This is a genomic window from Streptomyces sp. PsTaAH-124, from assembly GCF_000373685.1.
Taxonomy (GTDB): Bacteria; Actinomycetota; Actinomycetes; order Streptomycetales; family Streptomycetaceae; genus Streptomyces; species Streptomyces andamanensis.
In genome coordinates, this window is record NZ_KB892182.1 from 1 (window position 1) to 57671 (window position 57671).

Sequence of the window (57671 nt, forward strand, 5' to 3'; positions counted from 1 at the left end):
GGCGGCGCGGCGCAGGGCGCCGAGGAAGCAGGCGGCCCAGCCGGCGGCGAGGAGCTGTTCGGGGTTGGTGGCGCCGCCCGCGCCGCCGAGTTCCTTGGGGATGGCCAGGGTGTGCTCCAGGAGGCCGTCCTCGGAGCGGGCGGTGCCGCCGTTGCGGCCCTCGCCGGTGACGGCGACACGGGCGGTGTAGGTGACGGGTGCCATGACTGATCTCCCTGTACGTGTTCGTGAATATGTGTGTGGCGGGTGCCTCCTTCCCTGGTGACCCGGACTTCCGTGTCACCTGTTCAGGCGGTGACGTCATCATGGCAGGCATACGTGTCACCAGTCAAGGGGGTGACTTCTGGGGCTGTCATGGTTGCGCCATGTCTCACCTGCGCCAACGGAATCCAGTGACACAAAGTTCACCCCCGTCGGATTCTGTCCAGCGCGTGAACTCAGTCCAGCCACCGAGGGAAGGCATGGCACCGATGAGACAGATCCGCCTGATGGCGGCGACAGCGGCAGGCTTCGCCCTGGCCGTGGGAGCGGTGGGAGCCGTGACCCCGGTGACCGCCGCCGCACCCGGCACGGGACCGGCGGTCACCCCGCGGACCCACCCGGCGGCGTCCGCGACCGGAACGGCCACCGTACGCCTGATCACGGGCGACACCGTCACCGTGGAGAAGGGCACGGACGGGCACCAGACGGCCACCGTGCGCCCAGGAACCGGCCGTGACGGCATCGTCTTCCACACCTACGAGCAGGACGGCCGCATCTCCGTGCTGCCGTCCGACGCCCAACCCCTGGTGTCGGCGGGCCGGTTGGACGGTTCGCTGTTCGACGTCACCGTCCTTCTCGCACAGCGCTACGACACCGCCCACACCTCCGCGCTCCCGCTGCTGATCGGCACCGCCGACGGCGCCTCGGCCCCGGCCGCGCGCCGACTCACCGCGTTCGCCGAGCAGTCGGCGGCTGCGCAGAAGAAGCAGAAACCCCAGAGGAGCCAGAAGAACCAGCAGGACCAGCAGGACCAGCAGGACCAGCAGGACCAGACGGCCGGGACGGCCCGGCAGGCCGCCGCTCCCCCGCGCGACCTGCCCAGCATCCACGCCCGCGCCCTCAGCGTGCCGCAGCAGGACCTGGGCCGGTTCTGGGACCAACTCGCCCCGGCCGCCGGGGCATCGCGGACCGCGTCCGCGCTCGCCGCCGTCCCGCGCGTCCGCCTGGACGGCCGGGTCCGCGCCGTGCTCGATCGCAGCACCGCCCAGATCAACGCGCCCGCCGTCTGGCAGAAGGGCGACCGCGGCGAGGGCGTCAAGGTCGCCGTGCTCGACACCGGCGTCGACCAGAACCACCCCGACCTCGCCGGACGGATCTCGAAGGCCCAGGACTTCTCCGGCAGTTCGGGCCCCGGCGACGTCTTCGGACACGGTACGCACGTCGCGTCCATCGTCGGCGGCAGCGGCGCGGCCTCCGGCGGCACCCGCAAGGGCGTGGCGCCCGCGGCCGACCTGCTGATCGGCAAGGTGCTCGGCGACGACGGCTACGGCACCGAGTCGGCGGTGATCGCCGGCATGGAGTGGGCGGCGGCGCAGGGCGCCAAGGTCGTCAACATGAGCCTCAGTTCGGACTCGCCCAGCGACGGCACCGACGCGATGAGCCAGGCGCTGAACGAACTGAGCCGCAGCACCGGCACGTTGTTCGTGACGGCGGCCGGCAACAGCGGCGCCGACGGCGCGAGCACCATCGGCGCGCCCGCCGCGGCCGACGACGCCCTCACCGTCGGCGCCGTGGACCGCGACGACTCGCTGGCCGACTTCTCCAGCCGCGGTCCCCGGGCCGGTGACGGCGCGCTCAAGCCGGACGTGACCGCGCCGGGTGTCGGGATCGTCGCGGCCCGCGCCGCGGGCACCACCATGGGCGACCCGGTGGACCAGTACTACACGGCCGCCTCCGGCACCTCGATGGCCACCCCGCACGTGGCCGGCGCGGCCGCCCTGGTCGCCCATGAGCACCCCGACTGGACCGGCGCCCAGATCAAGGACGCGCTGGTCAGCACCGCCCGTACGATCGACGGCCAGAAGGCGCCCGAGCAGGGCGGCGGACGCATCGACGCCTCCGCGGCGGCCCTCGGCACGGTCACCGCGACCGGCAGCCTCACCCTCGGCTCCTTCCACCCCGGGGACGCCCCCCGCACCGCGACCCTGCGCTACACCAACACCTCCGGCGCCGACGTCACGCTGGCCCTCAGCCCGCGGCTGACGGACGCCGACGGCCGCCCCGCCCCGGCGGACACCGTCCGGCTCTCCTCCCCCACGGTCCGCGTCCCCGCCCACGGCACCGCCGCCGTCACGCTGACCGCCGACACCGGCAGGACGGGCCGCGGCACCTACTACGGCTATGTCACCGCCACCGTGTCCGGCGCCCCCGCATCCGTCGTGCACACCACCCTCGGCCTGACCGTGCACGCGCCCGTGCACCGGCTCACGGTGGTGTCGTACGACGAGCACGGCAAGCGCGTGCCGCTCCAGCCGGTCATCTGGGGCGCCGACGGCTTCGAGTCCTACCAGGACCCCGCACGCGGCATCGCCGAGGTCGAGGAGGGCACGTACCAGGTCAACGAGACCTTCCTGGTCGACGCCCAGGACGGCCAGGAGATGCGCGAGGTCGTGCTGCCCGAGGTGAAGGTCACCAAGGACACCACCGTCACCGTGGACGCCCGCGCCACCGTGCCCGTCGAGATCCGCACCCCCCGCCCCGCCGAGCAGCGCGGCGCGATCAGCTACCAGACGTACCGCGCCCTCGACGGCCACAGCCTGCTCCAGGGCACGATGTACTTCGACCTCGCCAAGCGCGTCTACGCGAGCCCCGCTCCCCCGGTCAAGGAGGGCACGTTCGAGTTCTCCTCCCGCTGGCAGCTCGTCGCGCCGCTCCTGGAGACCCGGGCCGCCGGTCTGCCCGGCACGCTGAACACGTACTACATGCCCGCCTCCCCGCTGTTCGGCGAGCGCGGCGCGACCCTGGAGGCCGCCGACGCGGGCGATGTCTCCGCCCCCGCGCTCGACCGGGTCCGGGGCCGGATCGCGGTCCTCACCAACACCACCTGGGTGAACGAGGCCGACGTCGTCGAACGGGCCGCCGCCGCGGGCGCCAAGGCCGTGCTCCTGGTCCAGTCCGACGACAACCCGTGGACCCGCTGGCGCCCCGACGGCGACCGCTGGGCCGCTCCCACCATCCGCGTCGGCGCCACCGACGGGGCCAAGATCCTCAAACTGTCCCACCGCCACCCGGAGCGGCTGACCTTCCACGGCACCTCGCGCAGCCCCTACCTGTACGACGTGATGCAGATCAGCAAGCAGGAAATCCCGAAGCACATCACGTACACCGTCTCGGAGCGCACCAGCGCCACCGTCCGCACCACCTACGCGGACAACGGCGGCGCCGGCTGGGGCTCCGAACAGCGCTTCGCCCGGCGGCCGTTCCAGCAGACCACCTGGAACCAGTACAACCGCTTCGTGCCCACCGGCTTCACCCGCACCGAGTACATCAGCGCCGGTGACACCGTCTGGCAGCACCTGGTCCACCACACCACGGTCTTCGACCAGGACCAGCCGCTGGCCATCGGCGAGCGGGACACCCCGCGCACCTACCGGGCGGGCGAGCGCAGCGCGGAGACCTGGCAGGGCGCCGTCGTGCGCCCGTCGATCCCGGCCGGGACCACCCACCCGACCACCCGCACCGGCAACGTACTCAACCTGTGGATCCCGGAGTTCACGGACTCCCAGCCCGGCCACTGGACCCGGCTGCTGGAGGGCGGCTTCGGCGTCGGCACCAGCTCCGGCACCGCACCGGCCGCGACCGGCGACACCACCGCGGCGGTGCTCTACCGGAACGGGAAGAAGTACGCCGACCTGCCCAGCACCTGGCTGGACGCCGAGGTCCCCGCCGAACAGGCCGACTACCGCCTCGACCTGACCACCTCCCGCACCGAACCCGAGTGGCACTTCGCCACCGCCACCAGCACGTCCTGGTCGTTCCGTTCGCGGCGCACCGAGCAGGCCGTGCCGCTGCCGCTGCTCCAGCTCGACTACGACGTACCCGTCGACGCCCGAAACACGGTCACGGCCCGCGGCTCCTACGGCGTCGGTGTCACGGTCCGCGCCCAGAGCGGCGCCCCCGCCCCACACGGGGTCACCGTCCGGGTGGAGACGTCCACCGACGGCGGACGCACCTGGCACACGGCCCGCACCGGCCACCGCACCGGCACCTCCTTCCGGGCCACCGTCGCCCCGGCCGGCCACGGCCACGGCACCGCCTATGTGAGCCTGCGCGTCACGGCCCAGGACTCCATGGGCAACAGCGTCCGGCAGACCGTCGAACGCGCCTGGGCGGAACGCCGCTGACCGTCCCCTGAAGGCACGGCCACGACAACGTGAGGGCGAGCGGTGGGATTTCACCGCTCGCCCTTACGCCCCTCTTCACCCGTCTTTCGCACCGATCACCCCATTCCCTCTGCCCTACAGTCGTCAACCAGGGCCAACGGCAAGCGGGGAGGACGTGCGGGATGCTGGAAGCCGCTGGAGTCTCACAGATGCAGGAATCCGTCTACCGCGTGCTCGTGATGTCCGGCCACGCCACGGTCGACGACATCGCCCGGCGCACCGGTATTCCCCGCGCCGACAGCGAGAAGACCCTGGAGGCGCTGGTCGCCATGGGTCTGGCCACCCACGCCGACGGCACCCCCGGGCGGTTCCGGGCGGTCCCGCCGGACGTCGCCCTGCTCCCCCGCATCAAGCGGAACACCGAGGCCCTCGACCTCGCCAGGACCGAGGCCGCCCGGCTGATCGAGACACACCGCGAGACGGTGCGCCGCCACGACGCCGGCCAGCTGCTCGAAGTCATCACCGGCGCCGAGGCGTTGCGCCAGCACCTCAAGCAGATCCAGACCCACGCGCGCGAGGAGATGCTCTGGTTCTGCAAGGCCCAGTACGTCGCCATGCCGTCCGGCAGCAACACCGAGGAGTACGAGGCCCTGGCCCGGGGTGTGCGCTACCGCGTCCTGTACGAGCAGGCGTTCTTCGACGACGAGGGTGCGGTGGACAACGTTGCCACGGGGATGCGGGCCGGAGAGTCCGCCCGCGCCGTGCCCAGCCTCCCGCTGCGGCTGGCCGTCGCCGACCGCTCCGTCGCCATCTTCCCCCTGGTCCCCGGCGGCCCCCAGGGCAGCCCCGACGAGCCCACCACCGCCCTGGTGCGCGACAGCAACCTGCTGAGCGCCCTGGTCGCCCTGTTCGAGAGCTACTGGGAGAACGCCGTCCCCCTGCACCTCACGGACGCCACGGCCCCGCAGGCCCTGCTCACCGAGGAACCCGCCTCTCCCCGCACCCGGCTCTCCCCGGTCGACAGCCGACTGCTGTCGCTGCTCGTGGCGGGAGTCACCGACAAGGCCATCGCCTCCCATATGAGCCTGAGCCGCAGAACCGTCCAGCGCCGCATCCAGTCGCTCATGGAGCGCGCCGGTGCCGAGACCCGTATGCAGCTCGCCTGGCAGGCCGCCCGGCGTGAGTGGCTGTAAACACATATCTTGCCCTGTACACCCCTCCGACCGGGGCGACTTGACATTCATGTGGTGCAACGTGTGTGGTGACCTCGATCCGCTGCCCCCACATGACTAGAACACCACGCTCACACACCTGGTCACGGCGGCGCCGACACCAGGTGTGTGAGCGTGCCACCAGGAACGGAAAACTTCCATGGCAAGAGCCCGCCATTTCGCGCTGGGATCCGTGCTGAGCACGACCGCGGCCGTGCTCCTCGTCTCCGCAGGCAGCACCTTCAGCGCCTACGCGGCGAGCGCCTCCGGTGCCGGTGCGCAGCAGAGTTCCTTCCACCCCAACCAGAACGCGGCCGGCAGCCGGGTCGACTCCCCCTGCCGGTTCTCCGTGGACGGCCACACCTGGCTGCCGAGCGGCGAGGCCCGCAAGCTCGACCTGTCCTCCGGCGACAGCGGCAAGCTGCACATCGGTGTCCGCGCGGGCAAGGGCGACACCTGCACGGTCTCCCTCGCCGCGTACCTCACGCACGGACCGAGCTGGCAGACCTCCGGCAAGCAGGAGTTCCTCGACTTCGACACCGTCACGGTCTCCCACGGCGCCACCGGCCATCTCACGATCACGGCCCCCGGCAAGGACTGCTTCACCCAGATCGACCTCTACAAGGGCGACGTCAAGCACGACGGCAAGACCGCCGATCTGCCGGAGGGCCCCGACCACCCGGTGTTCACCGGCAATCTCATCGCGGCCTGGCAGGGCGGGACCACGGTGTGCCACGTCCCGGAGACCCCGTCCACGCCCACTCCCTCGGCCTCCACCTCCACCCCGCCGGCCGAGTCCACCCCGCCCGCGACCCCGACACCCAGCGCTTCGCAGCCCTCGGCCCCGGGCACCCCCACTCCGTCGGCCTCGGTGCCGTCCAGCCCCTCCACCCCGTCCACTCCGGCCACCACCACGTCCACGGCCCCGGCCGGGGCGGTGCCCGTCACTCCCCGGCCGAGCCAGTCGGGTGATTCGTCCCAGCCCCTCGCGGAGACGGGCAGCAGCAACACCGTGCCGCTCGCGGCCGGTGCGGCGGCCCTGGTGGCGGCGGGCGCCGGTGCGCTCGTCATCGCCCGTCGTCGCCGCACAGCACAAAAGGGCTGACGACACACACGTTTCCGCAGGCAGGAGAAGTCTCGTGCGAAACGTGGTTCCGACTTACCATGGTGACGGCAAAGGCGGAACCGGGCTGCGGCCGAAACGTTCCCGCCCGAGCGGGCCCGCCACGGACAAGGTTGGCTGGGTCTCGGCTTAGACGAAGGAAAGTACATGGCAAGCGGCACCGTGAAGTGGTTCAACTCCGAAAAGGGCTTCGGTTTCATCGCCCAGGACGGCGGACCTGACGTCTTCGCGCACTACTCCAACATCGCGGGCAACGGCTACCGCGAGCTGGTCGAGGGTGAGCAGGTCACTTTTGACGTCACCCAGGGCCAGAAGGGCCCGCAGGCAGAGAACATCGTCCGCGGCTGACTGTTCGCGCGCACGGGGCACTGTCCCGGAGAATCGTTCTGAGCGAAGAATCGAACAGTTCGAACAAGCTCCGGGACATTGCCCTGACAGCAGGAAAGGCGTCCTGCGGATCGCACCTCATGTACGTCACGTCAATGAGGGACGATCCGCAGGACGCCTTCTGTTGTCCGTTCTGCTGACCGAACAGTCCGGCCCTCGGGAAGCACCCGGGGAAGTACCGGTCGGCGCCCGCCAGTTCGGAGCGGTTCCTTGCCGGTACCGATCAGGTCGCGCGGCGGAGTGGAACGACGACCCGCTCCCCCAGCCGCCCCGGAACGATCCGGTAGTACTTGATATGGCCGATCTTCTCGGTCTCTTCCAGCCAGCCCAGACCGATCACCTGCTTGCGCGTCCGGGAAAACACCGGCGGTGCCATCCCCACCAGCTGGGCCAGCTGCGCCGCGGTCTCCAGTACGGCGCCGGAGCGGTCCGTCGGGTGCAGGGCGTACAGCATGACGACGAGACGCTGGTTGGCGGTCATGCCGGCCGTTGCCTCCAGCAGCTTGAGGTTCTGCTGCTTGTCGTCACTGGTCACTTTGCCTCCCACCGTGCTGGAGTGTTCTCGTCGAAGCCCGGGATGTCCGGCGGATTGCACGTCCTCACCGCTTCACGCTGCTCCAGCCCTGTTCCATGGAAGGCAATGTACGGGCTGATGCGGTAGAAGTTGTAGTTGCCGATGCGTCCCCGGACAATCAGAACCCGATGCTTGGCGAGCTTTCTGTTGATCTTCCCCACCGCGTCCGTCGACATGCCGACCCGCTTGGCGATGTCCGCTCCGGTGGCTCTCAGCGGTTCCATACCCTCGGGTGACACACCGATCCACCACAGGACGAGGAACTTCTGACTGGGCGTGAAGGCCGTCGACTCCGTGATGGCCTCGACCCGCGCCTTGTCCACCTGCGTATGCCTCCCCGAGAAGGCATAAGGCGCATAAGGGACCGGCTCGCCGGTGTCGGCGTCGACCAGTCTGCGTACTGCTCCCAACAGGCCCTCCATGCGTGGGGCATTGGCATTGATGCACTGTTCATCCAGGGCGACCCTCAGGCCGACCACATGAACCTAACGTACATGAGCAGGAAGTCAATCAACTCCGCTCGTCGACCGTGTCGCTTGTCCTCCACACAGCGCATCGAGGGTCCGTCACCTGGTCCTCGCCCGGCCGTTCCTCGGGCGTCTCGGGGCCGTCCCCCGGTCGAGAGATGTACGTGACGTCAATCTGCCGCTGTCCTGGAACAGCGGTGCCCAGTTCCCTCGGACGTACTGGCAGTTTCTGAGAACCGTGTGGCAGATCGAGGAACAGCGGTGCCAGATCGAGGAAACCGAGTGATCAGTTCCTGGGAACCGGGTGCCCAGTTCCCTCAGCCGTGCATGACGATCCGCTGAACTGCCTACCAGTCCGCAGGATCTTGGTCCGGCTCTGCATTTCCGCAGCTCAGAGGCGGTTTCCTCAGCGGACGCTCTCTTACTTCGTCCAACGCGCCGCGGGCCCACCGCCCGGCCCGTCCCATGCCGAGCTGTTCCGACCTGTTCCGCCCTGATGCGGGCCCCACTGTTCCTGTACCACGGAAAGTCAGCCAGTACGCGCCCGCGGCCGACAGCTCAGGCGCGCGTGTGCCTCCAGCAACCCCGCACTCGGCCCAGCCACGCTTGAGGAAAAAGGAAGGCAGCACTGCCGGGAGTCGGGCACCGGCGGTCGGAAGGTGAGCGCCTGGGCGCGGCACGGGTGCGGAGACCGATGTCCCTCCCCCGGCCTATTACGCCGTAATAAGGCCGTCCCCCTATTACGGCGTAATAGGGGGACGGCCTGAGTGATGACGCTTGGTGCTCAGCGGGTGCTGCTGGGGGACTCCAGACGCTCCTGCTGATGCTTGTTGAGGATGACGAGCATCCGGTCGAACTCGGTCGGGCTCATCTTGCGGATGAGGTGCATCGCAAGGAAGGCCCCGTTGTCGTAGGGCAGTCGGCGGGCAGCCGAGGAGCTGGAGTCGGTGAGGTCAGGTTCGGCGACGGCGACGGCGGACGAGCGATCGGATCGGGGTTCGGGAACGGTCTCCGGTGCCGGGGCAGGCCGCGTGGGCACGGACGGGATGGACGGGGCGGACTCCCCCGGGCTCGTCGGTTCTACCGCCGGGTCCGCAGACTCCGCAGACTCTGCGGCGGACGGATCCCACGACTCCGCCGCCTCCTGTGAGTGCCCTTCCGTTTCGACTTCCTCCGCCGGCCCCGCTAGCTCCTCTGGCCCCGGCGGCTCCTCTGGCTCCGGTCCCTGCGGAGCCGCCGGGCCCTCCGGCGTCACCGGCCTCACCGAGCTCACCTGAGCAGCCGCTGCCGCCTTGCGCTCCGCATCCTTGCGCAGGCGCTCGGCCTTCAGCTCCTCCAGCGCCTCCGCCTGTCGCTCCTGCGGTTCCTTCGCCACCGCACGCAGCAGCTCGACGGGTTCCTCACCGACCACGGCCTGAAGCTGCGGAGAGAGATTCAGCAGGGCGAGCCGCTGGGAGACCCAGCCCTGCGACTTGCGCAGCCGCTTGGCCAACTGGACCTGTGAGCCATGGATGGAGAGCAGCCGCTGAAGGGCACGCGCCTCGTCCAGCGGGTCCAGGTCGTTGCGGTGGATGTTGGCGACGAGCGCGGATTCGAGGATGGCGTCGCCGTCACTCCCCTGCTCGTCGTCGACCATCACATGGAGATGCGTGAGGCCGGCTTCCCGCGCGGCGGCGAGGCGGCTGCTGCCGTCGACGACGACATGCGTCGTGTCGGGCTCCAGATCCTTCTCGCGCTCGGGGTTGGCCTTGATGTAGGCATCGCGGTTCATGACCGTGATGGCCTGCTTCTGGCCGTGCTCCTTGAGGCTGCCCGTCAGTTCGGAGAGATCGCCGAGGGAGGTGCGGGGGTTCTCGGGGTTGGGGCTGATGCGTTCGACGGGCACCCGGGTGGGCGGGGCCACCCCTTCGGTGGGGACGCCGGTGGCGGCGCCGATAGCGGCCCGGCGGGCGCTGACGGGCCGGGCGCCTCCTCCAAAGCGCCCTGCTCCGAGCTGGTCGGCCTTGCTCATGAGATCTCCCGTGCCAGGGCGCGCATACCGATGGCCTGCTGCGAGGAAGGGGCGTAACTGAGCAGCGGCTGCTTCATCCGCACCGCTTCCTTCTGTTCTTTCAGGTCACTGATGAGACCGACGACCCGCGGATCCTTTATGTCGATCCAGCCCTGGAGGGAGGACGTGGCGATGTAGCCGCGCCGACCGTCGTAGAGGTTGACCACGATGCCCAGGTAGTCGATGTCGAGCCCGAGGTCGTTGCGGAGGTCCTCGATCTGGTTGGTGAGCAGATCGTAGGCATCGGCGGAACTGTCCTCGGCCTGGACGACGATGAGCGCCCCGGACTGGCCCGGCCGCTCGCTGTCTCGCCGACGCCCGTAGTAGGCCGCCGCGTCCATGCTGAGGCCGAGGCTGGGCGGGCAGTCGACGAGGATCACGTCGTAATCGGCTTCCAGCGGAGTGAGCGCGCGTTCGAGAGCGGCCTCACGGGCGCGTACGGCGGAGAGCCGGACGTCCAACAGGAAAGCGTCGTGGCAGGCGGGCAGCAGGTGCAGCCGACCGCCGAAGTGGTCCTCGTCGATGGAGACGATCAGATCCCGCAGCTCGCCCTTGGGATCCCCGGCCATGTGGTTGGTGAGGCTGTCGCCGTTCATCGCCAGGGGAGCGGCCCCCAGTTGATTGGTGAGGTGGCACTGCGGGTCGAAGTCGACCAGCAGGACACGGAGGCCCAGACCGGGCAGCTTCTCGATGCCGAGGGGGTCGGCGCCGCTCTCGCTCTCGTCGCCGTCCGTGTCACCTGCGCGGAGCGCGGCGGCGAGGGCCTTGGCGACACGGACGGGATAGAGGCTGTTGGAGTCCTCGGACAGTGCCTCACCCACACCGGCGGTGATGGCCGTCTTGCCGACCCCGCCCTTCTGGTTGCAGACGACGATGCGGCGGGTGATGTCCGGGCGCCGGACATCGGGGGCCGGGTTGGTGTCGAGCCAGAGCTGGACGGACTGCGCGAGTCCCTGGATGAGGGAGACCCTGCGGTCCTCCGCGATTCCACGGAACTCCTCCCACTGCCCAGGGGGGAGGAAGGTGGAGAAGGACTCGGCTCCGGCGGTGTCCACCGAGGCCGTGGCGGAGGCCAGACCGCACCAGGCGGCGATGCCCTGCTCCACGGCGGTCTGGATCTCGATGCCCAACTGAGCTGTTCTGACCTTGAGGTTCTGCCGGAGCCATCCCGGCAGTTTGGAGACGACCTTCGCTCGGTCGTTCGAGGTGGCTGGCATACTCATGGCGCTACCTTACTAACGCCCATGATCAAACGCAGCATCGACACGTTAGTTAGTGCGACTTGGTGAAGCGTCAGAGAGCTCTGTCTGTCCCTTCAGACTCCCTCATCCCTATTACGGCGTAATAGCCGGGGCTGGTTCATGGCTGTCCGGACGCCTGCCATGGGCCTGCTCTCCGGCCTCGGGGCCGGACCTATTACGGCGTAATAGCTGCCGCCTTCATGAACTCGGTGGCGGCGGTCACTGCGAAGCGGGCCTCCTCGGTGAGCCCCGCCGGACGGGTCGTCCGCTCCTCGTGCCGGGTCAGGGCTCGAACGGCCGCATCGAGATAGCGATGGAGGCTCACCATCTGAAGCGGCGTATGGCAGTGGGGGAGCACCGCTTCGATCTCCTCCAGCCAGTAGTCGGCGTCCTCGTCGAGGTGCAGCGCGTCCCGCTGTTCCAGAAGCCGGGTCGCGACAGGGACCAGAAGCCGATGCCGCTTCTCCGCCTCTTCCTGCGCACGGCGTTCCGCGGCCTGTTCGAGGATGAGCCTCCGCTCGGCTCGCAGCACTGCCTCGGGTGTCCGGCGGACCGGCTGGGCCTGAGGGGTCTCGTCGGTGAGCGCGGTGGCCCGGAGTCGCATCGCCTTGTTGTACGCCGCGCTCGGAGCGTTCACCGCCAGCGGGGGAGCGAGATGGGCCCAGTGGGCACCTGCCTCCCGGGCATCGTCCACCGCTCGCACCTGATGGAGTTCGGCCTGCTCCTTCACATACTCCCAGAGCAGCACCCTCTTCAGGGCCGCGGTGCGCCGTACCTCGTCGGGCTGGCCCCGCAGGGCGGGGGAGTGCTTCTCCGCGTACAGCAGTGCCCCATACAGCTCGTCGTCGGCCGGCATGCGTTCGACGTCCGGGTCCTCGGCCTTCTCATGGAACTGTCGCAGCTCCCCGACCAGAGCAGCGGCATCCAAGGGGCCGATCCGGACAGGGGGCTTGACCAGGGGTTTTGTGGTTCGGAGCGAACTTCGCGCGCGCTTGGCCATACGGGGATTGTGCCTCCCGCAGACCCGTTTCACAGAATGTGAAACATCTCAGCGAGGCTCGTGAACGGCCCGATCGCTGCTGGAGAGGCCCTGGGAAGCGGCTTGAGTCAGAGGTGGGACGCCGGGCGGAGGGTACGACGGAGGCCTATTACGGCGTAATAGCTCAGTCCCTCGGCCTGCGGGGGTCCCGGCCCCGGTCGGCGTGCACAGGCTCATGACCTGGAGACGGGAGCAGGGACCGAAAAGGTTCACGCTTCTTCCCGGAGTCCTGGAAGTCGGTGCGCAGTGGGCGTCGGAACAGTCCCTGCTGAGGGACCGAGCGGGCCAGGGTCCGAAGGCCAGGGGCTGAAAGGGTCCGGGTCCCTCTTGGTCCCTGAGCTTCAGTCCCTGGTGTTTTCGCAGGTCAGGGGCATCTTGCAGGTCCGGAGAGGGACTGTAGGGACTGAAAGCCGCAATTATGACGTAGACAAGACATGTGATTCCTGTACGCGGGCGCGTATGTCACTCATGTTCATGTTCAGCTCATAATTGGCGAGTTCAGTCCCTACAGTCCCTAATTTGCTGGTCATACGTCTCTGACCTGCGAAAACGTTGAGGGACCCAACAGGGTCCCTCAACCCTCCCGGACCCTGGCTTTTGGTCCCTGGGTCGCTTCGGCCCCTCTGCCCCGGTCTGGAGGGTGCCCACCAGGCACCTGGCTTATATGACAATCATCAGTCCCTTCAGCCCCTAGAGTGGGAAACCGCTGGTCCCTGCCCCGGGGGAGAGGGACCGACCGGCTCCCGGTCCCAGGGACCGAGGACGGCGGGCGGGCACGCGAGACTCACCGCAAAGGGACCCAGGGACTCAAGGGACCAGGAAAACTGATAGAAACGGCACGCGGCCCAGAACAGACCCACTTTTCGGACGATGAGCTCTAGACTCTTTTCGCACTAGAGTCCCTTCGGTCCCTGATGGCGTGTCACTGCCAGCCAGGTGTCCGTGCAGTGAGCGAACGATGAGACGTGACGAGGACGATCCCCGTGCCGCGCGAAGGTGAGAACCGCGAAAGTGCAGCCCGAGTCGGGCCCGTGGCTCCGCATGCCGTCGCACGGTGGTGCGCCGCGCAGGGCTGGCCGGTCCACCCCCTGGCCCCCGGGCGCAAGACGCCGGCCGGGAACTGCCCGGACTGCCGGACGCACCGGCACGACCCCGCCGACTGCCCCTGCCTGCCCGCAGGCCGCCCCTGTCACGGCTTCCACGCGGCGACCACCGACCCCGACCGCATCGACCGCTGGTGGAGCGCCAAGCCCTCGGCCGGGGTCGGCGTGGCCTGTGCCCCCGCGGACCTGGTCGTCATTGACATCGATGCCCACGCGGCTCCGGTGGCCGACCGCTCACGGCTGCTGCCCGGCATCCCCATCCCGGAGCAGGTCAGCCTGGACGGACTGGCCTCGGGCTTCGACACGCTGGCGCTGCTGGCCGCCTACCGGGGAGTTCCCGACCCCGCGGCGGACGAGACGACGCTGCGGGTCCGGACGCCCTCCGGGGGTCTGCACGTCTGGTACCGCAACCCGGACCCCGCGACGCGCTTCCGCTGCTCCACCGGGTCCGGCAGCAGGACCGCGCTCGCCTGGCAGGTCGATGTGCGCGCCGACGGGGGCTACATCGTGGCCCCCAGCACGCGTACCCCGCAGGGTGTCTACCGGGCGGAGGGCGAGGCCAGGACCCCGGCGCACCTGCCCGCCTGGCTCAGGGACGAACTCACCCGCACCGGGCATGTGGTGCCCGACGCCTCCCTCACGGCCCCTCCAGAGCCCTCAGGAGCCGCTGTGGCGCCTGCGGGAGGATCGGTGGCCCCGGATGCCCCGAGAGCCCCACAGGCCGTCACAGGCCCCTCCAGGGGCTTCCGTCCGGCCCGGCGGGAGGCTGCCGCGCTCCACCTCCTCGACCCGCTCATCGCGCAGATCGCCGGATGCGCCGTGGCCGCCGAAGGCATGGGCTTCTCGGAGAAGCTCAACCGGGCCGCCTACACCGCGGGCGGACTGGTCGGGGCCGGCCATCTGGAACATGCCCCGATCCGGGACCGGCTCGTCAGAGTCGCCCAGTACGCACGTCCCTGGCAGCAGGCCAGAAATGAAACGATCGTCGACGACGCCCTTGCCGTAGGGTCTGCCCGCCCTCTCCACCTCAAAGGACGTCCATGAGCAGCAGTGCCGGAAGCTCGCCGCGCTTCGACCCGCAGGCTGCCGCTCAGCAGATGCTCGATCTGGAGGCGGCGGCCGGACAGCCCCCCGGGGCGGCGCTGGTGCCCGCGCAGACGGTCCCTGAGGCCCCCTCAGGACCGCCCCAGCTCCCGCCGCCCGGCGCCTTCGGCGTGCCGTCGCTGCCGCCGTCGCTGTCGGACCGGGGCAACGCCCGGCTCTTCGTGCAGATGCACCGCGACCAGTTCCGGCACGTGGAGGGACTGGGCTGGTTCGCCTGGGACGGCTACCGGTGGAAGCGCACCGGCGGCGAGAAGGCCGCGCTGTGGGCCGCCGGGGAGATGGCGGAGGAGATGCCGGACACCGATCTGCGCGGCGTCTTCAGCAACCGCGAGATCGCCCAGCACAAGCGGCGCACCCTCTCCACCACCGGCATGAAGGCCCTGCTCACCCAGGCGAAGGCGTCGCCCGACCTCTCGGTGGACCCGGACTGCCTGGACGGCGATCCGTATGCGCTGTGCACCCCGGCGGGCGTGGTCGACCTGCACAACGGCCATCTGCGCAAGGCGGATCCCACCCGGGACTTCCACTCCCGGGCCACGAGCGTGGCCCCGCAGCGCATGGACACGCCGCGCTGGCACCGCTTCCTCACCGACACCTTCGGCAGCGACCCCGAGGGTGAGGAGATGATCGACTTCCTGCACCTGCTGCTGGGGTACTCGATCACCGGTGACGTGGGCGCCCAGGTGCTGCCCTTCCTGCACGGCGAGGGCAAGAACGGCAAGTCCGTCCTGCTGGACATCATGATCCAGATCCTGGGCGACTACGCCGACGCGGCCCCGCCCGGCTTCCTGATGGACCGGGGGGCGTTCTCGGAGCACTCCACCGAGCTGACCGAGCTGCACGGCCGCCGGCTCGTGGTGTGCAGCGAGCTGAAACCGAACGACAAGTTCGACGAGGCCCGGGTGCGCCTGCTGACCGGTGGCGACAAGATCAAGGCCCGCCGGATGCGGCAGGACTACTTCTCCTTCACGCCCACCCACCACCTGTGGCTGCTGGGCAACCACCGTCCCGAGGTGTCCACCGGCGGCTTCGCCTTCTGGCGCCGTATCCGGCTGCTGCCCTTCACCCGGACCGTCCCGGCCGAACGCCGGATCGACAACCTCGCCTTCGAACTCGTCCGGGACGAGGGCCCCGGCATCCTGCACTGGCTCATCGAGGGCTCCCAGCGCTACCTGGCCACCCGCGACCCGCTGGAAGGCCCCGACCGGGTCCGCATCGCCACCACCGCCTACGCCACCACCGAGGACCACATCGGCCGCTTCCTCGCCGAGTGCTGCACCCGGGACAGTGGCGAGGCCGGACGCGAACTCCGCGTCGAGCAGGGGCTGCTGTACACGGAGTACAGCTCCTGGTGCAACGCGGGGGAGGGGATCAGGCCCGCGACCCCGAGAGCCTTCGCCAACCGGGTCCGCCAGGACGTCGGCGTGGCCTCGCCCGCCGACATGATCAAGTCGAACGGACGCAAGTACTACCCGGGCATCGCCCTGTTGGAGCACCCGTGAGAAGGGCCGCACTTCGGGCGTACTCAGCGGTCGGCCTGCACCCCGACCGGCGGGAGCTCTACGATGGAGGGCAGGTCCCGCATGCGGCGGCTTCCACCAGAGGCTCCGCCACCGGCCGGAGCGAGGGCCGGAACGACACGTTCACATGCCTGGGCACGTCCCCCTTGGTGGGGAGCACGCCGACGAAGGAGGGGCTACAGCCATGAGCTCGCTACTGACCGAGAGCGACCTCATCCACGAGGAAGAGGTGGTGTGGCTGGAGAACCCCGAAAAGCTTGACTACGTCCGTCAGGCCCTGGACAAGACCAAGCGCCGCAACACCAAACCGCCCTACGCCCGCGACGGGCGCATGGTCGGGTACGCGCTGCTCGACGAGCAGGCGTCGCCCGACCCGGACAGCGGTCTGTACAAGCGCCGCGTCTTCTTCCTGCTGCCGCACGACCGCGACAGCCTGCCCGACGGCCTCTACCGCGAGGGAGCCCCGGGCGAGGCCGTCGACCCGCGCACCATCGCCCCCAGGAAGCCGGGGGCGAAGACTCCCCGCTCGCAGTGCGGCTCGCTGCCCATAGCGACATCGGCGCCCTGAGCCCGCGCCGCGGACAGCCGGGCGGCCTCAGCTGAAGTACACCAGCACGCGCCCGGAGTTCTTGGTGTCGACCTCCCGGCGCACATAGAGCCTGCGGATGTGCTTCTGGTCCAGAAAGGCCAGGACCCGGTCCCGGAGCCGCCCCGAGCCCTTGCCGGGGATGATCTCCGCGACCGGCACGCCCGCGTGGGACGCCCTGAAGAGGAACTGACGCATCGCGAGTTCGATGTCCCGGTTGTTGCGGAACACCGGGTGCAGATCGAGCGACATCATCGGGATCCTCCTCAGGGAGCGGACCGCTTCCGGCCGGGTGCGGGCGGGGGCAGCCGCCCCGGTCCTACAGGCTACGGTTCCCGGTTCCCTCCCCGGCCGTCTCCCGTACGAAGGCGAGCACCGCCTCGTTGAACCGCTCGGGCTCCTCGATGTGTCCCATGTGACCGCTGTCCTCCAGGACGAGGAGCCGGGAGTCGGGGATCAGCTCGTCCAGCTCCAGGCCCCAGCGGAGCCCGCAGATCACATCGTGCCGGCCGACGACGACCAGCGCGGGTACGGTCAGACCCTTCAGGGCGGCGCGGTCGTCGATGAGGTCGGGGGAGAGGTCCTCGTCAAGACCCGAGATGAACGTGGCCCGCAGCGCGTCCCGGAACGGGGCCAGCTCCTCCTCGTTCTCCCAGTAGTGGGCGAAGTAGGAGGGCAGGACGCCCCGGGCGACCGCCACGGTGTCCTCGTCGGTGGCCATGCCGGACATCGCGCCGAACGCGGCCAGGACACCCGGCAGACCGGGGTGACCGGCGTGCTCGGCCGCGAACCGCTCCACCATGCGGCCCGCCTCCTCGCCGTGCTCGGGCCCGGTGACCGGAGCACCCTCGTACAGCACGACCCCCGCCAGCCGCTGCGAGCGGTGCAGTGCGTGGTAGGCGGCGACGAACGCGCCGTGCGAATGGCCGAGCAGATGGACGTGGGGGACGCCCAGCCGGTTGATCAGCACTTCCAGGAAGCGGCTGTAGCGGTCCCGGGTGTAGCCGTGCGGGTGCGAGGGGAGCCGGCCGGACTCGCCGGTGCCGATCGGCTCGACGTACACCATGGTCAGGTGCTCCTCCAGCGCGGGCATGCGCAGATAGTCCCAGTGGATGCCCGGCCCTCCGGAGTGGGCCAGGACCACGGGACCGCTGCCGTGGACGTGATAGCGCTGGGTGATGCCGCCCACCTCGAAGGAGTGGGTACCGGGAGTGAGCGGACCGGGGGTGATGCTCATGAGGGTCTCCGCGTGATGTGAGGGTGTGTTCTGACACCGACACGACGCGAGTGGTGGTCGAGAGTTCGAAGACCCGGCCGTGATCCATGTCACTCCGGTCTCGGTGGAGGCTATTACGCCGTAATAGCCCGGGAGGGTGCGGGGGGCGGCGGTGCCCACCGGGCCGACCTATTACGGCGTAATAGCCCGAGAGGGTGCGGGTGCGAGGTGCGGAGTGTGGGCCGGAGGGCGGACCTATTACGGCGTAATAGGGGGACGTCGTCCGGCTGGCTCAGGCAGCCGCGAGGTGCCCGGCGTCAGCGGTACGCGGCGCGTGCACCAGGCGCAGTTCCCCGATGCGGCCGTCCTGGAGGCTCATGATCCAGGCGACGCCGGGCGGGCAGTGATCGGGGGCGTCCGGCGGGTTGATCAGGTCCATCTCCCACACGACCAGTGACCGGCCGGCGACGACATGCCGGGGCCGCTGGCGCACTCCGGCGGACAGATCGGAGTCCATACCGACCAGGATCAACCCCACGCCGCCGAGCCGGTGCCCGCCGCTGAGCAGCGACAGCTCGGGGGAGTAGCGGTCCTTGACGACCTTGCCGAACTCTCCGCGTTCGGCGGCGGCGAGTGTCTCGTGCGCCTCCAGCCAGCTGGCCTCGGTCCGGCGGGCCGTGTCGTCGTGCCGGGAGGCCGAGGTCTCCGCGAGCTCCTGGGCGAGCAGACCGCGCGCCTGGTGCAGCCTGCTGCGGACCGTGCCGACCGGGACACCGCACGCCTCGGCGATCTGCTGGTACGAGGTCACCCCGGTCGAGAAGTAGCGGAGCACCACCGGCAGCCGCAGCGCCGGGGAGAGCTTCTCCACGGCCTCCCAGATCCAGTCCCGCAGGGCATGCCGGTGCAGCAGCTGCTCGGGGGAGACCTCGTCGGGCGGCAGCGGTACCTCGTCCACCGGCTCGGTGCGCCGGGAATCGCGCAGCAGGGACCGGCAGGCGTTGCGCACCACCATGCGCAGCCACGGTCCCACGGCCTCCGGATCGCGGACGTCGACGATCCGGCGCAGCGCGATCAGCGCCGCCTCCTGCATGACGTCGTCGACATCGGGTCCGGGGCCCAGCAGGCTCAGGGCCACCGCACGCATTCCCGGGCGGTGGCGCTCCAGCAAGGTGCCGAGCGCCGCCGCGTCGCCCCGCTGCGCGGCACGGGTCAGCAGCGCGTCCTGGGTCCGCGCGATGTCCTTCAGCGCCGTGTCCATGTGTTGCCTCCGGCCCTGGATGCCGTATGCCGTATGCCGTATGCCGTATGCCGCCGAGTCCGAGGATACTCAAAGCGGCGGAACCATCAGATGTGTGTGAAGACGGTCAAGTGGAACACACATGTGCGCGGCGGAACCGTCGGCAGTGATGTGTCTCATATCAGTGGGGTGCTGACGAGTTCCTGAAAGGTGTTCGACATCCTGGGACCATGGCTTCACCGAGCAAGCAGACCCCCCGAGGGCGCCATCGGGCGCCGACGGCGGGCGACCAGATCCTCGCCACGCTGTCGCGGGCGGGCGGCCGCCTTCCGCTGACCGCCGCCGCCCTGGTCGTCGCGGCCACCGTCACCGGCTGCGGGTCGACCGGAACGGGGGCGGCACACGACGCCCCGGCCGCCGCCCGGCAGACCACGGCCGCCGCTCCCTCCGCGCGGGACCAGCCGCGCACGATGTCCGGCGGCGGCGACAACGCGGCACCCGAACTGCCCACGCAGCTCCCCGGGTTGGGCCCCAAGACACTGTCGCAGGTGCCTGCGGACGCTCGGCAGGTCGTCCTGGTCACCGGCCAGGGCAAGGACTCCAACCGCTCCGGGGTCGTGCTGTACCAGCGCACCGGGGACGGCTGGAAGGCGGGCGCGACCTGGGCCGCGCACAACGCGCTCAAGGGCTGGACCGATGAGCACCACGTCGGTGATCTCCGGTCGCCCATCGGTGTGTTCACCCTCAGCGACGCCGGGGGCAAGCTGCCCGACCCCGGCTCCAAACTGCCGTACACCCGCTCCGTGTCCGGGTACACCGTCGGCGGTCTGGGCTTCAACGGCGAACCCCTCGCCGGGGCCTTCGACTACGTCGTCGCCATCGACTACAACCATCAGAAGGGCACGACCCCGCTGGACTGGACGCGTCCCCTCGGCGCGGACCGGGGCGGCGGCATCTGGCTGCACGTCGACCACGGCGGCCCCACCCACGGGTGCGTGAGCATCGCCAAGCGGCACATGCAGGAACTGCTGCGCGCCCTCGACCCGGCGCTGCACCCCGCCGTCGTGATGGGGGACGCCGCCTCGCTCAGCAGGTGAGGCTCTCCGGCTGCCAGGGCGCGCGCTCGGCCACCAGCTCGCGCAGGGTGCGCAGTTGGCGGAACATGCCCATCCCGAGGGCAGCGACGACCCGGCCGTCGCGGACCCGCACCGCCGTGAACTTCCGCTGCGCGGGGTCCCCGTCGACGACCTGCGTCTCACCGGTGCCCCGGGCCAGGCCGAACACCTGGAGCCGCAGGCCGTACTGGTCCGACCAGACATAGGGGACCGTGCGGAAGTCGGCCGCGGCCCCGGGCCCGGCCAGGATGTTCGCCGCGACCGCGCGGCCCTGTTCGGCGGCGTTGGTACGGTGCTCGATCCGCAGCCGGGTCCCGGAGACCGCGTCGGGCCAGGAGGCCACGTCCCCGGCGGCCCACACGTCGTGCCCGGCGTACAGCCGGCTGTCGCACTCGACGCCGTCGCCCAGCGGGAGGCCGCTGCCCGCCAGCCATTCGGTGTTGGGCAGGGCACCGATGCCGACCAGCACGACATCGGCGGGGACCGAAGTCCCGCCCGCCGGGCCGCCGTCGGTGCGTACGCCGGTGACCCGGCCGTCCTCGGTGAGCAGTCCCGTGACGCGTGTCCCCGTGACCAGCCGGACCCCGTGCTCGCGGTGCACCTCGGCCAGCGCGTCCGCCAGGACGGGGCCGACGACATCCGACAGCGGTGCCTCGCCCGTGGTGATCAGGGTGACCTCGCAGTCGAACGACCGGGCCACGGAGGCGGCTTCCGCGCCGACGAAGCCGCCGCCCACGATCACCAGCCGCGGGCGGTCCGCCAGGGCGGTCCGCAGGGCCAGCGCGTCGTCGACGGTGCGCAGGACGTGCACCCCGGACACACCGGCCGTGCCGGGCAGGCTGCGCGCCCGCGCGCCGGTGGCCACGACGAGGCTGTCGTACGGCACTTCGGTCCCGTCGGCGAGCCGCACCCGGTGGGCTCCGGTGTCCAGGGCGCGGGCCGGGACCCCCAGCCGGAGCCGCACGTCCAGCTCGGTGTACTCCTCCGCCGGGCGCAGCAGCAGCCGTTCGGCCTCCCACTCACCGGACAGCAGTTGCTTCGACACCGGCGGCCGGTCGTAGGGCGGATGCGGCTCGTCGCCGATCAGCGTGAGCGGGCCGTCGTAGCCGGACCGGCGCAGCGTCTCCACGGTGGCCGTGCCCGCCGCCGAGGCACCGACGACGACCACTCCGGCGCTGCCTGCTCCCGAGGCGCCGGTCACGGATGCTGCCTGGGCCATGTCTGATCCTCGGCTTCCGGTGGGATGATCCGCCGCGCACGCTACGACGGCCCCCGCCGCCCGCGGAAGAGGTGATCCTTTTGCGGGGCGTGTTTTGCGCCATCTCACGTGGCCGGGGAGCACATGTGTCCGGAAAACGCGTGTGTGCCCCGCCCGTGGCCGCCGGGAGTGGACGGCCACGGACGGGGAGGGGGCACCGTCAGGTGACGGGCGGCAGGTTGGGGCCGGTGGTACCGAGCTGCTCGGCGGCGACCACCGGCGGCACCGGCCAGGTCACGCCCTTCGGCGGCCAGCTCTGCCCGGTCGCCTTCAGGAAGTCCGCGGGCGGCTCGTACAGCGGCGGCTGGGTGCCGTCGGGGATCACCGAGGCCCACTTGACGCCCTCGGTGCGGCCCTTGAACTCCTGCTTCATCGCCTCCAGCCGCTCCGGCTGCTCGATGAGGTCGATGGCGCCCGCCGCGAGGTAGCGGGCGGCCGACAGCATGGCCTGGTGCCCGATGTTGGTGGCCGCGGTCGCGGTCACGCCCCAGTTGTGGTTGGGCAGTCCGGGCGGGTACGCGGCGGACAGCAGCACCGCGGTGGGCGCCTGCCAGCTGATGTCGGCGGTGTCGGTGGCCAGTCCGCCGGTGTAGGCGGCGGCCGGGGGAGCGAGCGGCACCAGTTCGGTGGGCATGCCCACCTCCGGGCGGCCCAGCGACTTCTGCACGGCCTTGGCCAGGGTGTGGTCGGCGTCGGTGAACTTCGGGGCGCCGATCTGCTGCATGTTGTCGTACAGCAGCTCCGCGCCGGCCTTGTTGGCCAGCAGGTTCCAGGTCGCCGAGTGGAACTTGTGCACCAGCCGGGTCTGGCTGGCCTGGGCGGCGGCCTTCGCGCACTCCACGATCTTGTCGTAGAGCACCTGGGCGCGCGCCGGGCTGCCCTCGCGCACGAAGAACCAGATGGAGCACATGTCCGGGGTCACGTTCGGGGCGCCGCCGCCGTTGATCACGGCGTAATGGAACCGCCCGGAGGGGGCGACGTTCTTCTCCCGCAGATACTCCGACATGGTGGCCATCAGCAGGGCCCCGTCCAGGCCGCTCTTGTTGCCGAGCGGGGTGCCGCCGTGCCCGGAGGCGCCGAGGAAGGTGAACGTGGCCGATATCAGCGCACTGGTGGTGTTCCAGAACGGTGTGGTGATGTTGAACGGGTGCCAGTCGAGGAACGCGTCGAGGCCGTCGTAGACACCCTCCTTCACCGCGTACGCCTTGCCGACGAGCTGTTCCTCACCGGCGCTGCCGAACAGCTTGACGGTCGCCTTCAGACCCTGGGTGCGGATGGCCTGCGCGACGGCGATGGCGGCGGCCGTGCCGCCCGCGCCCAGCGCGTTGTGCGCGTCACCGTGTCCGGCGCCGTACGACGGCCCGTAGGCGTCGTAGTTGTAGACCAGCGGGTCGTGACTGGCCACCCCCTTCTTCTGGGACAGCCCCGGCAGCGCGTCGTACTCGGCGTTGAAGCCCAGCACCGGGCCGCCGTTGCCGTAGGTGGCGACGAACGCGGTCGGGAAGCCCGCCGAGCCCCATTCCACCGTGAAGCCGTTGGCCTTGAGCAGGTTGGCGGTGGCGAGGGAGGACTTCCACTCGCGCAGCGACAGCTCAGCGTACTTCCAGACATCGTCGTTCAGCCGGGTGACCGCGCCCTGGTTGGCACCGATCCAGCCGAGCGCGGCCTGCTTGGCCGCCGTGTTCCGTGCCAGGCCCTTGGGCGCCCGGTACGTCACCGGGGACACCCCGGTCTTCTCGTCGTAGCCGAGCGTCGCGGCGAGCACCGGGTCGGCCTGGAGCAGCGCGGCCGTGGTCGCGGTGGCACCGAGCCCGAACATCTTCAGCAGCCGCCGGCGGCCCGGGTGGAGGTCGTCGTTCACGTGAGTCTCGTTCCTCGGGGGTGAGGGGGCCGGGGGCTGGTCCAGCCCCCGGCATGTCCAGCACATGTGCTCGCGTGTCGGCATATGCGGGTATGACCGGCGAACACATCAAACACACTGGCGGAGTGTACCTGTCGAAGCGTTAGATACATGTCCATACGTGTGCCAAGAACGGAACAGACGGGTGAAGCGGTGGCTCGGAACGTCCACGCGGTGACGGGGTGGGCCGCCCGGGAAGGTCCGGACATGGCCGGGAAACAGCACGAGGCGTGAACCGACGCGAGAGGGCCGAAGACCTCGGGCGCCGGATCACGCCTCGACCGGGCAGGAGCGGCAGCGGGTGTGTCAGTCGTCGGAGCGGTCTGTGCCGTCCGCCGCTCGCTCGATGGGTTCGACGAGCGAGTACATCACCGAGCGCTGCTGCTTGTGCCGCCGGATGCGGCCCTTGGCCACCAGTGCCTCCAGGGTGTTCCGCACCACCTGTGGCGTCGGGTTGCGGTCCGGGTGCTTCTCCAGCAACTCGTCGCGCAGCTCCTTGGCCAGACGCGGCTCGTCATAGGTGCTGAGCAGTTCCCGCAGTAGGTCACCGAGCAGCGGCTGGCGCGACTTCCCCTTCGCGCCGGCCTGCACGGTGCCCCTGCCGGTCCGCGGGCGCCCGGTCGTGGACCGGCTCGCAGCGGCGCTGGGCCTGGCAGGTGTGACGGCGGGCTCGTCCTGAGCCTGCTCGGGCAGACGGGACGGGTCCACCGGTCCCTCGTACCGCTCCGCGAGGGTCAGGATGTCGACCAGGAGCCCTTCCTCCTGCTTCAACACCGCGATTCTCTCGGCCAGCTCCTGCTGCCGGCGGCGGTTCTGTTCCAGGTCCGACGCGGCCTGTTCGACGTACCGCGAGCGGAGCGTGGCGGCTGATTGGCTGGTCACAACCGTTCACTCCCTTATATGTGGATGACGTTGCGCATCGTACCTATGTCGGCGGGTCTGTGCCGAGACGTACGGGAGACCGAGAAACCCGTGAGGTCCGCCGTCCGTGTGCTGTGAGGTGCTTCTCCGGCGTCTGCGGTGTCAGCTCCGACAGGTTCTTCCGGCGTCCGCGCGCGTTGTTCCACAGGTGTCCCAGGGGCGATCTGCCCGCCGGCCGTGGTGCGCAACCGGCCGCACTCCGTTTCTCACCTACGGGTGAAACCGTGCCCGGGAACTGGACGAACGGCGGTGGGGGCCCGCGGGAGCGCCGGCGAGGCATGGCACCGCCCTTCGGCGCTCACCGCCCGACGGGCTGCTCATGGCCGGTACCGGTGGCCCGGTACCGGCGGCCCGCACGGCTCATCCGCCGTTCGGGCGCTCCAGGTCGGCGGGGGTGGCCCCGGGCGGCCCCAGGATGACATCGCCCAGTTCCTCGGTGACGGCCTGGAAAAGATCCATGTCCCACTCGGTCTCGGGTGTCGCCAGATGCGCGGGCGTACCGGTGCGCCGTATGAGGTCCACGAACCGGCCCGGCGAGGTGATGTTGAGGGCTCTGGCCCCGTCCGATCCGGCCTTGAGCGTGTGCGGAGTGTTCAGCGGGATGGTGAAGAAGTCACCCGAGCGCAGGGTGTACGTGTCAGGTCCCGCCCATACCGTCAGGCTCCCCTCCAGCACCCACAGCCGCTCCTCGTAGCCTGTGTGGAGGTGCAGGGGCGTGCCCGCCCCTCCCGGCAGGGTGATGTCCGCCAGGTCGTGACGGCCGTCGGTCTCCTCCGGGGATGTGAGGATGGACATGTGCAGATGCTGTCCGAGGACGAACCGCCGGTCTCGTGAGACCGGCGGAGGCGGGGGAAAGTCGCTCATGTAGATCATATCCTTACGGAGGGTGACGATGGGGATCGCTTCGGTGTGCCGTGTGCAGGTTCGTGTGCGCGGCGTGGGGGACCAATGTTTCGGGGAGAGGGACCCTACACCGAGAAACACGCCGTGTTTGACGGAGAGACCATGAACACACATATTCCAGGCTTCCGGCAGCGCGGGCCGGGGCCGCACCGGATCAGGGCGGCGGACACCCGGTCCGCGGTGCTGGCAGCGGCCACACGTCTCTTCATGCAGCACGGCTACGTGAACGTGTCCGTCGCCGACATCGCGGGCGAGGCCGGGCTCGCGGTGCCCGCGGTGTACGCCAGTACCGGCGGGAAGCCGGCGATCCTCACCGCGCTCATCAACGAGGGCAGCCACGACCCGATCGTGGAGTGGACCCTGGACTCGGTGCGCGCCTGCGGCGACCCGGAGGAAGTCGTCGCCCGCGCCGTGCACGGGGTCCGGATGGACAACGAGCGCTACGAGGACCTGGTCGGAGTGATGATCAGCGCGGCGGCGCAGGACGACTCGATCCGCCGTTCGCTGGACCGGACCGACCAGACCTACCGCGAGGCGCTGGGAGTGATCGTCGGACGGCTCGTGGAACTGTCCGGTCTCAGACCCGGCCTCACGGCCGAGCGGGCGATCGACATCCTCTGGTTCTACCTCGGCTACCACTCCTGGCGGCTGTGTGTGGCGGAGCAGGGCTGGTCCTGGGACGAGGCCGAGGAGTGGCTGGCGGGCCAGGTGGCGGTGGCGGTGCTGCGTCCCCGGGCGGCGCTGGGACACGGTGGCGCGGGCGGCCCGGACGGGCTCCGGCTGGAGAGCTGAGCGCGCGGCCCCGGCGCCGCGCCGACTGCTCCGTGGACACGGCCGACTGCTCTGCGGACACGGCCGACCGCTCTGCGGACACGGCCGCGAGGACTCCGCGAGGACTCCGCGAGGGACGCCACGGTCCGGCTGACCGGTCCGGACCGGGCGTGGGGTGGTACGTCCACGACGCGACCCGGTACGGCTCCGTCCAGCAGAGCACGCTCAGCCACCGCGGCTCGGCCCGCGCGCGGGGCGGCGTCCGCCGGACGGGGCCCGGGGCACCCGGCGGGCACAGCCCGTGCCCGCCGCACCCCGCGTCTTCGCCCTGACCGGCCGGACAGGTCCTCATCGTCCGTGAGCCTCGCGGTCGCGAACCCGACGCAGCGGCCGCGAGGCGCCCGCAGCCGTCGGCCATGCGTCGGCCAGGTGCTGTCCCCGGCCACACCTCCTCTTCACTCTCCGTCCCTCCCTACACATCCGCAACGATCCGTCCGCCACCAGGGCAGCGGGTCAACGACCCTCCACGCCCCAGGGCTTGACAGGAACCGCACACCGCCACAGCCTATGCCCACAGTAATGGCAACGTTGTCAGACCTCCGGAGCCGCACCGCCCCAGGTCCGCTCGTGCCACCCGCCCACCCTGTGATTGGACGACTCACATGGCCGACCAGGCGAGTCCATCGCACCGCCCCTCCCGGCGCACCGTCGTGGCCACCGGCTCCACGCTGCTGGCCGGGTTCAGCCTCGGGACGGTGTTCCCGGCCGCCGCGGGCGCCGCCGAGCCCGCCGCGGACCGGACCGCCTCCGGCGCCGCGGCCACCGGACCCGCCGCCTCCGGCGAACTCGCCGCGTACCGCCCGGTCGAGGTCTCCTCCCAGGCGTACGCGCCCACCCCGGCCGAGTTCGCGGTGGACGGCATCGGCGACCGGGGCGTGCGCGGCACCGGATGGCGCGCCGGTGCGGGCGACGACCCGCAGTGGATCTCGGTGGACCTCCAGGCGGAGTGCCGCATCGACTGGATCCGCCTCACCTTCGAGGCCGACGCGAGCGACCCGGTGTTCACCCCGCCGAGCAGCGGCAACCCGCACCAGGGCACCACCGGCAAGGAGATCCAGTCGAGTTACGCGACCGAGTTCGTGGTCGAGACCTCGCAGGACCGCCGTTCCTGGACGAGCGTGTACCGCACCACCGCGGGCACCGGCGGCCGTGTCGACATCCAGCTGCCGCGGCCCGCCGCGGCCCGCTGGGTGCGGATGACGGCCCGGCGGCGCTCCAGCCCCCTCCCGCTCGGTGTCAACGGCTTCGAGGTGTACGGCACCGTCGGGGGTCACCGTCCGGCGGCCACCGGCTGGACCGACTGGGGCGCCCACCACACCCCCGCACCGGCGCTCACCGTCGCCGCCGACGGCACCGTGCCCCTGGAGTCCGGCTGGACCCTCACCCTGGACGACCGGGCCGGCGGCGACGGCGCCCATCTGTCCACCACCGGCGTCGACACCAGCCGCTGGCTGCCCGCGACCGTGCCCGGCACCGTCCTCGGCTCCCTCGTCGAACAGGGCAAGCTCCCCGACCCGGTCGCCGGGCTCAACAACCTGCGTGTCCCCGAGGCGCTGTCCCGCCACTCCTGGTGGTACAAGCGCGACTTCGAGCTGCCACGCGGATTGCGCACCGGCGCCGGGCGGCACCTCTGGCTGGAGTTCGACGGCGTCAACCACCAGGCGGACATCTGGCTCAACGGGCGGCAGGCCGGCACCGTCACCTTCCCCTTCGCCCGCGCCGCCCTCGACGTCACCCGGCTGCTGGCGGACGAGGGCCGCAACGCGCTCGCCGTGAAGATCGCCCCCATGCCGGTGCCCGGCAGCCCCGGCGACAAGGGCCCCGACGGCTCGGCGTGGGTGGACGCAGGCGCCGACCAGATGAACCGCAACTCGCCCACGTACCTGGCCTCTTCGGGCTGGGACTGGATGCCGGCCGTCCGCGACCGCGGCGCCGGACTGTGGAACCACGTCCGGCTGCGCTCCACCGGGCACGTCGTCATCGGCGACCCGCGCGTGGACACCGTACTGCCGCATCTGCCCGACCTGTCGGCCGCCGAACTGACGGTCACCGTGCCCGTCCGCAATGCCGACACCACCGACCACCGCACCACCGTCACCGCCGCCTTCGACGGCATACGTGTCTCCCGTACGGTCACCGTCCCGGCGGGCGGGAGCCTCGACGTCGTCTTCGCGCCGGACGCCTACGCCCGGCTGCGGATCAAGAATCCCGACCTGTGGTGGCCCAACGGCCTCGGCGAGCCCGTCCTGCACGAGCTGGCCCTCACCGCCGAGACCGACGGCACGGTCAGCGACCGGCGCACGACCCGCTTCGGCATCCGCCAGTTCGGCTACGCCTTCGACACCCCGCTGCCCTTCACCCCGTCCGCCGACGCGTACACCCAGTCCGTGGACCTCGGCGCCCGGCACGCGCGGTACGTACGGATCCGCTGTCTGACCCGGGCCACCGGCTGGGGCAGCTCCCTGTGGGGCCTCTCGGTCCTCGACTCCGCCCGGCCCGGCACCGACCTCGCCCTGCACGCCCCCGCCGACGCCTCCAGCCAGGACCAGGAGGACCACGGCCCCGGCCAGGTCACCGACGGCGACGCGGCCACCCGCTGGGCCTCGGCCTGGCAGGACGACCAGTGGCTGCGCGTGGACCTCGGCTCGGTGCAGGACTTCGACCGGGTCGACCTGGTCTGGGAGCAGGCGTACGCGCTGACCTACGTGGTGCAGGTGTCGGCGGACGGTACCGACTGGACGGACGCGAAGGCCGTCGACAACACGGCCGTGCCGCTGCCCTTCAACAGCGGCGACGCCAGTCTGCGGGTCACCGACTTCGCCCCGCGCACCGCCCGGTACGTGCGCATCGACTGCGGTCTGCGCAACACCAGTTGGGGCAACTCGCTGTGGTCGCTGGCCGTCGTCGACAGCACCGCGCCCGGCACCGACCTCGCCCTGCACCGCACGGCGACCGCCTCCAGCGACGACGGCGACGGGCACCCGGCCGCGTACGCCACCGACGGCAACCCCGGCACCCGCTGGTCCTCCGCCTACGAGGACCACCAGTGGCTCCAGGTCGACCTGGGCTCGGCCCGTCGCTTCGACCGGGTCGCGGTCCTGTGGGAGCAGGCGTACCCGAAGACGTACACGATCAAGGTGTCCGACGACGGGAACACCTGGAGCGACGTCACGACCGTCTCCAACACACCCGACCCGCTGAAGCTCAGCGTCAACGGTGTGCGGGTGCTGGTGCGCGGCGGCAACTGGGGCTGGGACGAACTGCTGCGCCGGATGCCCGCCGACCGGATGGACACGGCGGTGCGCATGCACCGCGACATGAACTTCACGATGATCCGCAACTGGGTCGGCAGCAGCAACCGCGAGGAGTTCTACGCCGCCTGCGACGCGCACGGCATCCTGGTGTGGAACGACTTCCCCAACGCCTGGAGCATGGACCCGCCGGACCACGACGCCTACAACGCCATCGCCCGCGACACCGTCCTGCGCTACCGCATCCACCCGAGCGTCGCCGTCTGGTGCGGCGCCAACGAGGGCAACCCGCCCGCCGCGATCGACCAGGGCATGCGCGAGGCTGTCGAGAAGGGCGCGCCCGGCATCCTCTACCAGAACAACTCCGCCGGCGGCATCATCACCGGCGGTGGCCCCTACGGCTGGGTGGAACCCGCCCGATACTTCGACCCGGCCACCTACGGCAGCAAGAACTTCGGCTTCCACACCGAGATCGGCATGCCCGTCGTCTCCACCGCCGCCAGCACCCGCCGGATGACCGGCGGCGAACCCGAGTGGCCGATCCGCGGCGCCTGGTACTACCACGACTGGAGCGAACACGGGAACCAGGCACCGCAGAACTACAAGGCGGCCATCGAGACCCGCCTGGGCGCCGCCCGCGACCTGGACGACTTCGCCGTCAAGGCGCAGTTCGTCAACTACGAGAACTTCCGCGCCATGTTCGAGGCCTGGAACGCCCATCTGTGGGACGACGCCAGCGGCCTGATGCTCTGGATGTCCCACCCGGCCTGGCACAGCACCGTCTGGCAGACCTACGACTACGACTTCGACGTCAACGGCGCCTACTACGGCTCCCGTTGTGCCTGCGAGCCCCTGCATGTCCAGGCGGACCCGGTGGAGGGCAAGGTGATCGCCGTCAACCACACCCGGACCGCGCTGCGCGGGGCCTCGGTCACCGCCGAGACGTACGCCCTCGACGGCCGCCGCAGAGGACCCGTCCGCGGTGCCCGGGTGGACGTCCCGGCCGCCGCCACCACGCGGGCCCTGACCGCCGCCTTCACCGACGACCTGCCCGACCTGCATCTGCTGCGGCTGAGTCTGCGGAGCGCCGGGGGACAGACGCTGTCCCGCAACACCTACTGGCGCTACCGCACACCCGAGGCGATGCGCGCGCTCAACGGGCTGAAGCAGGTCAGGCTCGCCGTGTCCGCCTCCTCTGTCTCCCGCCACGGCGACCGCCGCGAGGCGACGGCCACCGTCCGCAACCAGGGCGGCGCCGTCGCCGCGATGGTCCGCCTCTCGCTGCTGGACGCCCACGGCGGCGAGCGGGTGCTGCCCACGCTCTACGGCGACAACTACCTGTGGCTGCTGCCCGGCGAGGCACGGACGGTCACCCTGTCCTGGCCCGCCGGGGCGCTGCCCTCGAACCGGGCGGTGGTGCACGCGGAGGGGTACAACACGGCTGCGGTCACCGGGCGCGTCTGACGGGCCGGCGACACCACGTGGACGGGCAGACACATGCCAGCGAGCCTTGTCTGTCGAACATGTGATCCCTAGCATGTGTCTGCCCGTCAGATTCCCTCACACCCAGAGGTGTTCCCTTGTCCGTCAAGTCCCTCTCCCTGCGTGCCGCCGGTACCGTCGCCGGAGTGGCCCTGGCCTCCGGAGTCCTGCTGTCGAGCGGTCCGGCGCAGGCGGCGACCGCCTCGATCGGCGCCGGCCGCGTCCAGCTCTGCGCGCAGGGCAACTACGCCGCCTACCTGGTGTTCAACACCGCGGCACAGGACCAGCAGGGGGTGGCCACCGCCACCGTCGCCAAGGGAAGCTGCCAGATCTTCGACATCGTGAACTACGGCGGCGGGAGGCAGACCGGTATCAGCGCGATCGGCAGATACAACACCAGCAGTGACACGTTCTACGTGGGCGGCCTCAACGTGGACCCCACCGGTGGTGGCTGGAAGCTCTTGGCGCAGGGCACGACCGGCAACGCCGGCAAGGACTCGAAGCTCGTGATCGAGGCCGCCCCGCGCACCTGACACCCGCCCGGCCGGTTCCGGTGTGAGTGTGCGGCGGGTGTGTCCAAGTATCGCCGTCGAGGTGCATGATGTGCGTCACACCATGTATGGAAGCTGTCAGGATCGGGCAGAGATGAAGACCCTCATGGCGCGATGAGTCATTGTTTTGAGATAGTTTCGCCCTATATGGGGAGCGATTCGGGTCGGCCGTCGGCTTCATACGTATGAGTCGGCATGAAGGCGTCACAAATGCGACAGTCTTCTGACACCTGTGCCTGCCTACAGTGCGTGTGCGGGGCCAGTTCCGGTCCCCGGTCGCTGCATGACACAGAGCCAGGATGGTTCAGAGAATTATGGCTACGCCCCCCACGGCTGTGAACCGAGCAGAGCTGCTCCGGGCCATCATGACGGAGCACCGGGAAGGGCTTGTCTCCTACGCGGAGAAGATGCTGGGTGATCACGGGATCGCCGAGGACGTCGTACAGGAGGCCATCATCCGCGCCTGGCGGAACATCGACCGGCTGCTGGGGATGGACGGTTCGGTGCGCGGGTGGCTCTTCACCGTGACCCGTCATCTGGTCATCGACTGGGTACGCAAGCCGCACGCCAGGAAAGAGGTGGTGGGAGCCACCTACAACGACCCGGCGTCCGGGGCCGACCACACGGCACCGGTGCACGACAGCCTGGTGGCCAGGCCGCTGCTGCGCCGGCTGTCGCCCGAGCACCGCGCGGTGCTCGTACACATCTATCTGTGCGACCGCACCATCAAGGAGACCGCGGGCATCCTCGGAGTACCGGCGGGTACGGTGAAGTCGCGGCAGCACAACGCGCTGCGCAAGCTGCGCAGCGTGGCGCGGCTCGAAGCCGCCTGAGCGGGGCGGGCGCGCCGGACGGGTGTGCCGAGGACGGCAGGCCCCGGGGGAGGGCCGGTCCTCGGCGCAGGTGTCAGCGACCGGCCAGGTGCAGGGAGAGTTCGAGCGCGGCGGTCAGCCGCCCGCGGGACGGCTCGGTGCACGGATCGTGCCGCGCGGTACGGGCGAGTGCCTGGAGGCCGGGGCGTTCGGCGGCGATCCAGGCGGCCGCCTCGGTGCGCTCGGTGAACAGCTGCGGCCGGACATCGGGGCGGGGCGGCGGCAGCGTGGCGGCCTTGGGGTCGCGGTGCGGGGCGAGCAGTTCCGCGGCGGCGTCGGCAGTGTGCACATAGTGCTCGAACACCCGCGTGAACGCCTCGGCGCGTGCGGCGGGTGTGTCGTCGGTGTCCGTGAGCTCGGTGGCGTAGGTGCGCAGCAGGGGATGACAGACGTAGCGGCCGGGCAAGGTCTCGGTGAGCAGGCTGTGGTCGCTCAGCTCGGTGAGGAGCCGTCGGACGGTGCGCGGATCCGTACCACCGAGGCTCGCGGCGGCGGCCAGCCCGATGTCCGGCGCCGGATGCTGGGTCAGCAGACGGAACAGCGCGGCGGCGTCCCGGCTCAGTGTCCGGTAGGAGCGTTCGAAGGAACGGCGCAGGTCGGTGCGCGGATCGTGGCTGATGAACGGGGCGAGGCTGTCCGAGTCCTCGTGGAGCTGGGCGGCCAGGGCCGTCAGTGAGAACGTGGGGTTGGTCTGGGCCCGTGCGGCGGTGAGGGTGAGGGCCAGCGGCAGGCCCGCACACCTGTCGGCCATGTCCCGGACGGCCTCCGGTTCGGCCAGGGTGCGGTCGGTGCCGATGCGCAGGTCCAGGAGCTGGAGGCTCTCGCCCCGGGTCATGGGCCGGAGACCGAGGACGCGGGCGTCATGGGTGACGGCGAGCCCTTCGAGGCGGCGCCTGCTGGTGACCAGGGTGAGGCTGTCCGGCCCCGCGGGCAGCAGTGGGCGCACCTGTTCACTGTCCCGGGCGTCGTCGAGGACGACGAGGAGTCTGCGGGCGGCGAGTGTGCCGCGGTAGAGCGCGGTCAGGGCGGCGCCGCTGGTCCGGGTGTGCCGACGGCCGACCCCCAGGGCGTCGAGGATGTCGCGCATGGCCTGGAGCGGGTCGAGCGGGCGGCAGACGGGATGATGGCCCTGGAGGTCGAGATGGATCTGGCCGTCCGGGAAGCGGTCGGCGACCTGGTGGGCGAAGTGAACTGCCAACGTTGTCTTCCCGGCACCGGGCATGCCGCAGACGACCATGACGGTGGAGGGCCGGTGCGCGCCCTCGGACGGGAGGAGTTCCGCACACCGGTCGAGTGCCGTGTGCCGTCCGACGAACACCGGCAGGTCGGCGGGCAGTTGGGCGGGACGCGCCGGAACACCGGCTTGCGGTCCGGGCGCGGGCCGGTCCGCGGGGGCCGGTCCGGCGCCCGGTGCGCGGGACACCTGGTGCTGGAGCAGATGCTGCTGCGCGGCGCGCAGGCCGGGGCCGGGTTCGACGCCGAGTTCCTCGGCCAGGACGTCCCGGATGGCCTCGAACTGCCGCAGGGCCTCGGCCTGTCGGCCGGTGGCGGCCAGGGCGGCGATGATCCTGGAGTGCAGGGCCTCGTCGAACGGATGGCTGTCCACCGCCCGGCGCAGCCCCGTCAGGATCTCCTCGACCAGGTCGGGCGCCGCGGTGAGGGCCACGTCGGCGGCCTCTTTGACGGTCGCCACGAACTCGTGCCCCACCGAGGTGAACAGCGGGTGCCGGGCCACGGGGGTGCCCGCTGCCACGACCGGGTCCCGCCACTGCTCCAGGGCCTGGGTGAACAGCCGTGCGGCGCGCTGGGATTCCCCCTCCCGCAGGGCGAGCTGGGCCTGGGTGCGCAGACCGCGGAAGCGCAGCAGATCGGAGGTGGAGGTGTCGACCAGGAGCCGGTATCCGTCGGTGGCGCGGATCAGGTGTTTGGCCTTGGTCCGGCTCGGCAGTTCCGGCTCCAGTACGCGGCGCAGCGCGCCGATGTGCCGGTGCACGACGTTGACCGCGCTGGGCGGGGGTTCCTCCGCCCAGAGCACGTCGACCGCCTCGCTCAGGGTCATCGGGCCCGGTGCGCGCAGCAACAGCAGGGACAGCAGTGCCAGCCGCTTGGGCGGACCCACTTCCAGCTCGGTCTCCCCGCGCAGGACGCGGACCGTCCCGAGGATCGAGTAACGCACCGCGTCCATTCCTTGGCCGTCCTTGCCCTTCCGTACGTGTCAGCCGGTCAGTCTACGTCACCTGTTAAAACGGTGACGCAACCGTCTCATTCGTGGACTCCGCCTGTCAAGCAGTCGGGTGTGACGGATGTGTGTGCCGGTGTCTGCTGTTCCACTGTCGCGCGTGACGTTCCTCGCGCGCGTCAGTCACTTGACCATGAGTGACGGAATTTCCCTGTGTGCCGACGCGGGATACGACGCCCTTGCGCGGCGCGGACTCTACGTCATCCGGCCGTGCGGACGGAGCCTTGTCCCATACCGGGCGCGTTGCCGTCTCCGTCCCGCCCGGGTCACACCTGGCGGTGCACTCCTGTCCCGGTGGACATATTTGTGTGTGGTAGCGTCCGTGCCCGGCCGGACACGGACCGGTCCGGCGAGGTGTGTCACACCCGCGATCCCCCTGGACGGCCGGATCCCCGGCCCGTTGCCGGCCCGGCCCGTCCCTCCCCCATTGGCGTCCGCCGAGGAGAAGCATGACCAGGTCGCTGCCCGACACCCGCCGCCGCGGAGAGCTCGTGCCGGTCGTGTTCCGGACCGACTACGCCGACGACCGGGTGTGGCAGGAGGTCAGAACGGCCCTCGACGAGCCCGACGACTTCGGCGAGAAGGAGTCGTGGCTGGTGGACGACCCGGCGTGGCACGGCGCCACGGTGGACGACGTGCTGACCGCGGTGCTGGCGGACGAGCATCTCGGCGAGGACCTGAGCGTGGTGTTCGTCGCGGACGCGGTCACCATGGGTTCGCCGCTGCGCGCCCTGCTGGCGGTGACGACGCTGACCCGGGCGGACTGCGAGGACGAGGCGGAGTACGCGGCCCTGACGGAGCACGGCCGGGTGTTCCGTACCGAACCGCAGGGTGTGCATCCGATCAGCGTCAACCTGGAACTCGCCAACATGGACTTCGAGGACTTCTCGGCGAGTGCCGCCGTGGCCCCGGAGAGAGTCTTCCGGGCCGACTGGCGCGCGGCGCTCTGAGATCGCCGCCTGCCGGGACCGTCCCTGTGCGCGTCAGGCCGGCGGAACATGTCGCGTCAGTCGTCCGGCACCGAAACGGCACCGCACGCCAGTACGGTCGTCGTCCCCGACGTCGCCGGGCGCGCACATCCGCGCACATCCGGGCGGCGGGGCTTGCCGCACATACGGAGAAAGGCGCTGCACATGTCCGCCACCCAGGCACCGCTCAACGAGGGTGCCCGCCTCTTCGAGGAACTTCTCGCCGTTCACGGCATCATGACCCGGGGCACCGAGGCCGTCGCCGACTCCTTCGCCGGGCTGGACGCGGGCGCGCCGGTCGACGTGAAGACACTGGTGTCCACCGTCCGGTGGCTCGTCGCCTTCGTGCATCACCACCACGAGAGCGAGGACGAACTCCTCTGGCCGGTGCTGCGGGAGAGCTTCCCGGACGCCGTCGCCTCGCTCGACCGGCTGAGCGCGGAGCACGCGGCGCTGGACCAGGACCTCGACGCGCTGACGGCGGCCGTCGATCAGCTGGCCGGCACGGCGCAGAGCGGTGCCGGCCAGGATCTGGGCCTGGCGGTCAAGCGGGGCGCCCAGGCGGCGCAGAGCGTCCGGGACATCTTGGCCGGCCATCTCGCGGCCGAGGAGCCGGTGCTGGAGAAGCTGTTCCCGCAGGTGCCCGACGCGGATGTCGTCCGGCTGCGCAAGGCGGTCACGGACGGTGCCCCGCGCAGCGGCCCGCACCTGGTCTTCGGCTTCCTCGAACACCCGGAGCCCGTGACCGGACGGGACCACATGTACGCGAACTTCCCGCCGCCGCTGCGCTGGTTCAGGGGCCTGCTGCTGAGCAGGTTCCGCAAGACCCTGAAGGCCCTCGCGGTCGGCGTCTGAGCGGCGCCGGCTGCCGCGTCCGCGCCCGTGCGGCAGCCGGGGCGCGCGGCAGCCGTGCCGTGCCGTGGCTCAGGCCGCGGCGGGCGCGGTCTTCTTGCGGGCGCGATACGCGGCGGCCTTGATCTTGTTGCCGCAGGACTCCATGCCGCACCACTGGCGGCGCATGCCCCGGGAGCGGTCGATGTAGACACGGGTGCACTCGGGGTTGCCGCACTCCTTCAGCAGGGGCACGTCCGGGCCGCTCAGCAGCTCGACCGCCTCCCGGGCCAGGGTGGACAGCACCTCCTGCGGGCCCGCCTCGGTCCGGCGGCCCTCCGGGGTCAGTTGGGGCACGGCGGACGGGGTGCGCGCCGTGCTGTTCACCAGGTCCAGCGCGTCGGCCTCGTACTCCTCGCCCAGGCGGCGCGCGGTGACCAGATGGTAGATCGCCTCCCGCAGCGCCGTGGCCTGCTCGACGTCGGCCTGCTCGCTCGGGGTGACGGCGTCGACGACACCGGACTCCAGGAACCAGGCGTCCAGGCGGTCCGGTGTCACGAACATTTCAAATCGCAGCGTACGGCGGGCACGCAGCGTAGCGGCGAAGTCCAGGACCGGATTGCCGCACACGAAGACATGGTCAAGATTCATGTCACCATTTTGACAGGTGACCGCTGCCTCTGCAAGAGTCGTCACCTGTCCAGCCGGTATTCAGTTGTGCGCGGAGTTCACCGTCCCGTGCCGGCCCACCCCTCCCGCGCGGAACCGAGCCGGATCTCCCGGCCCTGCCAGCGCTCGCGCAGCCAGCGGTCATGGCTGGCCAGGACGATCGCGCCCGGCCCGGTGCCGAGCGCCGCCTCCAGTTCGTCGCACAGCCGGGGCGAGAGGTGGTTGGTGGGCTCGTCGAGCAGCAGCAACTGCGGCGGCCGGGCCACCAGCAGGGCCAGCGCGAGCCGCCGCCGCTGCCCGACCGAGACCCGGCCCACCGGCTTGTCCAGGTCCGCCTCGTGCAGCAGCCCCAGCGCGCCCAGCGGCACCGCCTCGGCCCGCTCGGCACCCAGCGCCCGCTCATACGTGTCCCGGACCGACAGCTCCGGCCGCTCGAAGACGGTGTCCTGCGCGAGCAGCCCCACCGTCAGCCCGCGCCGCCGCCTGACCTCGCCCTGCGGCACGAGCCGCCCGGCGAGCACCGCCAGCAGTGTCGACTTCCCGGCGCCGTTGCCGCCGGTGACCAGCAGCCGGTCGGCCGCCGCCACCTCGGCCCGCACCGGCGCGAGCCGCCCCGGCACCCCTGCGCCGTCCAGCGCGACCAGTGGCCCGTCGGCGTCCGCCGCCACCGGCGCGGCCAGTACGGTGCGCGCGAACCGCAGCGGCCTGGGCGGCTCACCGACCTGGGCACGCTCCAGCTCCTCCAGTCTGCGGGCCGCGCTGCGCACCCGCCGGGAGATCTGGCTCTGCACCCGGCCGGCCCGGTGGCCGTAGCCCATCTTCTCGGAGTCGCGCGGACCCCGGTCCGGTGCCACCCGGTGCGCGGTGATCTGGGCGGACACCCGCAGCGCCGCCAGTTCCTCCTGCTCCTCGGCCCAGCGCCGCTCCCAGCGCTCCCGCTCGGCGTGTTTCCCGGCCAGATACGCGCTGTAGTTGCCGCCGTAGCGCACCGGCCCCCCGACCGCCGGATCGAGGTCGATCAGGTCCGTGCACACCGCGTCGAGGAAGGCACGGTCGTGGCTGGCCACCACGACGACTCCGGGCAGCGCGCGCACCTGCTCCTCGACGAAGGCGGCGGCCTCGTCGTCGAGGTGGTTGGTCGGTTCGTCCAGCAGCAGCGCGGAGGGCCGCCGGACCAGCAGCGCGGCCAGCGCCAGCCGCCCGCGCTGGCCGCCGGACAGCGATCCGAGCGCGCGCTGCGGCCCGAAGGCGCCGAGGCCGAGGCCGTCCAGGACGAGCGCGGCCCGCCGGTCGGCGTCCCAGACCTCCCGCTCCTGGGCCTGTTCGAGCCGGGCGCCGTACGCGTCGAGCAGCGCCGCGTACCCGGGCGCGTCCTCGGCGGTCCGCGCGAGCTGTTCGGTGAGGCGTTCCAGTACGGCGAGGTCCGCGCGGGCCTCGCGCAGGGCGTCGTCGAGCACGTCGGCGATCGTCGCCCCCGCGTCGTAGGACATCTCCTGCTGGAGGAAGCCCAGATCGGGCGGGCGGACGACCCGGCCGGCGTCGGGTTCGTCGGTGCCGGCCAGCAGGCGCAGCAGCGTCGACTTGCCGACGCCGTTCTCCCCGATCAGCCCGATGCGGTGGCCGGGGGAGGCGGTCAGGGAGACCCCGTCGAGCACCCGGCGGTCGCCGAGGGTGCGCACGAGGTCATGGGCGAGCAGGGCGGGCTGAGGCACGGAGAACCTCCGGGAGGTGAGCGGTGTGCGGCCCGCGGGGCGGTGTACGCCTCGGACGCGGGCCTTACGGACACACACCTGCGGCTCACACCTCGGGGGCCGCCGTCTCCTTCAGCTCGCCGCCGGACAGCCGCAGCCAGCGGTTCACCCCGATCTCCCGCAGGAACCGCTCGTCATGACTGACCACCACGAACGCGCCCTGGTAGGAGTTGAGGGCGCTCTCCAACTGGCCCGCGCTGACCAGGTCGAGGTTGTTCGTCGGCTCGTCCAGGAGCAGCAGGTGCGGGGCCGGTTCGGCACACAGCACACAGGCCAGGGTGGCGCGCAGCCGCTCACCGCCGGAGAGCACCCCGACCGGCAGATGGGCACGGGCGCCGCGGAAGAGGAAGCGGGCGAGCAGGTTCATCCGCTTGGCCTCCGGGCGCTGCGGCGCGTGGTCGGCGAAGTTCTCGGCGACCGTACGGTCCAGGTCGAGCACGTCCAGCCGCTGCGAGAGATAGGCGATCCGGCCGTCGGCCCGCTTGAGCTCACCGCTGTCCGCCGTCAGATCGCCGTTCAGCAGCCGCAGCAGGGTGCTCTTGCCGGCGCCGTTGGGCCCGGTCAGCGCGATCCGCTCGGGGCCCCGGATGCCCAGGTCGACGCCCGCACCGGCGAACACCTCCTGGTCGCCGAGGCGCACCTTGAGCTGTTCGCCGAGGAACAGGTTGCGTCCGGCGGGCACATGGGTCTCCGGCAGGTCCAGGGTGATGCGCTGCTCCTCGCGCAGCGCGCGCCCGGCCTCGTCCAGCTTGGCCTTGGCCTCGCCGACCCGCCCCGCGTGCACCTGTCCGGCGCGGCCCGCCGACTCCTGCGCGCCGCGCTTCATGTTCCCGGCGAAGATACGGGGCAGCCCGGCGTTCTTCAGGTTGCGGGCGGCGTTGCTCTGCCGGCGCTCGGCGCGCTCGCGGGCCTGCTGCATCTCCCGCTTCTCCCGCTTCAGCTCCTGCTCGGCATTGCGGACGTTCTTCTCGGCGACCTCCTGCTCGGCCCGGACCGCCTCCTCGTACTCGGTGAAGTTACCGCCGTAGAAACGGAGTTCGCCGCCGTCGAGTTCGGCGATGCGCTCCATGCGGTCGAGCAGGGCGCGGTCGTGGCTGACCAGGAGCAGGCAGCCGGTGAAGTCGCCCAGCACGTCGTACAGCTTGTGCCGGGCGTCGCTGTCGAGGTTGTTGGTGGGCTCGTCGAGCAGCAGTACGTCGGGCCGCTTGAGCAACTGGGCGGCGAGACCGAGGGAGATGACCTGGCCGCCGCTGAGCGTGCTCAGGCTGCGGTCCAGGGTGAGGTCGGCCAGGCCGAGGCGGTCGAGCTGGGCGCGGGTGCGCTCCTCGATGTCCCAGTCGTCGCCGATGGTGGTGAAGTGCTTCTCGTCGACGTCGCCGGACTCCACGGCGTCGATGGCCTGGATGACCGCGGCCACGTCCAGCACCTCGGCGACGGTGAGCTCACCGGTCAGCGGGAGGGTCTGCGGGAGGTAGCCGAGGGTGCCGGAGACGGACACGGAGCCGCTGCCGGGCCGCAGTTCACCGGCGATCAGCTTGAGCAGGGTGCTCTTGCCGGTGCCGTTGGGCGCGACCAGACCGGTGCGGCCGGGGGTGACGGCGAAGGACAGGTCCTGGAAGACGGGGGTGTCGTCGGGCCAGGTGAAGGACAGGTTCGAGCAGACGACGGAGGCGTCGGACATGGAGGCGACCTCATGAGGAGAGAGGCCGGGGCACGGAAGACAGCTGTGCCCCGGCAGTGACAGACGAGGGGCGTGAGGGGACGACACGGAGACCACTTGGGCGATGCCTCGTACGCACCGGCCGGTGGCCTGTCGGGTCCGGGTGTTCACCCGGAGATGTCGTCGTCCACCACCATGTCTGAGCTCCTCAGGAAAGGATCAAGGTCGCTTCCAGTTTAACAGCATGGGCGGCGAGAGCGGGTTCCGCGCTCTCGCCGCCCATGCGCGGGCCCGCCCGCACACATGTGCCGCCGCCCACGGCCGGTCAGGGCAGGAGCAGCAGCTTGCCGGTGGTCCGGCGCGACTCGATGTCCGCGTGCGCCCGCGCGGCCTCCTTCAGCGGGTACCGGCCGCCGATGCGGACCTTGAGCTTCCCGGCGAGCGCCATGTCGAAGATCTCGCCGGTCCGCCGCAGCAGGGCCTCGCGGGTGGGCACGTGGTGGGACATCACCGGGTACGACAGCAGGATGCTGTTGGGCAGGTCGGTGGGCCGGAACGTCGGCACGCCCATCATGGGACCGTAGTAGGCGTGCACGCCGTGCGGGCGCAGGGCGAGCTGGGAGGAGCGGAAGGTCTCCGTGCCGCCGCCGTCGTAGACGACGTCGGCGCCCTCGCCGCCGGTCAGTTCCTTGATCCGGTCCTCGAAGCCGCCGCCGGACCAGACCACCACGTGGTCGGCGCCGGCCTCCTCGGCGACGGCGACCTTCTCCTCGCGGGAGACCAGACCGATGACGGTGCCGCCCCGGGCCTTGATCATCTGGGTGAGGAGCAGGCCCACGCCGCCCGCCGCCGCGTGCACCACGGCCGTGTCGCCCGGCTTGACGGCGTAGGTCTCGGTGCTGAAGTGGTTGGCGGTGATGCCCTGGAGCATGAGGGCGGCGGCCGTCTCGTCGCTGATGCCCTCGGGCACCTTGACCAGCGAGTCCGCCGGAACGGCCAGCAGTTCGGCGTAGCTGCCGGGGTGGTAGTACCAGGCCACCCGGTCACCGACGGCCAGGTCCTCGACGCCCTCGCCCAGCGCGGTCACGTAGCCCATGCCCTCGGCGCCCAGGACCAGTGGCGCGGCCCAGCCGGGTGCGCCCTGGCCGCGGGCGCCCGTGTCCATGTAGTTGACTCCCGCGGCACCGAGGCGGACCAGTGCCTCGCCGGGGCCGGGGACCGGATCAGGCAGCTCGGTCCACTCCATGACCTCGGGGCCGCCGTGCTCCTTGATGTGGATCGCATGCATGGGGGTGATACCTCTCCGCAGAGAAATAGAGAAACGTGTGGTCGAGCGGTCGTGGTACGAACCGTAGAAGCATTCGAATGGACTCGCAAGTCCAAAAAGTGGAGCCGCACTCTCCGGCGATTCGGACATTCTTCCGCGAGTGTGCCCGCACTGTCGGCATCATCGTCACCGCTCTGATGGGTGACGATGCTAAGGTGATGACGTACGCTCTCCGAACGGGCACGAAAACATGTGTCTTGTGCGTTCCGGAGGTGTGCATGCGTCGGTGTGCCCGCCGCCGACCCGGAGCGGCGGGGACTCACCGTGACTGCGAAGGAGCACTGACCATGGCAGTGGAACAGCCCAGGAAGAAGGCGGCCGAAGGGGCACCGGTGGGGCGCCGGGCGCTGCTCGGCATGCTCGGTGCGGGGGCCGCCGGACTCGCCGCCGCGCCCTACCTCCAGAGCGGCTGGGAGGGGTTCCTCGCCAAGGCATCCCAGGTCGACTCGACCGGACTGACCGGACTGCTGCCCAACCCGGGCGGCTTCCGCTACTACAGCATCGTCGGCTCGGTCCCGCACAAGGACGAGACGAACTACGGGCTGAGGATCGGCGGCCTGGTCGAACGGCCGAGGACGTACACGCTCGCCGACCTGCGCGCGATGCCCCAGACCCGGGTCGTCGCCGACGTGCTGTGCACCGACGGCTGGCGGGTGGACGACACACCCTTCGAAGGGGTGAAGCTCTCCCACCTCCTCGACGACGCCGGGGTGCGCGACAACGGCCAGGCGATCCGCTTCACCTGTTTCGACGGCGCCTACAGCGAGAGCCTCACCCTGGAGCAGGCCCGCCGCTCCGACGTGCTCGTCGCGCTGAACATGCAGGACAAGCCGATCACCCATGAACACGGCGGGCCGGTCCGGCTCTTCGTGGCCCCCATGTATTTCTACAAGTCGGCCAAGTGGCTGTCCGGCATCTCGGTCACCGACTCGGTCGTCCCCGGCTTCTGGGAGGAGCGTGGCTATGCGGTCGACGGCTGGCTCGACGGCGCCGACCGGCACGCGGCCTGAACGGCCCGGCCGGATCAGGCGGTTCACGGCCGCCGAGCGCTGGGTGCACCGGGCCACCGGGTACCTGATGCTGCTCTGCCTGGTGACCGCCGCCTGCCTCTACTTCGGGCCGCTGGCCCAGCTCGTCGGCCGCCGCCACCTGGTGGCCACCGTGCACGAGTGGTCCGGCATCCTGCTCCCGGCCCCCGTCCTGCTCGGCCTGCTCTCGCCCGCCTTCCGCGCGGACCTGCGCCGGCTGAACCGCTTCGCGGTCTACGACCGGCGCTGGCTGCGCGCGGCCCGCCGCAGGCTGCGCGGCCCCGAGGCACGGCCCGCCGGGAAGTTCAACGCGGGCCAGAAGCTGTACGCGGGCTGGATCGCCGGAGCGGTGCTGGTGATGATGTTCACCGGCCTGCTGATGTGGTTCATGGGGCTGCTGCCCTTCATCTCCCGCACCAGCGCGATCTTCGTGCACGACGTCCTCGCCTGGGCCATCGCCGCGGTCCTCCTCGGACACCTGCGCAAGGCGTACGAGGACCCGGAGGCGCGGCTGGGCATGCGCACCGGCTGGGTCGACCGCGCCTGGGCGACACGCCATCACGCCAAGTGGCTGGAGGAGGAGCCCGTGGGTACCGTGTCCGGGAAGACACGCGAGAACGCCGACGACGGCTGACACGGGATTCCGGTCCCCCTCCCCTGGAGCAGGAAGCACCTCCGTGAGCGGCAGCAGATCGGACCGGGGCGCCCACGAGAGCGGCCCCGCAGGGACGCTGGGCGAGGAACTGGCGGCGGCCCTGCACGACGCCGTCCGCGAGGCCGCCGAACGGCTGGAGGCGGTCACCGCCGCGGTCTATCTGCTCAGCCCCGAGGGCACCGAACTGCGGATCGCCATGATCGGCGGCGGCCCGCCCTCCGTGTTCACGCTGCCCGGCCGTATGCCCCTGGACGCCTCCTACGCCTCCGCCCGTGCCCTGGCGGGCGGCGAGGTGGCGGTCCTGGCCGACCCGGACGCGCCGCGCGCACACATTCCCGGCTGCACCTTCTGCCCCTACCCCTACCTCGCCGCGGCGGCCCCGCTCACCGCGGCCGGGGCGCGCTTCGGCAGCCTGACCGTGCTCCGGCCCGAGGGCACCGACGGCTACGGACCCGGGCGCCGCACCGAACTGGCCCGGATCGCCGGCCGGCTCTCCACCGCGCTTTCCGCGCTGCACCGGCGGGGCGTCCCGGTGGTCTCCCCGAACCTTCCGGTGCTCGTGCCGGTGCGGGGCGCCGAGTCGTCCGCCGACGCGGACCCCGCCGGGCCCTGGGGCATGCCGGGCGTCGCCGGTTCGGCGGGCCGCAGCCTGATGTTCCCCCTGCACCGCCTGGCCGACCTGCTGAACCAGGCGACCACGATGGACCATGTCACCGCCGCCGCCCGGTTCTGCGTCATGGGACCCTTCCAGGCCCGCGCCATGGTGCTGTCGTGTGTGGCCGAAGGACGCATGTGGGTCCTCGGACACAGCGGGGACACCGAGGGCCTGGTCCGGGAACTGCACGGCAGCGGCCTGCACACCGGCACACCCGCCGTGCGCGCGGTACGCGGGAACACCCTGCTGATCGCCGACGGCCCCGGCCCCCAGGCGTCCCGCCCCGGCGCGGAACCGGCTCCCCGGCCCGTCACCGCGCACCTCCCGCTCGTCGGCAGCAGACATGTCGTGGACGTCCCCGTCAGCGGCAACCGGCACGTCGTCGGCCTGTGCACCCTCGCGTACGGCGGCCCCCGGTCCTTCTCGCCCGCCGAACGCGCGGTCCTCACGATGATGGCGGGCCTGCTCGGCTCGGCGGTGGAGCGGGTGGAGCTGAACGCCGAGCGGCAGGCGCTCGCCGAGGGCATCCAGAAGCGGCTGCTGCCGCCCGCCCTCGTCGAGGTGCCGGGACTGACCACCACGGCCCGCTACCAGCCGGCCGCCGCCACCGCCGAGGTCGGCGGCGACTGGTACGACGTGATCAGGATGCCGGACGACCGGGTCGCGCTGGTCATCGGCGATGTCGAGGGCCACACCATGGAGAGCGCCGCCGCGATGGGCCAGCTGCGCACCGCCGTGGCCGCCTACGCCAGCGAGGGGCACGGACCGGCGGCGCTGCTCCGGCGCACGGCGGGGCTGCTCGCCCGGCTCGGCACCGAGTCCCTCGCCACCTGCTGTGTCGTCGCCCTCGACCCGGAGGACGGGACGGCCGAGGTGGCGCTCGCCGGCCATCCGGCGCCGCTGCTGCGGCTGCCCGACGGCACCGTACGGACGCTGGACGCCCCCGCCAACGTACCGCTCGGACTCCCGGAACCCGGGGTCTACCGGGCCCGGGAGCACACCGTCGAGCCCGGCTCGGTGCTCGTGCTGTACTCCGACGGGCTGTTCGAGGCCCGCGAGGACGAGGCCGGCACCCTGGCCGAGGCCGCGGGCCCCGCGGGGGACCTGGCCGACGCCCGGCTGGAGGATCTGGCGGACCGGCTGCTCGGCCGGGCTCCCGGGCCGCGCGGCCGACGCGACGACGCGGCGCTGCTGCTGGCCCGCTACGAGGGTCCGGACACCGGGCGGGTGCCCAGGACCGGGCACCTCTCCATCCAGCGGCGCGATCTGCGCGGGGTGCGGCAGGCCCGGGAGTTCGTGCACGAGAGGCTGTGCGGCTGGGGCCTGGCGGACCTGTCGGACGACGTGGAACTCGTCACCTCGGAGATCGTCACCAACGCCCTCGTGCACGCGGGCAGCGACGTCGACGTGCGGCTGCGGGTCTACGCGGACCGGCTCCGCCTGGAGGTGCGCGACTCGGCGAGCGACCCGCCCGTACCCGCCCTCTACTCCCTGTCCGACGAGGGCTGCGCGCGGGCCGAGCACGGCCGCGGACTCTTCCTCGTCGACGCCCTGGCCGACACCTGGAACACCTCGCCGAACGGGCGTGGCAAGACCGTGTGGCTGGAGATGGACATCCCCGCGGACGCCGGGGAACCCGGCCGGTCCGTCGAATGACCCAATGCCCGGCAGAGACACACATGTGTGACGCATAGGTGTGGACCTTTCACGGGTGCGGCGACTTACCGTCATGTGACTGATGTGCCATTGGCGCGGCTGCGGCAGAGTCATGGGTGTCGGCCTCCCCCGGGAGGCGAGAAACCTCCAGACTTTTCCCTCCCCGTTCGGTCACGACCGCACGTCACCGCCTTGACTGGTGATGCGTTCCGTGTCAGTCTCTTCCCAGCGAACGGGCGAGGGTCCCCAGGTGGTGGGAGACAAAGGCCCGGCCTTCCTGTCCCGCCGCCGTGCCCCGCACATGTGGTGCCGCTGACAGGCACACACCCACTTCACGATAGGAACGTCATGAGACGACTTCTGACCGTCCTCGCGGCCGGCGTGCCGCTGGCGGCCGCGGTGTACCTGCCGGCCGGCGCCTCGGCGGCCACCGAAAGCCAGGTTTCCGCTCCGCTCAACTGCTCGACCGTCTCCGTGAAGGCCCCGTCCGGCACCAAGGTGGAGTCCGTGACCACGGTCCGCCAGGAAGGCGGCACCATCAAGGGCACCGGGTTCCTCGGGGGCTCGGTCGATGGTGTCCCGGCCTTCTGCGACGTGACGGTCACCCTCACCCACCCGGGTGACAACGACCACGCCAAGATCCGGACCTGGCTGCCGGTGAAAGGCTGGAACGGCCGTCTCCAGGCGCTCGGCGGCGCGGCCTACGCCGCCGGGGACAACGGCGTCGGTCTGGGCACCGCCGTCAAGAGCGGATACGCCGCCGCCACCACCGACGCGGGTGTCGGTGACGTCCTCGACATCGGCTGGGCGCTGAACAGCAAGGGCAAGGTGAACACCGGCCTGCTGAAGAACTTCGCCGACCGCTCCCAGCACGAGACCGCGCTCGTCGCCAAGCAGGTCATCGACTCGGTCTACGGCAAGGCCCCCTCCTACGCGTACTTCACCGGCTGCTCCACCGGCGGACGCCAGGGCTACATGGAGGCCCAGCGCCACCCCGGCGACTACGACGGCATCCTCGCCAACGCGCCCGCCGTCAACTGGGACGAGTTCGAGGTCGCCACCCTCTGGCCGCAGGTGGTCATCAACCAGGAGAAGAACCGCCCCACCGACTGCGAGTTCAAGGCCTTCAACCAGGCCGCGCTCCAGGCCTGCGACAAGCTCGACGGGGTCAAGGACGGACTGATCTCCGACGCCGCGCACTGCAACTTCGACCCGCGCCGCCTGATCGGCACCAAGGTCGTCTGCGAGGGCAAGGAGGAGACCATCTCCGCGGCCGACGCCGCCGTGGTCCGCAAGATCTGGGACGGTCCCCGGACCACCTCGGGCAAGAAGCTCTGGTACGGCCTGCCGGTCGGCGCCGACTTCTCGGGCCTCGCCGGTGCCGACCCGTTCGGCGTCCCGGCCGCCTGGACCGCGTCCTGGGTGGCCAAGCAGCCCGGCCTGGATGTCTCGAAGCTGACGTACGACCAGTTCACCCGACTGTTCAAGCAGTCCCAGGCCGAGTTCGACAAGGTCATCGGCACCGACGACCCGAACCTGTCGGCGTTCCGCAAGTCCGGCGGCAAGCTCCTCACCTACCACGGCCAGGCCGACCCGTTCATCCCGACCCAGGGCACCGTGGACTACCGCGAGCGCGTCGAGCGCACGCTCGGCGGCACGCACCGCGTCGACGACTTCTACCGTCTCTTCCTCGCCCCGGGCACCGCGCACTGCGGCCTCGACGGCGGCAACGTCAACGACCTGGCGGCCCTGACCCAGTGGGTCGAGCACGGCAAGGCCCCCAAGACGCTCACCGCCAACCTCACCACCGCGGACGGCAAGACCGTCACCCGTGACCTGTGCCGCTACCCGCTCGTGTCCCACTACAAGGGCCACGGCGACCCGGCGGACGCCCGCAACTTCCGCTGCGTCCCCGCCGGCCGGCACTGACCGACCCCTCCCCGACAAGCCCTCCAGAAAGGCCGGCTCCCCATGACCACGAACACCCGGACGACCGGAACCACCACGGCCGACGGCGAACGCTCCTCCCTGCTGAGGCTGTACCTGATCCGTGGCGTCCTGGCCGTGGTCTGGGCCGTGGCCTTCGCCGGAGCCCATGACACCATCGGCGCGGCCGCCGTCACCCTGCTGGTCGTCTACCCGCTGATCGACGCGGTCTCCTCGCTGATCGACCACCGGGCCCTGCCCGAGGGTTCGGAACGCAACGTGACGGCGTTCAACGGGGTGCTGAGCACCCTCGCCGCCATCGCGGTGGGCGTGGCCGCGGCCGGCGGGGAGGCGGCGGTGCTCGCCACCTTCGGTGCCTGGGCCGTCGTCTCCGGCGCGGCGCAGGTGACCGTCGGCGTGCGGCGGCGCGGCCCCGAGCTGGGCAAGCAGTGGCCGATGCTGATCGCGGGCGGCCTGTCCGTCCTGGTCGGCGCCTTCTACGTCATCCAGGCCGCGGGCGACAACCCCTCGCTCGACGTCCTGTCCGTCTACGCCACGGGCGGCGGTGTGTTCTTCATCGCCCAGGCCGGCCTGCTGGCCTGGAAGGCCCGCCAGCTGCGGACCCAGACGGTCTGATCCCTTACTGCACAAGCTCCCTGACGGAGCGTCATACGCCTCGGCCCGCACCGTTCACGGTGCGGGCCGAGACGTTTCCGCTTGGTGTCGGGCCGGGCTCAGACCGTGCGGTAGCGCACCGGCAGGCTGAGCACGCCGCGCATCATCCCGGACGGGATCCACGCCAACGAGTCTGCGGGGAACGCGAGTTCGAGGTGGGGCAGCCGGGCCAGCAGCGTGCGCAGGGCGACGGCCGCCTCCAGGCGGGCCAGCGGGGCGCCCAGGCAGTGGTGGATGCCGTGGCCGAACGCCAGGTGGCGCGCGCCGGTCCTGGCCACGTCGAGGTCCGCGGGGTCGCCGCCGTCGGGCAGGGGGATGTCGTGCCCGGCGGAGCCCAGGGCCACGGCGACGATCCCGCCGCGGGGGATGCGCACTCCGCCCAGTTCGAGATCCTCGGCCGCGTACCGGTTCGAGGACCGCTCCACGGAGGTGTCGTGGCGCAGGAACTCCTCCACGGCGCCCGGCACGAGGTCGGGGCGTTCGCGCAGCAGGGCGAGCTGGCCGGGGCGGCACAGCAGGGCGAGCAGGGCGTTGCCCAGGAGGTTGACGGTGGTCTCGTGGCCGGCGATGACCAGCAGGATCGCGGTGCCGGCGAGTTCGTCCTCCGAGAGCCGCCCGTCGTCCTCGTCGCGTACGGCGACCAGCGCGGACAGCAGATCGTCCCCGGGGGCGCGCCGCTTGTCCTCGATGAGGCCGCGCAGCAGGGTGTGCAGGCCCGCCAGCGCGGCGCGGTGCCCGGGGTCGGTCACCTGGAGCGCGAGAGAGGACCAGCGGCGGAAGTCCTCGCGGTGTTCCTCCGGCACGCCGAGGAGTTCCGCGATCACCGTGACCGGGAGGGGCGCGGTGAACGCCTCGACGAGGTCGGTCTCGCCCGAGGACGCGAAAGCGTCGAGCAGGTCGTTGGCGATCTGCTCGACGCGAGGGGCGAGTTCGGCGGTACGGCGCGGGGTGAAGGCGCTGGAGACGAGGCGGCGCAGCCGGGTGTGCCGGGGTGGATCCGACTCCAGCATCTGGGCGCCGAGGCCGTCCTGGGGCCGGTGGAACATGAAACCGGCCGCCTCCAGGGTCTCGGCGGCCGGTGTGGCGTCCTTCAGAAGTGCGGGGTGGGTGAGCGCCTGCCGGGCCAGGTCGTGCCCGACGACCAGCCAGCCGTCCAGTCCCGGGGCGAACCGCACGGGGTGGATGGGGCCCAGGGCCCGCAGCCGTTCGTAGTTCCGTGGTGCGTCCGCCTTGAACTCGGGGCTGAGCACCACCCGGCCGTCGGCTTCGGGGATTCCCCGGGCCTGCGTCGTCATACGTCTCTCCCTGTGCCGGGTTCCTGAGGTCCATCGGCAACACGGACGGCGGACCGGGGAAGGTTCACCGAGGGAGAGGGGAGAGGGGGAGCGGGGGAGAGGGCGAGGGTGGACCGGGGCGGTCCGCGGTGGTGCGTCAGTCGTCGCCCTGGAGGAGGGAGAGCACACGCAGCGCCTCCAGGTAGATCCACACCAGGGTCAGGGTGAGCCCGAAGGCCGCCAGCCACGACTCCTCGCGCGGGGCGCCGTAGGCGACCGCGTCCTCGATCTGCTTGAAGTCCAGGGCCAGGAAGGCGGCGCCCAGCAGGATGCCGGCGATGCCGAAGACCACACCGAGCGCGCCGCTGTCGAAGCCGAGGCCGTGTCCCGCGCCGAAGGCGGAGAACAGCAGGTCGGCCGCCATCAGCAGGAGGAAGCCGGTGGCCGCGGCCAGGACGAAGCCGTGGAAGCGGCGGGTGACGCGGATCCAGCGCATCCGGTAGGCGATCAGCACACCGGCCGAGACCGCGAAGGTGCCCAGCACCGCCTGGACGACGACACCCGGGGAGAGGTAGGTCGACGTGGCACTGGAGATGACACCGAGGAAGACACCCTCGAAGGCCGCGTAGCCGAGGATCAGCGCCGGGGTGGGCCTGCGCTTGAAGGTCTGCACGAGCGACAGCACGAAGGCGACGAGTGCGGCGCCCACCGCGATGCCGTAGGAGCGGCCGATGTTCGCCTCGTCGACGGGCAGCAGCACCCAGGAGAGCACGGCCGCCAGCGCCACCGTGCCCAGTGTCCCGGCGGTGCGGACCACGACGTCGTCCAGCGTCATCGCGGTGGACGCGGCGGTGGTGTCCTTGACGGGGGAGGCACCGGTGTCTCCGTAGGCGGCGGCGTACGGGTTGACCGTCGGTTCCGCGGCGGGAGGTGTGCCGGCCACGGCGCCGGCCGCGGCGGCCACCGGCTGCGGTTGCGCCTGCCGCGCGGCGGGGTCCTGGCCGCCCGCGCGCCCGAAGCCCCTGCGCGAGAAGATCGGGTTGCTGGTCCTCATGTCGGTGTCCTCCTCGTGTGCCGTATGCGTCGCCGCATACGTGCCTGTGACGACGCTTTCCCTTGCGTCACCACTCTGACAGGTGACGCAAGGGAAAGCAAGAGATATCACCGGTCTGACTGGTGACTTTCTGGAGGTGTTCCGGACGATGTGCCGGAAGGGGCGCCCGACCCGGTGCCCCGGGAACGGCGCGCCGTCCGGCGGAAGTTGTCGTAGGTCCGCCGGAGCAGCTCCGCGGCGCGGCACGGCCGGCCATCGGCCGCGCACCGGGTGCAGCTCCGTACATGTGTCTCGTACGAGGAGCGTGCCTGGTCGAGCAGGCCCGGTTCCGGCGGTGCGCCCTTCTCCTTTGGCGCCGGAGCGCTCATGCGAGGGCGGAGACTTCGAGGACCGCGGAGACGAACGCCCCGGGCTGCTCCTGGGGGAGGTTGTGGCCGGCGCCCTGGACCACATGGTGCACACGGGGGCCGGTGAAGTGGGCGGCGGAGGAGGTGCCGTCGGTCCACGGGATGACGCCGTCGGCCGCGCCGTCGAGGGTGACGGTGGGCACGGTGACCGGCGGCTGTCCCGCCAGCCTGCGCTCGATGTCCGCGTACCGGGGGTCGCCCGGGGCCGCGCCGAGCCGGTGGCGGTAGCTGTGGATCACCGTCTCGACGTAGTCGGGATTGCTCCACAGGGTGGCCGCCTGGTCGAGTTCGGCCTCGGTGAACCGCCACTCGGGGGAGTTGCGGTGCCAGACGACGCGGGCGAGTTCCTTGCGGTTCTGCTCCAGGCCCGCGCGACCGCGCTCGGTGAGGAAGTAGAAGAAGTACCAGTAGCCCGACTCGACGGACGGGGCCAGCGGGTTCTGGGCGGCGGCGATGTCCTGGACGAGGTAGTTGTTCACGGAGACCAGGCCCGCGCAGCGCTTGGGCCACAGCACCGCGGCGACGTCGGCGGCGCGCCCGCCCCAGTCGTAACCGGCGAAGACGGCCCGCCGGATCCCCAGCGCGTCCAGGAAGTCCTTCAGATCCGCGCCGAGCGCACCCTGCTGCCCGGAGCGGAACGTGTCCCGGTGCAGGAAGCGGGTCTCGCCGTGGCCGCGCAGATACGGCACGTAGCAGCGGTAGCCCTGGCGGACCAGCGCGGGGACGACCTCGGCGTAGGAGCCGACGGGGCTGAACGGCCAGCCGTGCAGCAGGACCACCGGGGTGCCGTGGACCGGACCGGCCACGTGGTACGCGATGCTCAGCACGTCGGTCCGTACGTGCCGTACGGGTCCGAGTCCCGCGGACCGGCCCGTCGCGGCGGGAGCGGCGGGAGCGGCGGCCTGTTCGGCGGGGAGCGCGGCGGCGCGCCCGGCCGCCGGGACGATGCCCGCACCGGACGCGGCCGTGGCCAGAATCCGGGTGAGTCTGCGCCTGCTGATCATCGAGAGTCCTCCTGGCGTCCGTCTTCCGGGAAACAGAGCGCTGCCCCGCTCCAGAAGGCATGGCAAGCAAGGAGCGGGGCAGCGGTGGCCGGGTGCGCGCAGAGCCGTGTGCCGCACCCGGGTGCGGTCGGCGTGCCCGGCAGTTGGCCGCCGACCGCGGCGGCTCGGTGTGGAGTCCCAGGCACCGGCCGCGCCTGCCGCGCTCCGACACTGTGTGTACGGCGGAGCGCGCAGGATCCTCGGAGATGGCCGCCATCGCTTCGGGGGAAGTGAGCGAAGGCGACCACCCCGTACCCCGCCACCAGGCCAGCCAATTGATCACCGTGGCGGCGGGGGGTCTCTATCTGGCTCAACGGGCCGGAGGGCGGCCGGGGTTCACGTCGCGCGGAAGAAATGTGCGCGGCGGTGGACCCCGGCGCGCCGCCGGGAGCTCCGTCGGCCGTCCGGTCTGCCGGACTACAGGCCGAGGTCGGCGGCCAGGCAGTTGAAACGCACCTCGGGGTCGTAGGCGTCGTCCGCCGAACTCCTCGGGCCAGCCTGCGTCTCCTCGACCATGTCGGCGTAGGAGATGCGCTCGGGCAGCTTGCCGAACCGCGCCTGGCGGGCCGCTGCTGCGCCGTCCACCGTGATCTTGATGTTCATCGTCGACCTCCGCTGGGTCCGCGGCGGATGGTTCCGTCGTGTCCGGATGCCCGAAGTCTGGCATCGGTCGGCGTCACCTGTCAAGCAGGTGACGCATGTCTCGGGGTGTGCGTCGGGTTTCTCCGGCCGGGCGCCGTACTGTGAAGGAGAAACACATGACGTCCCACCCATGTGTCGCCCAGTCGTACGGAGGTTTCCCGTGTCCGCAGTTCCCGAGCAGGTGCCCGCGTCCCCCGAGTCCGCTCCGGAGCCGTCCGCGCATCTCGGCGGTGACCCGGTCGCCGCCCTGGAGGCCGCCGCCTGGGCGCTGGCCGCCTTCACCGGCACCCTGCGGGACGCGCTGGACACCCCGCTCATGGACGTGCTCGCCGCCGATCCGCAGCGCACCGCCGTACTGGAGAGCGCGGGACTGGTCCGCCGGGACGGCACCGGGTTCACCGTGCATCCCTCGCTGACACCGGCCGACGCGCCCACGGCGCGCAGCGCGGTGGAGGCGCGGCTGAGCGGGCTGCGGCAGGCGGTGTCGGCCGCGGCCGAATCAAGCGGGTCGGCCGGGTCGGCGGGGTCGGCCGGGGCGAGCGGACCGGCCGGACCGGCGCTCGGCGGCTGGTCGGCGCAGCCCGACGAGGTGCTGCTCAACCAGGGCCGGGCCTCGGCCGCCACCGGGCGGGCGCTGGCGGACAAGGTGGTGCCGCGCCTCGCGGGACTGGGCGGGCGGCTGGCCGCGCCGGGTGCCCGGATGCTCGACGTCGGCACCGGCGTCGCCGCGCTCGCCGCCGTGCTGGCCGAGCGCTTCCCGCAGGCCCGGGTGGACGGCATCGACGTCCTGGGCCGGGTGCTGCGCCTGGCGCGCGCGGAACTGGCCACGGTGCCCGCGGCGGTGGCGGACCGGATCACGCTGCGGCAGCAGGACGTCGCCGGGCTGGCGGAGCGGGACGCGTACGAACTGGTCTGGCTGCCCGCGCCGTTCGTGTCCGAACCGGCCCTGGGACCGGCCCTGCCCCGGCTGGCCGCCGCCCTGGTCCCGGGCGGCTGGCTGGTGGCGGGCACGAACCCGGCCTCGGACGACCCGCTGCGCCGGTCCGTCGGCCGCTGGGCCGCGGTGCGCAACGGCGGCAACTCCTACGACACCGCCGCGATGGCGACGGCGCTCGAAGCCGCCGGACTGGGGGAGACGCACACCTTCCCCACCGTCCCCGGCGGCCCGGTCCTGGTGGCGGCCAGGCGCCCGGCGGTGTGAGGGGCGCGGTCCGGCCTCGCACATGAGTGGACCCATAGGTCCATTCATATGCGATGATGGAGCGTATGAACAAGGGAATGACGGCCAAGGGCGCGGCGACGCGGCTGCGGATCGTGGTCGCCGCCGCGCTGCTCATCAGGGAGAAGGGCGCCGCGGAGACGACCCTCGACGATGTGCGCGCGGCGACGTCCACCAGCAAGAGCCAGCTGTTCCACTACTTCCCGGACGGCCGGGCCGACATGCTCGTGGCCGTGGCGCAGCACGAGGCGGACCAGGTGCTCCAGGCACAGCAGCCGTATCTGGACGACCTGTCGAGCTGGGAGTCCTGGCAGCAGTGGAGCCGAGCGGTGATCGACCACTACACGGAGCTGGGGCGGCGCTGCCCGCTGGGCAGCCTCACGTCCGAGCTGGGCAAGTCCTCGCCCGAGGCGCGCACGGTGGTGACCGGTCTGTTCGACGCGTGGGAGTCCGCGCTGGTCCGTGGTGCCGAGGCGATGCGGCCCGGCGAGGGCTCGGCGGCCGAGCGGGCTCGGGTCGTCCTCACCGCCGTGCAGGGCGGCGTCCTCATGCTCCAGACCACCGGACGCACCGCGTACCTCGAATCCGCCCTCGCCGCCGCGCTGGAACCGCTGCGGACGCCCGCCTCGGTCCGCGGCTGAACCGCCGGGGGCCGTAGGGACCCTCGGACCCCCCTTGCCGGCCATGATCGGGCGGGCCGGGCGCGGCCGGGCGACCGGGCGGCGGCCACCACCGCGCGGCTCCGGCGCCGGTCGTCACCCGGCGTCCAGCAGCTCCAGCACCGCCTGCCGCAACGCCGCCACCGCGTCCCGCGGTCCGTCGAGATGGCCGCTCACCATGGCGCCGTCCCGCAGCAGGACCAGGGTCCGTGCCAGCCGGTCGGGCTCGCGGTGCCCGGCCTCGCGGGCGGCCTCGCGCAGCACACCGCGGAACCACTCACGGTGCTCCGCCACACAGCTGCGCACGGGATGGTCCGGGTCCGGGTACTCGGCCGCCGCGTTGATGAAGCCGCAGCCGCGGAAGCCGGGCCGGGTGACGGTCCGGCCGACCACGTCCATGATGCCCAGCACGGCGTCGCGGCCGCGGTGCGCGGAGCGGACGGCCGCCACGGCGCGCTTCACCCGGGCGTCACGCTCCCGGAGGTAGGCGAGGACCAGCCCTTCCTTCCCGGCGAAGTGCCGGTAGAAGGTCGCCCTGGTGACCTCCGCCTCCGCGACCAGCTGCTCGACGCCCACGGTGTGGATGCCCCGCTCGTAGAACAGGCGCTCCGCGGTGGTCAGCAACCGCTCCCGGGGGTGGAGCCTTTCGGTGGCGCCCGATGTCATGTGCACAGACTAGCGAGCGGGCCCGGACAGCCCGAACTCGGCCGCGACCAGCGCGTACGAGCGTTCGCGCTCGGCGAGGTCCGGGATCAGCGAGGTGAGCATCAGCTCGTCGGCCCCGGTACGCGCGTGCAGCGCGGCCAGTCCCGCGCGGACCGTGCCGGGTGTGCCGTGCACGACCGTGCCCAGCCAGCCGTCGACGAACTCCCGCTCCTCGGGCGTACGCGCGAGAACGGCCGCCGTGTCCGCGCCGGGCACGGCGCTCTGGACGCCCTGCCGGGCCCGCATCATCAACACGGCGCCGGCCGTGGCCAGGCGCGCGGCCTCCGCCGCTTCGGGGGCGCAGGTGACGTTCACGGAGATCATCACGCGGGGTTCGGGCAGCGCCGCCGAGGGGCGGAACCCGGAGCGGTACAGGTCGACGGCGCGCAGCGCCTGGGCCGGATTGATGTGGTACGCCGCGGCGAAGGGCAGCCCGAGCCGGGCGGCGACCTGGGCGCCGGTGGTGCCGGATCCCAGGATCCACACGGGCAGGCCGGGCGCCGCCGGTACCACGTGCACCCGGTCGCGGCTGTAGGGGTGGTCGGCGGGGAAGCCGGACCCCAGGAAGCCCAGCACTTCTTCGACCAGGGACGGGAAGGCGTCGGTGCCCGGGTCCTCCGGGGCCCGGCGCAGCGCGCGGGCGACGGAGGACAGCCCCCCGGGACTGCGGCCGAGCCCGAGGTCGATGCGCCCCGGGTGCAGCGCTTCCAGGACACCGAACTGCTCGGCCACCACCAGGGGCGCGTGGTTGGTCAGCATGACCCCGCCCGAGCCGAGCCGGATGGTGCCGGTGGCCCCGGCGAGATGGGCGAGCAGTACCGCGGGCGCCGGGCTGCCCGAGGCGGGGAAGCTGTGGTGCTCCGCCACCCAGAAGCGCCGGAAGCCGTGCCGCTCCGCCGACCTGGCCAGGGCGACCGTGTCCCGCAGCGCCTGCGCGGGAGCCTGGCCCTCGCGCACCAGGGTGAGGTCCAGCACCGAGAGCGGGGCCGGGGCGGTCCCCTGTCCGTCGGCGGGCCGGTCGGACGGGTGGGACACATCGTGTTGCATGTCTGAACTCTCTCGGTGCCGACGGGCGAGCTGACCGGACCATAGGGTCCGGTCAGCGATCCTAGGCATGTGTTTCACGGAGGGTCAAACATGCACGGGTGTGCAGGTGTGCAGGTGTGCATGAGGCGTGGCGAGCCGGATCAGTAGGTGGTCACGAGCGGCTTCGTCTCGTCGACGACGTAGGTCGACAGCATCATCGTCGTCACGGTGCCCACGTTGAGGGCGTTGTGGATGGCGCCCGAGGGGATGAAGAAGGGGTCCCCGGTGCGCAGCCGGAGGGCGGGGGCGTCGTCGAACTCCATCAGCACGTCGCCCCGGATGATGTAGCCGACCTCCACACCGGGGTGGCTGTGCCGTCCCGACTGCTTGTGCCGGGGGATCTGCACCAGGGTCTGCACGGCCGCCCAGCCCTTGGCGGGCGACGGGTGCTGCTGGAGCAGGGTGCGGGTGACACCCGCGGTCGGGTCGGTGGGATCGACGGGGCCGCCCGGGTGGTCGTGGGGAAGGAGCGGGGTCGCGGCGGCCTGCTGGGCGGAGGTGAGCGCGGCGGCACCGAGCGCGCCGGCGGCGGCGGTGCCACCGGCGCGGAGGAGAGTGCGGCGGTCGAACATTTCTCGTCCCTCGGATCGGCGAATGGGGGGTGAGAACGCGCGGCCCGGCGCATGACGCGAAGTGCGGCGCAGGGCGGGCACGACGCGCGGCACGAGAACGGCCGGCGGGAGAAAGAACGTGCGTTCTCTACAGGAGAATCAACCGTTTCCCGCCCGGACGGCGCAAGAGCGCGATCCGGCCACGCGGCGGCCGGCGGCCGCTCAGGCGGCCTCCGGCCCCCGGTGCTCCAGTCGTGCCGCGATGTCACGCGCGGCGGCCTCGCGTTCCGCGGCCTCGTGTCCCGCGTACGCCTTCTCCAGGACCTGCCGCCACGAGGACACTCCCGGATGGCGGCGCAGCAGCGCTCTGCGCTCGCGTTCGGTCATGCCGCCCCACACGCCGTACTCCATCCGCTGGTCCAGCGCGTAGGACAGGCACTCCATCCGCACGGGACAGCGGTAGCACACGCTCTTCGCCCCGTTCTGCGCGGCGCCCTCGGCGAACATCTGCTCGGCGTTCCTGCGACAGGCGCCCCTCATGGCCCACTCCACTGCTGCCTCACCCCCTGCCCCCGGATCCCTCACATGTGCGCATCTCCGCACATCACCCGACGGCGTAGATACGTGTGACTCTAACCCAGATATGGTGTCACCGGACATGTGGATGGTTGGCCGGAAGTCGCCG

46 protein-coding genes and 1 pseudogene are annotated in these 57671 nt (G+C 71.5%); 21 read left to right on the forward strand and 26 right to left on the reverse strand.

Features of this window, described 5'->3' with window-relative positions; translation table 11 throughout:
* Positions 1–204 (reverse strand): annotated as a pseudogene (locus B086_RS0125595) (osmotically inducible protein OsmC); the annotation flags it as partial.
* 266 nt (positions 205–470) lie between these two features.
* On the opposite strand from B086_RS0125595, the gene B086_RS0125600 reads away from it, so the two are divergent.
* The 4 genes from B086_RS0125600 to B086_RS0125615 all read left to right on the forward strand — a co-directional run bounded on the left by B086_RS0125600 (position 471) and on the right by B086_RS0125615 (position 7046).
* Complete coding sequence (locus tag B086_RS0125600) at positions 471–4385, forward strand: S8 family serine peptidase (protein WP_018569287.1); 3915 nt, start codon at positions 471–473, stop codon at positions 4383–4385.
* 188 nt (positions 4386–4573) lie between these two features.
* Positions 4574–5557 carry a helix-turn-helix transcriptional regulator gene (locus B086_RS0125605; protein ID WP_018569288.1) on the forward strand — a complete coding sequence of 328 codons (984 nt, stop codon included), beginning with the start codon at positions 4574–4576 and terminating at the stop codon, positions 5555–5557.
* A 178-nt stretch (positions 5558–5735) separates the two neighbouring features.
* Positions 5736–6680 carry an LAETG motif-containing sortase-dependent surface protein gene (locus tag B086_RS0125610; RefSeq protein ID WP_026252760.1) on the forward strand — a complete coding sequence of 315 codons (945 nt, stop codon included), beginning with the start codon at positions 5736–5738 and terminating at the stop codon, positions 6678–6680.
* A 165-nt stretch (positions 6681–6845) separates the two neighbouring features.
* Positions 6846–7046: a cold-shock protein gene (locus B086_RS0125615; protein ID WP_018569290.1), complete on the forward strand. Its 201-nt coding sequence runs from the start codon at positions 6846–6848 to the stop codon at positions 7044–7046.
* 262 nt (positions 7047–7308) lie between these two features.
* Here B086_RS0125615 and B086_RS0125620 read toward each other — a convergent pair whose 3' ends face one another.
* From B086_RS0125620 to B086_RS45645, 5 genes are all read right to left on the reverse strand, one after another.
* Positions 7309–7620: a hypothetical protein gene (locus tag B086_RS0125620; protein ID WP_018569291.1), complete on the reverse strand. Its 312-nt coding sequence runs from the start codon at positions 7618–7620 to the stop codon at positions 7309–7311.
* On the reverse strand, positions 7617–8069 hold the full coding sequence (locus B086_RS0125625; protein ID WP_026252761.1) for a MarR family transcriptional regulator: 453 nt from the start codon (positions 8067–8069) through the stop codon (positions 7617–7619). Before B086_RS0125625 ends, B086_RS0125620 begins: the two co-directional genes overlap by 4 nt.
* Before the next feature lie 841 nt (positions 8070–8910).
* On the reverse strand, positions 8911–10137 hold the full coding sequence (locus tag B086_RS0125635) for a ParB/RepB/Spo0J family partition protein (RefSeq protein ID WP_018569294.1): 1227 nt from the start codon (positions 10135–10137) through the stop codon (positions 8911–8913).
* Positions 10134–11399: a ParA family protein gene (locus B086_RS0125640; protein WP_026252762.1), complete on the reverse strand. Its 1266-nt coding sequence runs from the start codon at positions 11397–11399 to the stop codon at positions 10134–10136. Before B086_RS0125640 ends, B086_RS0125635 begins: the two co-directional genes overlap by 4 nt.
* 193 nt (positions 11400–11592) lie before the next feature.
* Positions 11593–12417: a hypothetical protein gene (locus B086_RS45645; protein WP_234029365.1), complete on the reverse strand. Its 825-nt coding sequence runs from the start codon at positions 12415–12417 to the stop codon at positions 11593–11595.
* Positions 12418–13487: 1070 nt separating this feature from the next.
* Between B086_RS45645 and B086_RS0125650 the strand changes: the two genes are divergently transcribed.
* The 3 genes from B086_RS0125650 (at position 13488) to B086_RS0125660 (ending at position 16751) form a co-directional block, all read left to right on the forward strand.
* Positions 13488–14603: a bifunctional DNA primase/polymerase gene (locus B086_RS0125650; RefSeq protein WP_018569297.1), complete on the forward strand. Its 1116-nt coding sequence runs from the start codon at positions 13488–13490 to the stop codon at positions 14601–14603.
* Complete coding sequence (locus B086_RS0125655) at positions 14600–16165, forward strand: DNA primase family protein (RefSeq protein ID WP_018569298.1); 1566 nt, start codon at positions 14600–14602, stop codon at positions 16163–16165. Before B086_RS0125650 ends, B086_RS0125655 begins: the two co-directional genes overlap by 4 nt.
* Positions 16166–16367: 202 nt before the next feature.
* Positions 16368–16751, forward strand: a complete 384-nt coding sequence (locus tag B086_RS0125660; RefSeq protein WP_018569299.1) for a DUF6009 family protein — start codon at positions 16368–16370, stop codon at positions 16749–16751.
* A 27-nt stretch (positions 16752–16778) separates the two neighbouring features.
* Here B086_RS0125660 and B086_RS0125665 read toward each other — a convergent pair whose 3' ends face one another.
* The 3 genes from B086_RS0125665 to B086_RS0125675 all read right to left on the reverse strand — a co-directional run bounded on the left by B086_RS0125665 (position 16779) and on the right by B086_RS0125675 (position 19243).
* The gene (locus B086_RS0125665) at positions 16779–17024 is read right to left on the reverse strand and encodes a Smr/MutS family protein (protein ID WP_018569300.1); all 246 of its coding nucleotides are present in this window, start codon (positions 17022–17024) and stop codon (positions 16779–16781) included.
* Between the two features lie 64 nt (positions 17025–17088).
* Positions 17089–18006 carry an alpha/beta fold hydrolase gene (locus B086_RS0125670; protein ID WP_018569301.1) on the reverse strand — a complete coding sequence of 306 codons (918 nt, stop codon included), beginning with the start codon at positions 18004–18006 and terminating at the stop codon, positions 17089–17091.
* 271 nt (positions 18007–18277) lie between these two features.
* Positions 18278–19243, reverse strand: a complete 966-nt coding sequence (locus B086_RS0125675) for an RNA polymerase sigma factor (RefSeq protein ID WP_018569302.1) — start codon at positions 19241–19243, stop codon at positions 18278–18280.
* Positions 19244–19452: 209 nt separating this feature from the next.
* Here B086_RS0125675 and B086_RS0125680 point away from each other — a divergent pair, with 209 nt between their 5' ends.
* The gene (locus B086_RS0125680; protein WP_018569303.1) at positions 19453–20319 is read left to right on the forward strand and encodes a hypothetical protein; all 867 of its coding nucleotides are present in this window, start codon (positions 19453–19455) and stop codon (positions 20317–20319) included.
* Here B086_RS0125680 and B086_RS0125685 read toward each other — a convergent pair.
* The 4 genes from B086_RS0125685 to B086_RS0125700 all read right to left on the reverse strand — a co-directional run bounded on the left by B086_RS0125685 (position 20309) and on the right by B086_RS0125700 (position 25211).
* Positions 20309–21556, reverse strand: coding sequence for an NAD(P)/FAD-dependent oxidoreductase (locus tag B086_RS0125685; protein ID WP_078531194.1), 1248 nt, complete (start codon positions 21554–21556; stop codon positions 20309–20311). The genes B086_RS0125680 and B086_RS0125685 overlap by 11 nt on opposite strands.
* A 199-nt stretch (positions 21557–21755) precedes the next feature.
* Entirely contained in the window at positions 21756–23456 is a 1701-nt protein-coding gene (locus tag B086_RS0125690) for an amidohydrolase (protein ID WP_018569305.1), read from the reverse strand.
* A 345-nt stretch (positions 23457–23801) separates the two neighbouring features.
* Entirely contained in the window at positions 23802–24377 is a 576-nt protein-coding gene (locus tag B086_RS0125695; RefSeq protein ID WP_018569306.1) for a hypothetical protein, read from the reverse strand.
* 399 nt (positions 24378–24776) lie between these two features.
* Positions 24777–25211: a cupin domain-containing protein gene (locus B086_RS0125700; protein WP_018569307.1), complete on the reverse strand. Its 435-nt coding sequence runs from the start codon at positions 25209–25211 to the stop codon at positions 24777–24779.
* 210 nt (positions 25212–25421) lie between these two features.
* Between B086_RS0125700 and B086_RS40790 the strand changes: the two genes are divergently transcribed.
* The 4 genes from B086_RS40790 (at position 25422) to B086_RS0125720 (ending at position 32267) form a co-directional block, all read left to right on the forward strand.
* Complete coding sequence (locus B086_RS40790) at positions 25422–26111, forward strand: TetR/AcrR family transcriptional regulator (RefSeq protein WP_063725528.1); 690 nt, start codon at positions 25422–25424, stop codon at positions 26109–26111.
* 641 nt (positions 26112–26752) lie between these two features.
* On the forward strand, positions 26753–30865 hold the full coding sequence (locus tag B086_RS0125710; protein ID WP_018569309.1) for a discoidin domain-containing protein: 4113 nt from the start codon (positions 26753–26755) through the stop codon (positions 30863–30865).
* A 116-nt stretch (positions 30866–30981) separates the two neighbouring features.
* Complete coding sequence (locus B086_RS0125715) at positions 30982–31416, forward strand: hypothetical protein (RefSeq protein ID WP_018569310.1); 435 nt, start codon at positions 30982–30984, stop codon at positions 31414–31416.
* A 353-nt stretch (positions 31417–31769) separates the two neighbouring features.
* Positions 31770–32267 carry a sigma-70 family RNA polymerase sigma factor gene (locus tag B086_RS0125720; RefSeq protein WP_018569311.1) on the forward strand — a complete coding sequence of 166 codons (498 nt, stop codon included), beginning with the start codon at positions 31770–31772 and terminating at the stop codon, positions 32265–32267.
* A 73-nt stretch (positions 32268–32340) separates the two neighbouring features.
* Here the strand turns inward: B086_RS0125720 and B086_RS40795 are convergent, their stop codons facing one another.
* Entirely contained in the window at positions 32341–34491 is a 2151-nt protein-coding gene (locus B086_RS40795) for an AfsR/SARP family transcriptional regulator (RefSeq protein ID WP_018569312.1), read from the reverse strand.
* Between the two features lie 503 nt (positions 34492–34994).
* On the opposite strand from B086_RS40795, the gene B086_RS0125730 reads away from it, so the two are divergent.
* Together B086_RS0125730 and B086_RS0125735 are read left to right on the forward strand one after the other, a co-directional pair.
* Positions 34995–35495, forward strand: coding sequence for a DUF6924 domain-containing protein (locus B086_RS0125730; RefSeq protein WP_018569313.1), 501 nt, complete (start codon positions 34995–34997; stop codon positions 35493–35495).
* Positions 35496–35678: 183 nt separating this feature from the next.
* On the forward strand, positions 35679–36368 hold the full coding sequence (locus B086_RS0125735; RefSeq protein ID WP_018569314.1) for a hemerythrin domain-containing protein: 690 nt from the start codon (positions 35679–35681) through the stop codon (positions 36366–36368).
* 69 nt (positions 36369–36437) lie between these two features.
* On the opposite strand, the gene B086_RS0125740 is transcribed toward B086_RS0125735, so the two are convergent.
* From B086_RS0125740 to B086_RS0125755, 4 genes are all read right to left on the reverse strand, one after another.
* A complete protein-coding gene (locus B086_RS0125740; RefSeq protein WP_026252764.1) occupies positions 36438–36995 on the reverse strand; it encodes a CGNR zinc finger domain-containing protein in 558 nt (185 codons plus the stop codon).
* Positions 36996–37072: 77 nt separating this feature from the next.
* A complete protein-coding gene (locus B086_RS0125745; RefSeq protein ID WP_018569316.1) occupies positions 37073–38725 on the reverse strand; it encodes an ABC-F family ATP-binding cassette domain-containing protein in 1653 nt (550 codons plus the stop codon).
* 85 nt (positions 38726–38810) lie between these two features.
* Positions 38811–40445 (reverse strand): ribosomal protection-like ABC-F family protein, encoded by a 1635-nt coding sequence (abc-f, locus tag B086_RS0125750; RefSeq protein ID WP_018569317.1) that lies wholly within the window; start codon positions 40443–40445, stop codon positions 38811–38813.
* Positions 40446–40749: 304 nt separating this feature from the next.
* On the reverse strand, positions 40750–41712 hold the full coding sequence (locus B086_RS0125755; protein ID WP_018569318.1) for a quinone oxidoreductase family protein: 963 nt from the start codon (positions 41710–41712) through the stop codon (positions 40750–40752).
* Positions 41713–42038: 326 nt separating this feature from the next.
* On the opposite strand from B086_RS0125755, the gene B086_RS0125760 reads away from it, so the two are divergent.
* The 5 genes from B086_RS0125760 to B086_RS0125780 all read left to right on the forward strand — a co-directional run bounded on the left by B086_RS0125760 (position 42039) and on the right by B086_RS0125780 (position 48307).
* Positions 42039–42761: a molybdopterin-dependent oxidoreductase gene (locus B086_RS0125760; RefSeq protein WP_026252765.1), complete on the forward strand. Its 723-nt coding sequence runs from the start codon at positions 42039–42041 to the stop codon at positions 42759–42761.
* Complete coding sequence (locus B086_RS0125765) at positions 42715–43413, forward strand: cytochrome b/b6 domain-containing protein (protein ID WP_018569320.1); 699 nt, start codon at positions 42715–42717, stop codon at positions 43411–43413. The genes B086_RS0125760 and B086_RS0125765 overlap by 47 nt, the downstream gene beginning before the upstream one ends.
* Before the next feature lie 43 nt (positions 43414–43456).
* Positions 43457–45745: an ATP-binding SpoIIE family protein phosphatase gene (locus B086_RS0125770; protein WP_018569321.1), complete on the forward strand. Its 2289-nt coding sequence runs from the start codon at positions 43457–43459 to the stop codon at positions 45743–45745.
* A gap of 348 nt (positions 45746–46093) precedes the next feature.
* A complete protein-coding gene (locus B086_RS0125775) occupies positions 46094–47674 on the forward strand; it encodes a DUF6351 family protein (protein WP_018569322.1) in 1581 nt (526 codons plus the stop codon).
* Between the two features lie 42 nt (positions 47675–47716).
* Positions 47717–48307 carry a DUF308 domain-containing protein gene (locus B086_RS0125780; protein WP_018569323.1) on the forward strand — a complete coding sequence of 197 codons (591 nt, stop codon included), beginning with the start codon at positions 47717–47719 and terminating at the stop codon, positions 48305–48307.
* 98 nt (positions 48308–48405) lie between these two features.
* Here B086_RS0125780 and B086_RS0125785 read toward each other — a convergent pair whose 3' ends face one another.
* The 4 genes from B086_RS0125785 to B086_RS0125800 all read right to left on the reverse strand — a co-directional run bounded on the left by B086_RS0125785 (position 48406) and on the right by B086_RS0125800 (position 52727).
* Positions 48406–49641 carry a cytochrome P450 family protein gene (locus B086_RS0125785; RefSeq protein ID WP_018569324.1) on the reverse strand — a complete coding sequence of 412 codons (1236 nt, stop codon included), beginning with the start codon at positions 49639–49641 and terminating at the stop codon, positions 48406–48408.
* Positions 49642–49777: 136 nt separating this feature from the next.
* On the reverse strand, positions 49778–50674 hold the full coding sequence (locus B086_RS0125790; protein WP_018569325.1) for a Bax inhibitor-1/YccA family membrane protein: 897 nt from the start codon (positions 50672–50674) through the stop codon (positions 49778–49780).
* 364 nt (positions 50675–51038) lie between these two features.
* Complete coding sequence (locus tag B086_RS0125795; RefSeq protein ID WP_018569326.1) at positions 51039–52085, reverse strand: alpha/beta fold hydrolase; 1047 nt, start codon at positions 52083–52085, stop codon at positions 51039–51041.
* Between the two features lie 456 nt (positions 52086–52541).
* A complete protein-coding gene (locus B086_RS0125800; RefSeq protein WP_018569327.1) occupies positions 52542–52727 on the reverse strand; it encodes a hypothetical protein in 186 nt (61 codons plus the stop codon).
* A 199-nt stretch (positions 52728–52926) separates the two neighbouring features.
* On the opposite strand from B086_RS0125800, the gene B086_RS0125805 reads away from it, so the two are divergent.
* Both B086_RS0125805 and B086_RS0125810 read left to right on the forward strand, forming a co-directional pair.
* The gene (locus tag B086_RS0125805; RefSeq protein ID WP_234029366.1) at positions 52927–53967 is read left to right on the forward strand and encodes a class I SAM-dependent methyltransferase; all 1041 of its coding nucleotides are present in this window, start codon (positions 52927–52929) and stop codon (positions 53965–53967) included.
* Between the two features lie 65 nt (positions 53968–54032).
* Entirely contained in the window at positions 54033–54626 is a 594-nt protein-coding gene (locus B086_RS0125810) for a TetR/AcrR family transcriptional regulator (protein ID WP_026252766.1), read from the forward strand.
* Positions 54627–54740: 114 nt separating this feature from the next.
* On the opposite strand, the gene B086_RS0125815 is transcribed toward B086_RS0125810, so the two are convergent.
* The 4 genes from B086_RS0125815 to B086_RS40800 all read right to left on the reverse strand — a co-directional run bounded on the left by B086_RS0125815 (position 54741) and on the right by B086_RS40800 (position 57526).
* Positions 54741–55310 carry a TetR/AcrR family transcriptional regulator gene (locus B086_RS0125815; protein WP_026252767.1) on the reverse strand — a complete coding sequence of 190 codons (570 nt, stop codon included), beginning with the start codon at positions 55308–55310 and terminating at the stop codon, positions 54741–54743.
* A 9-nt stretch (positions 55311–55319) separates the two neighbouring features.
* On the reverse strand, positions 55320–56396 hold the full coding sequence (locus tag B086_RS0125820; RefSeq protein ID WP_018569331.1) for an LLM class flavin-dependent oxidoreductase: 1077 nt from the start codon (positions 56394–56396) through the stop codon (positions 55320–55322).
* Between the two features lie 140 nt (positions 56397–56536).
* A complete protein-coding gene (locus tag B086_RS0125825; RefSeq protein ID WP_018569332.1) occupies positions 56537–57007 on the reverse strand; it encodes a cupin domain-containing protein in 471 nt (156 codons plus the stop codon).
* Between the two features lie 201 nt (positions 57008–57208).
* Positions 57209–57526, reverse strand: coding sequence for a WhiB family transcriptional regulator (locus B086_RS40800; protein WP_051115920.1), 318 nt, complete (start codon positions 57524–57526; stop codon positions 57209–57211).
* Positions 57527–57671: the final 145 nt, after the last annotated feature.

What these genes read in the sequence shown, in the direction of transcription:
- B086_RS0125820 (WP_018569331.1), bottom strand. Translation starts at nt 56,396, where the DNA reads ATGCAACACGATGTGTCCCACCCGTCCGACCGGCCCGCCGACGGACAG.
- B086_RS0125730 (WP_018569313.1), top strand. Translation starts at nt 34,995, where the DNA reads ATGACCAGGTCGCTGCCCGACACCCGCCGCCGCGGAGAGCTCGTGCCG.
- B086_RS0125600 (WP_018569287.1), top strand. Translation starts at nt 471, where the DNA reads ATGAGACAGATCCGCCTGATGGCGGCGACAGCGGCAGGCTTCGCCCTG.
- B086_RS0125700 (WP_018569307.1), bottom strand. Translation starts at nt 25,211, where the DNA reads ATGTCCATCCTCACATCCCCGGAGGAGACCGACGGCCGTCACGACCTG.
- B086_RS0125615 (WP_018569290.1), top strand. Translation starts at nt 6,846, where the DNA reads ATGGCAAGCGGCACCGTGAAGTGGTTCAACTCCGAAAAGGGCTTCGGT.
- B086_RS0125605 (WP_018569288.1), top strand. Translation starts at nt 4,574, where the DNA reads ATGCAGGAATCCGTCTACCGCGTGCTCGTGATGTCCGGCCACGCCACG.
- B086_RS0125825 (WP_018569332.1), bottom strand. Translation starts at nt 57,007, where the DNA reads ATGTTCGACCGCCGCACTCTCCTCCGCGCCGGTGGCACCGCCGCCGCC.
- B086_RS0125640 (WP_026252762.1), bottom strand. Translation starts at nt 11,399, where the DNA reads ATGAGTATGCCAGCCACCTCGAACGACCGAGCGAAGGTCGTCTCCAAA.
- B086_RS0125660 (WP_018569299.1), top strand. Translation starts at nt 16,368, where the DNA reads ATGAGCTCGCTACTGACCGAGAGCGACCTCATCCACGAGGAAGAGGTG.
- B086_RS0125740 (WP_026252764.1), bottom strand. Translation starts at nt 36,995, where the DNA reads ATGAATCTTGACCATGTCTTCGTGTGCGGCAATCCGGTCCTGGACTTC.
- B086_RS0125655 (WP_018569298.1), top strand. Translation starts at nt 14,600, where the DNA reads ATGAGCAGCAGTGCCGGAAGCTCGCCGCGCTTCGACCCGCAGGCTGCC.
- B086_RS0125610 (WP_026252760.1), top strand. Translation starts at nt 5,736, where the DNA reads ATGGCAAGAGCCCGCCATTTCGCGCTGGGATCCGTGCTGAGCACGACC.
- B086_RS0125765 (WP_018569320.1), top strand. Translation starts at nt 42,715, where the DNA reads ATGCGGTCGACGGCTGGCTCGACGGCGCCGACCGGCACGCGGCCTGAA.
- B086_RS0125775 (WP_018569322.1), top strand. Translation starts at nt 46,094, where the DNA reads ATGAGACGACTTCTGACCGTCCTCGCGGCCGGCGTGCCGCTGGCGGCC.
- B086_RS0125735 (WP_018569314.1), top strand. Translation starts at nt 35,679, where the DNA reads ATGTCCGCCACCCAGGCACCGCTCAACGAGGGTGCCCGCCTCTTCGAG.
- B086_RS0125685 (WP_078531194.1), bottom strand. Translation starts at nt 21,556, where the DNA reads ATGGCCCAGGCAGCATCCGTGACCGGCGCCTCGGGAGCAGGCAGCGCC.
- B086_RS40800 (WP_051115920.1), bottom strand. Translation starts at nt 57,526, where the DNA reads ATGAGGGGCGCCTGTCGCAGGAACGCCGAGCAGATGTTCGCCGAGGGC.
- B086_RS0125755 (WP_018569318.1), bottom strand. Translation starts at nt 41,712, where the DNA reads ATGCATGCGATCCACATCAAGGAGCACGGCGGCCCCGAGGTCATGGAG.
- B086_RS40790 (WP_063725528.1), top strand. Translation starts at nt 25,422, where the DNA reads ATGAACACACATATTCCAGGCTTCCGGCAGCGCGGGCCGGGGCCGCAC.
- B086_RS0125675 (WP_018569302.1), bottom strand. Translation starts at nt 19,243, where the DNA reads ATGGACACGGCGCTGAAGGACATCGCGCGGACCCAGGACGCGCTGCTG.
- B086_RS0125790 (WP_018569325.1), bottom strand. Translation starts at nt 50,674, where the DNA reads ATGAGGACCAGCAACCCGATCTTCTCGCGCAGGGGCTTCGGGCGCGCG.
- B086_RS0125760 (WP_026252765.1), top strand. Translation starts at nt 42,039, where the DNA reads ATGGCAGTGGAACAGCCCAGGAAGAAGGCGGCCGAAGGGGCACCGGTG.
- B086_RS0125815 (WP_026252767.1), bottom strand. Translation starts at nt 55,310, where the DNA reads ATGACATCGGGCGCCACCGAAAGGCTCCACCCCCGGGAGCGGTTGCTG.
- abc-f (WP_018569317.1), bottom strand. Translation starts at nt 40,445, where the DNA reads ATGTCCGACGCCTCCGTCGTCTGCTCGAACCTGTCCTTCACCTGGCCC.
- B086_RS0125680 (WP_018569303.1), top strand. Translation starts at nt 19,453, where the DNA reads ATGGCTTCACCGAGCAAGCAGACCCCCCGAGGGCGCCATCGGGCGCCG.
- B086_RS0125800 (WP_018569327.1), bottom strand. Translation starts at nt 52,727, where the DNA reads ATGAACATCAAGATCACGGTGGACGGCGCAGCAGCGGCCCGCCAGGCG.
- B086_RS45645 (WP_234029365.1), bottom strand. Translation starts at nt 12,417, where the DNA reads ATGGCCAAGCGCGCGCGAAGTTCGCTCCGAACCACAAAACCCCTGGTC.
- B086_RS0125665 (WP_018569300.1), bottom strand. Translation starts at nt 17,024, where the DNA reads ATGATGTCGCTCGATCTGCACCCGGTGTTCCGCAACAACCGGGACATC.
- B086_RS0125670 (WP_018569301.1), bottom strand. Translation starts at nt 18,006, where the DNA reads ATGAGCATCACCCCCGGTCCGCTCACTCCCGGTACCCACTCCTTCGAG.
- B086_RS0125785 (WP_018569324.1), bottom strand. Translation starts at nt 49,641, where the DNA reads ATGACGACGCAGGCCCGGGGAATCCCCGAAGCCGACGGCCGGGTGGTG.
- B086_RS0125795 (WP_018569326.1), bottom strand. Translation starts at nt 52,085, where the DNA reads ATGATCAGCAGGCGCAGACTCACCCGGATTCTGGCCACGGCCGCGTCC.
- B086_RS0125810 (WP_026252766.1), top strand. Translation starts at nt 54,033, where the DNA reads ATGAACAAGGGAATGACGGCCAAGGGCGCGGCGACGCGGCTGCGGATC.
- B086_RS40795 (WP_018569312.1), bottom strand. Translation starts at nt 34,491, where the DNA reads ATGGACGCGGTGCGTTACTCGATCCTCGGGACGGTCCGCGTCCTGCGC.
- B086_RS0125635 (WP_018569294.1), bottom strand. Translation starts at nt 10,137, where the DNA reads ATGAGCAAGGCCGACCAGCTCGGAGCAGGGCGCTTTGGAGGAGGCGCC.
- B086_RS0125780 (WP_018569323.1), top strand. Translation starts at nt 47,717, where the DNA reads ATGACCACGAACACCCGGACGACCGGAACCACCACGGCCGACGGCGAA.
- B086_RS0125710 (WP_018569309.1), top strand. Translation starts at nt 26,753, where the DNA reads ATGGCCGACCAGGCGAGTCCATCGCACCGCCCCTCCCGGCGCACCGTC.